This is a genomic window from Flavobacterium sp. LC2016-23 (genome assembly GCF_009674775.1).
In the GTDB taxonomy this organism is placed as follows: domain Bacteria; phylum Bacteroidota; class Bacteroidia; order Flavobacteriales; family Flavobacteriaceae; genus Flavobacterium.
In genome coordinates this window covers 115,344-166,853 of the sequence record NZ_WKKE01000016.1, presented here as the reverse complement: position 1 = coordinate 166,853, position 51,510 = coordinate 115,344, and the positions used below count along the sequence as shown (strand labels likewise).

General features: G+C 35.7%; 63 protein-coding genes and 1 tRNA gene (1 of these 64 cut by a window edge). 52 read left to right on the top strand and 12 right to left on the bottom strand.

Annotation, left to right across the window (positions count from 1 at the left end; all coding sequences use genetic code 11):
• On the top strand, nucleotides 1-201 hold a 201-nt coding region (locus GJU43_RS15080; RefSeq protein WP_195760040.1), incomplete at its 5' end, for a transposase.
• A 357-nt stretch (nucleotides 202-558) separates the two neighbouring features.
• Here the strand turns inward: GJU43_RS15080 and GJU43_RS22830 are convergent.
• Complete coding sequence (locus GJU43_RS22830; RefSeq protein WP_195760056.1) at nucleotides 559-1,026, bottom strand: hypothetical protein; 468 nt, start codon at nucleotides 1,024-1,026, stop codon at nucleotides 559-561.
• Between the two features lie 130 nt (nucleotides 1,027-1,156).
• On the opposite strand from GJU43_RS22830, the gene GJU43_RS15070 reads away from it, so the two are divergent.
• The 16 genes from GJU43_RS15070 (at nucleotide 1,157) to GJU43_RS14995 (ending at nucleotide 11,858) form a co-directional block, all read left to right on the top strand.
• Entirely contained in the window at nucleotides 1,157-1,447 is a 291-nt protein-coding gene (locus GJU43_RS15070; protein ID WP_154341582.1) for a hypothetical protein, read from the top strand.
• A gap of 28 nt (nucleotides 1,448-1,475) precedes the next feature.
• Complete coding sequence (locus tag GJU43_RS15065) at nucleotides 1,476-2,060, top strand: response regulator transcription factor (RefSeq protein ID WP_154341581.1); 585 nt, start codon at nucleotides 1,476-1,478, stop codon at nucleotides 2,058-2,060.
• Between the two features lies 1 nt (nucleotide 2,061).
• On the top strand, nucleotides 2,062-2,523 hold the full coding sequence (locus GJU43_RS15060) for a hypothetical protein (protein ID WP_154341580.1): 462 nt from the start codon (nucleotides 2,062-2,064) through the stop codon (nucleotides 2,521-2,523).
• Nucleotides 2,524-2,575: 52 nt separating this feature from the next.
• On the top strand, nucleotides 2,576-5,842 hold the full coding sequence (dnaG, locus tag GJU43_RS15055) for a DNA primase (RefSeq protein WP_154341579.1): 3,267 nt from the start codon (nucleotides 2,576-2,578) through the stop codon (nucleotides 5,840-5,842).
• Nucleotides 5,843-5,851: 9 nt separating this feature from the next.
• Nucleotides 5,852-6,187 (top strand): hypothetical protein, encoded by a 336-nt coding sequence (locus GJU43_RS15050; RefSeq protein ID WP_154341578.1) that lies wholly within the window; start codon nucleotides 5,852-5,854, stop codon nucleotides 6,185-6,187.
• A complete protein-coding gene (locus tag GJU43_RS15045) occupies nucleotides 6,135-6,554 on the top strand; it encodes a hypothetical protein (protein ID WP_195760055.1) in 420 nt (139 codons plus the stop codon). The genes GJU43_RS15050 and GJU43_RS15045 overlap by 53 nt, the downstream gene beginning before the upstream one ends.
• 30 nt (nucleotides 6,555-6,584) lie before the next feature.
• Complete coding sequence (locus GJU43_RS15040; RefSeq protein WP_154341576.1) at nucleotides 6,585-6,863, top strand: hypothetical protein; 279 nt, start codon at nucleotides 6,585-6,587, stop codon at nucleotides 6,861-6,863.
• A 4-nt stretch (nucleotides 6,864-6,867) separates the two neighbouring features.
• On the top strand, nucleotides 6,868-7,242 hold the full coding sequence (locus GJU43_RS15035; protein ID WP_154341575.1) for a hypothetical protein: 375 nt from the start codon (nucleotides 6,868-6,870) through the stop codon (nucleotides 7,240-7,242).
• 155 nt (nucleotides 7,243-7,397) lie between these two features.
• Complete coding sequence (locus GJU43_RS15030; protein ID WP_154341574.1) at nucleotides 7,398-8,051, top strand: hypothetical protein; 654 nt, start codon at nucleotides 7,398-7,400, stop codon at nucleotides 8,049-8,051.
• Nucleotides 8,048-8,503, top strand: coding sequence for a hypothetical protein (locus tag GJU43_RS15025; protein ID WP_195760054.1), 456 nt, complete (start codon nucleotides 8,048-8,050; stop codon nucleotides 8,501-8,503). The genes GJU43_RS15030 and GJU43_RS15025 overlap by 4 nt, the downstream gene beginning before the upstream one ends.
• 10 nt (nucleotides 8,504-8,513) lie before the next feature.
• Nucleotides 8,514-9,383, top strand: a complete 870-nt coding sequence (locus tag GJU43_RS15020) for a DNA adenine methylase (RefSeq protein ID WP_154341573.1) — start codon at nucleotides 8,514-8,516, stop codon at nucleotides 9,381-9,383.
• 3 nt (nucleotides 9,384-9,386) lie between these two features.
• Complete coding sequence (locus tag GJU43_RS15015; RefSeq protein ID WP_154341572.1) at nucleotides 9,387-10,220, top strand: HNH endonuclease; 834 nt, start codon at nucleotides 9,387-9,389, stop codon at nucleotides 10,218-10,220.
• Nucleotides 10,189-10,611 carry a hypothetical protein gene (locus GJU43_RS15010; RefSeq protein WP_154341571.1) on the top strand — a complete coding sequence of 141 codons (423 nt, stop codon included), beginning with the start codon at nucleotides 10,189-10,191 and terminating at the stop codon, nucleotides 10,609-10,611. The genes GJU43_RS15015 and GJU43_RS15010 overlap by 32 nt, the downstream gene beginning before the upstream one ends.
• A gap of 165 nt (nucleotides 10,612-10,776) precedes the next feature.
• Nucleotides 10,777-11,064, top strand: coding sequence for a hypothetical protein (locus tag GJU43_RS15005; RefSeq protein ID WP_154341570.1), 288 nt, complete (start codon nucleotides 10,777-10,779; stop codon nucleotides 11,062-11,064).
• Nucleotides 11,057-11,533 (top strand): hypothetical protein, encoded by a 477-nt coding sequence (locus GJU43_RS15000; protein WP_154341569.1) that lies wholly within the window; start codon nucleotides 11,057-11,059, stop codon nucleotides 11,531-11,533. Before GJU43_RS15005 ends, GJU43_RS15000 begins: the two co-directional genes overlap by 8 nt.
• 46 nt (nucleotides 11,534-11,579) lie before the next feature.
• Entirely contained in the window at nucleotides 11,580-11,858 is a 279-nt protein-coding gene (locus GJU43_RS14995; RefSeq protein WP_154341568.1) for a hypothetical protein, read from the top strand.
• Between the two features lie 76 nt (nucleotides 11,859-11,934).
• On the opposite strand, the gene GJU43_RS14990 is transcribed toward GJU43_RS14995, so the two are convergent.
• Nucleotides 11,935-12,252, bottom strand: coding sequence for a hypothetical protein (locus tag GJU43_RS14990; RefSeq protein WP_154341567.1), 318 nt, complete (start codon nucleotides 12,250-12,252; stop codon nucleotides 11,935-11,937).
• Between the two features lie 604 nt (nucleotides 12,253-12,856).
• Here GJU43_RS14990 and GJU43_RS14985 point away from each other — a divergent pair.
• The 29 genes from GJU43_RS14985 (at nucleotide 12,857) to GJU43_RS14845 (ending at nucleotide 37,972) form a co-directional block, all read left to right on the top strand.
• Nucleotides 12,857-13,318, top strand: coding sequence for a hypothetical protein (locus GJU43_RS14985; RefSeq protein ID WP_154341566.1), 462 nt, complete (start codon nucleotides 12,857-12,859; stop codon nucleotides 13,316-13,318).
• 79 nt (nucleotides 13,319-13,397) lie between these two features.
• Nucleotides 13,398-13,862, top strand: coding sequence for a hypothetical protein (locus tag GJU43_RS14980; RefSeq protein WP_154341565.1), 465 nt, complete (start codon nucleotides 13,398-13,400; stop codon nucleotides 13,860-13,862).
• 66 nt (nucleotides 13,863-13,928) lie between these two features.
• Nucleotides 13,929-15,248 (top strand): S49 family peptidase, encoded by a 1,320-nt coding sequence (locus GJU43_RS14975; protein ID WP_154341564.1) that lies wholly within the window; start codon nucleotides 13,929-13,931, stop codon nucleotides 15,246-15,248.
• Between the two features lie 17 nt (nucleotides 15,249-15,265).
• Complete coding sequence (locus GJU43_RS14970; RefSeq protein WP_154341563.1) at nucleotides 15,266-16,225, top strand: hypothetical protein; 960 nt, start codon at nucleotides 15,266-15,268, stop codon at nucleotides 16,223-16,225.
• A gap of 10 nt (nucleotides 16,226-16,235) precedes the next feature.
• Nucleotides 16,236-16,937 (top strand): hypothetical protein, encoded by a 702-nt coding sequence (locus GJU43_RS22825; RefSeq protein ID WP_195760053.1) that lies wholly within the window; start codon nucleotides 16,236-16,238, stop codon nucleotides 16,935-16,937.
• Between the two features lies 1 nt (nucleotide 16,938).
• Nucleotides 16,939-17,499 (top strand): hypothetical protein, encoded by a 561-nt coding sequence (locus GJU43_RS14960; protein ID WP_154341562.1) that lies wholly within the window; start codon nucleotides 16,939-16,941, stop codon nucleotides 17,497-17,499.
• Between the two features lie 76 nt (nucleotides 17,500-17,575).
• A complete protein-coding gene (locus GJU43_RS14955) occupies nucleotides 17,576-17,902 on the top strand; it encodes a hypothetical protein (RefSeq protein ID WP_154341561.1) in 327 nt (108 codons plus the stop codon).
• Nucleotides 17,903-18,176: 274 nt separating this feature from the next.
• Nucleotides 18,177-18,908, top strand: a complete 732-nt coding sequence (locus GJU43_RS14950; RefSeq protein WP_154341560.1) for a hypothetical protein — start codon at nucleotides 18,177-18,179, stop codon at nucleotides 18,906-18,908.
• Entirely contained in the window at nucleotides 18,898-19,482 is a 585-nt protein-coding gene (locus tag GJU43_RS14945) for a hypothetical protein (protein WP_154341559.1), read from the top strand. The genes GJU43_RS14950 and GJU43_RS14945 overlap by 11 nt, the downstream gene beginning before the upstream one ends.
• Nucleotides 19,475-20,971, top strand: coding sequence for a hypothetical protein (locus tag GJU43_RS14940; protein ID WP_154341558.1), 1,497 nt, complete (start codon nucleotides 19,475-19,477; stop codon nucleotides 20,969-20,971). The genes GJU43_RS14945 and GJU43_RS14940 overlap by 8 nt, the downstream gene beginning before the upstream one ends.
• Nucleotides 20,972-21,211: 240 nt before the next feature.
• Nucleotides 21,212-21,550: a hypothetical protein gene (locus GJU43_RS14935; protein WP_154341557.1), complete on the top strand. Its 339-nt coding sequence runs from the start codon at nucleotides 21,212-21,214 to the stop codon at nucleotides 21,548-21,550.
• Entirely contained in the window at nucleotides 21,550-22,917 is a 1,368-nt protein-coding gene (locus tag GJU43_RS14930; RefSeq protein WP_154341556.1) for a hypothetical protein, read from the top strand. The genes GJU43_RS14935 and GJU43_RS14930 overlap by 1 nt, the downstream gene beginning before the upstream one ends.
• On the top strand, nucleotides 22,914-23,879 hold the full coding sequence (locus GJU43_RS14925) for a DUF6712 family protein (RefSeq protein WP_154341555.1): 966 nt from the start codon (nucleotides 22,914-22,916) through the stop codon (nucleotides 23,877-23,879). Before GJU43_RS14930 ends, GJU43_RS14925 begins: the two co-directional genes overlap by 4 nt.
• 43 nt (nucleotides 23,880-23,922) lie before the next feature.
• Nucleotides 23,923-25,434 (top strand): hypothetical protein, encoded by a 1,512-nt coding sequence (locus tag GJU43_RS14920; protein WP_154341554.1) that lies wholly within the window; start codon nucleotides 23,923-23,925, stop codon nucleotides 25,432-25,434.
• 2 nt (nucleotides 25,435-25,436) lie between these two features.
• A complete protein-coding gene (locus GJU43_RS14915) occupies nucleotides 25,437-26,471 on the top strand; it encodes a hypothetical protein (protein ID WP_154341553.1) in 1,035 nt (344 codons plus the stop codon).
• Nucleotides 26,472-26,493: 22 nt separating this feature from the next.
• On the top strand, nucleotides 26,494-26,874 hold the full coding sequence (locus GJU43_RS14910) for a hypothetical protein (protein WP_154341552.1): 381 nt from the start codon (nucleotides 26,494-26,496) through the stop codon (nucleotides 26,872-26,874).
• On the top strand, nucleotides 26,862-27,266 hold the full coding sequence (locus GJU43_RS14905; RefSeq protein ID WP_154341551.1) for a hypothetical protein: 405 nt from the start codon (nucleotides 26,862-26,864) through the stop codon (nucleotides 27,264-27,266). Before GJU43_RS14910 ends, GJU43_RS14905 begins: the two co-directional genes overlap by 13 nt.
• 4 nt (nucleotides 27,267-27,270) lie before the next feature.
• The gene (locus GJU43_RS14900) at nucleotides 27,271-27,867 is read left to right on the top strand and encodes a hypothetical protein (RefSeq protein ID WP_154341550.1); all 597 of its coding nucleotides are present in this window, start codon (nucleotides 27,271-27,273) and stop codon (nucleotides 27,865-27,867) included.
• A gap of 2 nt (nucleotides 27,868-27,869) precedes the next feature.
• On the top strand, nucleotides 27,870-28,310 hold the full coding sequence (locus GJU43_RS14895) for a CHAP domain-containing protein (RefSeq protein ID WP_154341549.1): 441 nt from the start codon (nucleotides 27,870-27,872) through the stop codon (nucleotides 28,308-28,310).
• Between the two features lie 86 nt (nucleotides 28,311-28,396).
• Nucleotides 28,397-28,897 (top strand): hypothetical protein, encoded by a 501-nt coding sequence (locus GJU43_RS14890; RefSeq protein WP_154341548.1) that lies wholly within the window; start codon nucleotides 28,397-28,399, stop codon nucleotides 28,895-28,897.
• Nucleotides 28,894-29,070, top strand: coding sequence for a hypothetical protein (locus GJU43_RS14885; RefSeq protein WP_154341547.1), 177 nt, complete (start codon nucleotides 28,894-28,896; stop codon nucleotides 29,068-29,070). Before GJU43_RS14890 ends, GJU43_RS14885 begins: the two co-directional genes overlap by 4 nt.
• Nucleotides 29,067-29,804, top strand: coding sequence for a hypothetical protein (locus GJU43_RS14880; RefSeq protein ID WP_154341546.1), 738 nt, complete (start codon nucleotides 29,067-29,069; stop codon nucleotides 29,802-29,804). The genes GJU43_RS14885 and GJU43_RS14880 overlap by 4 nt, the downstream gene beginning before the upstream one ends.
• Nucleotides 29,801-30,298 (top strand): hypothetical protein, encoded by a 498-nt coding sequence (locus GJU43_RS14875; RefSeq protein ID WP_154341545.1) that lies wholly within the window; start codon nucleotides 29,801-29,803, stop codon nucleotides 30,296-30,298. The genes GJU43_RS14880 and GJU43_RS14875 overlap by 4 nt, the downstream gene beginning before the upstream one ends.
• Before the next feature lie 75 nt (nucleotides 30,299-30,373).
• Nucleotides 30,374-30,751: a hypothetical protein gene (locus GJU43_RS14870; RefSeq protein WP_154341544.1), complete on the top strand. Its 378-nt coding sequence runs from the start codon at nucleotides 30,374-30,376 to the stop codon at nucleotides 30,749-30,751.
• 344 nt (nucleotides 30,752-31,095) lie between these two features.
• Nucleotides 31,096-33,810 carry a phage tail tape measure protein gene (locus GJU43_RS14865; protein WP_154341543.1) on the top strand — a complete coding sequence of 905 codons (2,715 nt, stop codon included), beginning with the start codon at nucleotides 31,096-31,098 and terminating at the stop codon, nucleotides 33,808-33,810.
• Nucleotides 33,811-33,851: 41 nt separating this feature from the next.
• Entirely contained in the window at nucleotides 33,852-34,406 is a 555-nt protein-coding gene (locus GJU43_RS14860) for a DUF4468 domain-containing protein (protein WP_154341542.1), read from the top strand.
• Nucleotides 34,407-34,502: 96 nt separating this feature from the next.
• Entirely contained in the window at nucleotides 34,503-35,621 is a 1,119-nt protein-coding gene (locus GJU43_RS14855; RefSeq protein WP_154341541.1) for a hypothetical protein, read from the top strand.
• Nucleotides 35,622-35,633: 12 nt separating this feature from the next.
• Nucleotides 35,634-36,125, top strand: a complete 492-nt coding sequence (locus GJU43_RS14850) for a hypothetical protein (RefSeq protein ID WP_154341540.1) — start codon at nucleotides 35,634-35,636, stop codon at nucleotides 36,123-36,125.
• Nucleotides 36,122-37,972, top strand: a complete 1,851-nt coding sequence (locus GJU43_RS14845; protein WP_154341539.1) for a hypothetical protein — start codon at nucleotides 36,122-36,124, stop codon at nucleotides 37,970-37,972. Before GJU43_RS14850 ends, GJU43_RS14845 begins: the two co-directional genes overlap by 4 nt.
• A 12-nt stretch (nucleotides 37,973-37,984) precedes the next feature.
• Here GJU43_RS14845 and GJU43_RS14840 read toward each other — a convergent pair whose 3' ends face one another.
• Together GJU43_RS14840 and GJU43_RS14835 are read right to left on the bottom strand one after the other, a co-directional pair.
• Nucleotides 37,985-39,172 (bottom strand): site-specific integrase, encoded by a 1,188-nt coding sequence (locus GJU43_RS14840; protein ID WP_154341538.1) that lies wholly within the window; start codon nucleotides 39,170-39,172, stop codon nucleotides 37,985-37,987.
• Nucleotides 39,173-39,295: 123 nt separating this feature from the next.
• A tRNA-Ala gene (locus tag GJU43_RS14835) sits at nucleotides 39,296-39,369 on the bottom strand.
• Nucleotides 39,370-39,476: 107 nt separating this feature from the next.
• Here GJU43_RS14835 and GJU43_RS14830 point away from each other — a divergent pair.
• The 4 genes from GJU43_RS14830 to GJU43_RS14820 all read left to right on the top strand — a co-directional run bounded on the left by GJU43_RS14830 (nucleotide 39,477) and on the right by GJU43_RS14820 (nucleotide 41,848).
• Nucleotides 39,477-40,241 carry an enoyl-CoA hydratase/isomerase family protein gene (locus tag GJU43_RS14830; protein ID WP_154341537.1) on the top strand — a complete coding sequence of 255 codons (765 nt, stop codon included), beginning with the start codon at nucleotides 39,477-39,479 and terminating at the stop codon, nucleotides 40,239-40,241.
• Nucleotides 40,242-40,359: 118 nt separating this feature from the next.
• A complete protein-coding gene (locus GJU43_RS22820) occupies nucleotides 40,360-40,536 on the top strand; it encodes a hypothetical protein (protein WP_195760052.1) in 177 nt (58 codons plus the stop codon).
• A 31-nt stretch (nucleotides 40,537-40,567) separates the two neighbouring features.
• Complete coding sequence (locus tag GJU43_RS14825) at nucleotides 40,568-41,020, top strand: 6-carboxytetrahydropterin synthase (protein WP_127340523.1); 453 nt, start codon at nucleotides 40,568-40,570, stop codon at nucleotides 41,018-41,020.
• A gap of 84 nt (nucleotides 41,021-41,104) precedes the next feature.
• Nucleotides 41,105-41,848: a UDP-2,3-diacylglucosamine diphosphatase gene (locus GJU43_RS14820; RefSeq protein WP_154341536.1), complete on the top strand. Its 744-nt coding sequence runs from the start codon at nucleotides 41,105-41,107 to the stop codon at nucleotides 41,846-41,848.
• Here GJU43_RS14820 and GJU43_RS14815 read toward each other — a convergent pair whose 3' ends face one another.
• The 7 genes from GJU43_RS14815 to GJU43_RS14785 all read right to left on the bottom strand — a co-directional run bounded on the left by GJU43_RS14815 (nucleotide 41,849) and on the right by GJU43_RS14785 (nucleotide 49,061).
• Nucleotides 41,849-43,060: a cytochrome c3 family protein gene (locus GJU43_RS14815; RefSeq protein ID WP_154341535.1), complete on the bottom strand. Its 1,212-nt coding sequence runs from the start codon at nucleotides 43,058-43,060 to the stop codon at nucleotides 41,849-41,851.
• Between the two features lie 83 nt (nucleotides 43,061-43,143).
• Nucleotides 43,144-43,500 carry a hypothetical protein gene (locus GJU43_RS14810; protein WP_154341534.1) on the bottom strand — a complete coding sequence of 119 codons (357 nt, stop codon included), beginning with the start codon at nucleotides 43,498-43,500 and terminating at the stop codon, nucleotides 43,144-43,146.
• A gap of 169 nt (nucleotides 43,501-43,669) precedes the next feature.
• Nucleotides 43,670-44,950, bottom strand: a complete 1,281-nt coding sequence (locus GJU43_RS14805) for an MFS transporter (RefSeq protein WP_154341533.1) — start codon at nucleotides 44,948-44,950, stop codon at nucleotides 43,670-43,672.
• Complete coding sequence (recJ, locus tag GJU43_RS14800) at nucleotides 44,940-46,643, bottom strand: single-stranded-DNA-specific exonuclease RecJ (RefSeq protein WP_154341532.1); 1,704 nt, start codon at nucleotides 46,641-46,643, stop codon at nucleotides 44,940-44,942. The genes GJU43_RS14805 and recJ overlap by 11 nt, the downstream gene beginning before the upstream one ends.
• 84 nt (nucleotides 46,644-46,727) lie before the next feature.
• Nucleotides 46,728-47,072 (bottom strand): HopJ type III effector protein, encoded by a 345-nt coding sequence (locus tag GJU43_RS14795; RefSeq protein WP_154341531.1) that lies wholly within the window; start codon nucleotides 47,070-47,072, stop codon nucleotides 46,728-46,730.
• A 123-nt stretch (nucleotides 47,073-47,195) separates the two neighbouring features.
• Nucleotides 47,196-47,921 carry a 16S rRNA (cytidine(1402)-2'-O)-methyltransferase gene (rsmI, locus tag GJU43_RS14790; RefSeq protein WP_154341530.1) on the bottom strand — a complete coding sequence of 242 codons (726 nt, stop codon included), beginning with the start codon at nucleotides 47,919-47,921 and terminating at the stop codon, nucleotides 47,196-47,198.
• Between the two features lie 138 nt (nucleotides 47,922-48,059).
• A complete protein-coding gene (locus tag GJU43_RS14785; RefSeq protein ID WP_154341529.1) occupies nucleotides 48,060-49,061 on the bottom strand; it encodes a hypothetical protein in 1,002 nt (333 codons plus the stop codon).
• Between the two features lie 243 nt (nucleotides 49,062-49,304).
• On the opposite strand from GJU43_RS14785, the gene GJU43_RS14780 reads away from it, so the two are divergent.
• Both GJU43_RS14780 and GJU43_RS14775 read left to right on the top strand, forming a co-directional pair.
• Nucleotides 49,305-49,895, top strand: a complete 591-nt coding sequence (locus GJU43_RS14780; RefSeq protein WP_042565610.1) for a thymidine kinase — start codon at nucleotides 49,305-49,307, stop codon at nucleotides 49,893-49,895.
• Between the two features lie 44 nt (nucleotides 49,896-49,939).
• Nucleotides 49,940-50,377 (top strand): hypothetical protein, encoded by a 438-nt coding sequence (locus GJU43_RS14775; RefSeq protein WP_154341528.1) that lies wholly within the window; start codon nucleotides 49,940-49,942, stop codon nucleotides 50,375-50,377.
• 327 nt (nucleotides 50,378-50,704) lie between these two features.
• On the opposite strand, the gene rpoN is transcribed toward GJU43_RS14775, so the two are convergent.
• Nucleotides 50,705-51,510, bottom strand: the 3' portion of a protein-coding gene (rpoN, locus tag GJU43_RS14770) for an RNA polymerase factor sigma-54 (protein ID WP_154341527.1). The gene runs 655 nt beyond the window's last position; the window shows 806 of its 1,461 coding nt (coding positions 656-1,461); its start codon lies beyond the right edge, outside the window; it ends in the stop codon at nucleotides 50,705-50,707.

The window sequence follows — 51,510 nt, the reverse complement described above, 5'->3', positions numbered from 1 at the left end:
CAATCCGGGTTTAAGTCTTTCGGCACAATCTCTCGTACAATTATGAATCATTATCAAACCATATTAAACTATTTTGACAATAGAAGCACTAATGCCTCTGCAGAATCATTCAATGCTAAAATAAAAGCATTCAGATCAAAATTCAGAGGTGTTAGGAATATAGAATACTTCCTTTTTAGACTAACTAATATTTATGCTTAATTTTTACTGCTCCTCAGATTTACGTCTTGATCCGATGATACGGCAAATGAAAGATAGTTTGGAACTTCTGAAAGCGAAAAAAATAAACCCTTGTAAAAATTTTTTACAAGGGTTTTTAAATGGTGTGGAGAATACCGGATTATCTTTTCAAATATTTTCGTTTACAATAACACATTAAGTCCCGATTATCAACATTATTTTAAAGATGATTATTTCATTAATAGTCGTTTTTGACACAAATTTGACACAGGTCAGGACGCCTCTGTCGCAATGAAATCTACACTTTTTTCTAAAATCTCTTTTAGCCGTTCAATTAATTTGCTGTCTTCGTCACCTACAGTAACGTTCAATTCCGTTTCATCCGGTTCCTTTTTTAACATCATCATTTTTTTGATTTTTTATTAGTTCAGATTTTGATTCAGCCACATCCTTAAAAATAGTGGGTTCATTTCCGATAGTCTGAAAATCTGCTTTTCTTTTATCTAATTCTGAAAGTGATCTTTTTAATAACTCATTTATGGTTTGCAAATCCTGATTTTTATCTTTTAATCTTTCGATCTCGCGATCCTTTTCATCATCTCTTACTTTGTTTTCATTTTTCGATTGATCGCCTTTGATCATATTTCCCTTTCCGGTAATTAACCATTCGAGATCAATATCTAAACAATTGTCTAATATTTTGATGATAACTCCTTCCCCTAAATCGGCTTTTCTTTTAAGTTGCGTGCCAATATAGCCATTAGACATACCAATTTCTTTCTCAAACAGACTATTGTTAAGGCCTTTAAAATCAATGTATTGCTTTAATCTTTCGATTGCTTTCATAAAATAAATAGAAAATAGTTTAATTTTTGCATTGTAGTTAAACTATTGTTTATATATTTGTAATAGTAATAACGTAGTCAACTCGTAGTAAAATTACAATAAAATATATCAATACAAATAGCACTTATCTATGATTAAAACAGCCGAAAGAAAGAAAATGAAAAAGGTCTTTAAAAAAGGCTATTCAAAAGAAGTTCAGGAAAAACTAAACGAGAAGGGTGTAACAACTCAAAAGGGCAATCCTTACGGAATCTCCTATATCACTCACGTTTTTAACGGGCGAAATGAAAATCCGGAAATCGAGGAAACGATTATTGAATTGTATGCAGAAAAAGTAGAACAATCAAAAGAATCGATCAAAAAGAAGAAGGAAATTTTTAGCACAAAAAAACCCGAAGCGGATACTTCGGGTCTTAAATGAGTAATTAACCGATAAAGATTAAGAACTAATGGAAAGCAAATCTACAATTAAAAATGAAATTCACCAAATACCCGCCGGGTTACTTCTTGGTGATAACAGAACTGAAATTTTTGGAGATCGTGAAACTAAGAAATCATTCTTCGTTTCAAACGGCCAGACTTTCACCTTTAAGGAATTAGAACCTTTGAAGAAAGCGCAAATATTTAAACAGCTTTTAAATGATGATGTTGCACTTGAAGACTTAAAGGACTTGAACCACGAAGAAGCCACTGAACAATTTGCCTTTTGCATTTATGGCGCGGCAGATCACATTGCCGACTTTAATGAATTAGGCCAGCTAAATAAAGCCGACAACTTTATTTGCTCGAACAATTGCAACTGTCTGAAGTGGAAATCAAAATCCATTAATATAGATGGTAATGCCTTGACAGTCCGGGAAATTGAAATTGTCAATTTAATGGCCTCAGACCTTCCTGATAAACGGATCGCCGACGAACTTAAAATCGCAAAAAGTACACTAAACACGCACAAACAAAATCTTTTTGAAAAGGCAGGTGTAAAATCAAAATCAGGACTTATTACGAAAGCAATTAACCAAAAAATTATCCAATAATATGGGCTTATCAACTTTTACTTATACAGGACCAGAAGCTTTAGAAATGATTAAAAATACATTTCCGAAGACGTGGGAAAAAGAAATTGAAGAAGGCGATACATTCATTAAAGCTTTAATGAATATGTATCATTTGTCTGCAGAAATGGCATTTGAAAAATATTTAAGGTTGAACGGATCTCCTGCAAAAGGTATAGCAACTTTAGCCGCTTTGCACCTTCTTTTAGAGACCAGCAAAACATCTGGCGAAATAAAAAAAATACAAAAAGACCAATTAGAATATGGCAATCAACTCGCAGCCCTCGAAAACGCAACGCATATCTCCTATGATGATAAAAAAACTTTACGCTCCTTTTATCTTACCAAGCAGGATGAATTACAAAAACGTATTAACGTGCTTATCCTCAAACTACCCGTTAGAGGTACAGAGACAATTACAGTGCAAACAGGCCTTTTCGATTGAAGTCGAAAATATGACAGTTTCACAATATTATAATCTCTTTATCAAATAATTCATGTATACCGAAAAATCAATAGACGAAGTTAGAAATGCTGATATAGTGACAATCATTGGACATTACTGCGAACTAAAGCGTGCTGGTTCAAAATGGACATGCGAATCACCTTTTAATTTTAGTAAAGATTCTTTTTTTGTCACTCCATCTCTCAATATGTTTAAATGCTTTTCCTCGGGAAAAGGTGGTGACGGGATTAAGTTTGTTCAGACATTTAAAAATGTAAAATTTGGCGAAGCTGTTAAAATTATCGCCGATATCTGCGGGATTGTATTAGAGGAAGAACAATTGTCTGAAGAAGCGGAACGCAAAAGAAGTTACACGCAAGAATTATTTGATGTTAATGCAATCGCATGCTTAAAGTATGAAATGCAGCTGCAAAACCTTCCAATTGAGCATTGGTCAAAGAAAATGCTTATTGAGCGTGATATTAAACCGCTGACAGTAGAAAAATTTAGAATTGGATATGCTCCCAAAGAATTCAAATTTATAACCAATCCACTTATTGAAAGTGCAAAGTTAGAACAGGCAATAAATGTCGGCTTATCGATTTCGAAAGAAGGGAATAATTATGATTTTTTCAGGGATAAATTGCTGTTTCCAATTCGCGACGTTCGCGGTAATGTTTTGGGATTTGGAGGGCGTAGAGATAACGATGCTGACGGACCTAAATATATCAATACAAAGGAAACCGAAATATACAATAAAAGCAGGGTACTTTACGGTTTATTCGAGAACAAAGAATTTATCTCTAAAACGAAGACGGCTTTTCTAGTTGAAGGTTACACGGATGTTACCGGGCTCTCGCAAAATGGTTGTGAACTGGCCGTTGCCACCGGTGGCACAGCTTTAACTGCCGAACAGGCAAAATTATTACATCGTTTTGCAGATCATGTTATTATACTTCGCGATAATGATGGACTAGATGAAAAAGGAAACGAGCAAAAAGGAACGCTGGCGGCGTTGAAGGATATAAATATACTTCTTGCCGAAGGTTTCAAAGTTTCGATTGTTATTCTTCCGGAAAAAGAAGATCCTGACAGTTATGCCAGGAAGACAAAACATGTTGAAAAAATGCTTTTTGGCAATGCGGAAGACGCCGTAAACTGGAAAGCTATAAAAATAAAAAACAAGGCTGCAAATGATCCGGATGAGTTATCACACGCAGTTGGCGAAGTTGCCTTAATGCTTTCAGTAATTAAGGACGATATCAAACGTGCGGTCTATCAAAAAAATTGCGCTAAAATTTTAAAACAGCCTGAAAAAGTAATAAAAGAAAGAATTGACAACTTTTTTAAAGCAGCTGAAGCAAAGGCCGCCCAGAGCGAAAAGGTGCAGGTTGAATCTTCCGAATATTTGGGGTTACCTAAAGGAGCAGATTACAAGCAATTTTTAGTCAAAGGATATGTCACGCATGAAAATAACGTGTACTTCCGTGGTAAAACCAATTTTTACAAAGGTTCAAATTACCGAATTACACCGCTTTTCCACGTTTATGGAAAGCAGGATAATAAAAGATTATGCGAAGTGATATCTGATACAGGCATAAAAAGGCTAATTGATTTTGATACGGCCGATTTTGTACAAATGGCAAAATTCGAATCTAAATTGTTAGATGAAGGAAATTTTACGTTCACATCGGAAGTAACGCCAAATCAGTTCAAATTACTGAGAAATGATATTCTGAGCAGTTTTATAATGGCGTTTGAATTACGAACGTTAGGCTGGCAACACGAAGGTTTTTTCGCCTACTCAAATTTAGTTTCCCACAATGGAATTACCAAAACGCCTAATGATTATGGGATTATTCAACTTGAAGCGGAGGTACAGATTCAAAGCGACTATATAGAAGACGTAAAGCACTTTTATTCACCATCCGCTTCAGTGATGTACAAAAATTCGCGTGAGGGTGATGATCCTTATGAAAATGACAGGTATTTAGTTTTTAAGCCGGCACCGATTGCATTTCATACCTGGATGAACCAACTGAAAAAAGTTTACGGAAAAAAGGCAAACACTGGTATCGCCTGTATATTCTTTTCATTGTTTAGAGATCTTTTTGTAAAAACGTATCAGATATCACCAATTCTATTTTTAACCGGTGAAAAAGGATCTGGAAAGTCAAAATTTGCCGAAAGTATCGGAGCAGTTTTCGCTTACAAACAACCTGCTTTTGATTTGAATGCCGGTACTATTTCAGGATTTTCCCGAAGAATAAGTAGAACAACTAATACCATGACTATTCTGGAAGAATTCAATGATTTAATTGATTTAAAAATGAAACAATCAATCAAAGGATCCTACGATAATAGAGGCCGTGAGATTGGACAAAACACCGGTGACAACAAAACGAAAATGACGAAGGTGAATTGCTTTTTGGTGATCCTTTCACAGTATTTGTCAAGTTGGGACGATAATTCAATTACATCACGAAGCGTAATTGAGAATGTAATCAAACCACAGGAAAATTTTACCAATGAAGAAGTTGCCGATTTTAATTTAATCCAGTCGTGGGAAGAAGAAGGTTTGACAAGTTTTATTTTGGAAATCATAAAATATCGTCCGGAAATAGAGGATAACTACAGGCGGGTGTATGGTGAAATAATTAAGGATCTTAAAAGGCAATTGAAGGATAATGATTATCAGGAGCGTATGCTTCAGAATTATACGGTACTGCTTACTCCAATAAAAATATTAATTGACAAGTTTCAATTTCCATTTACTTACAAAGAAATACAGGATCAGTTTAAAGAAGCAATTATTGACAGTTCTGATCTAATAGTAGAAAGTGAAGGATTAGCGGAATTCTGGAGGACAATGGAGTATTTAAGAGACAGATCACCGTTTCCTTTGATTAAGGAAAGAACACATTTTATTATAGATACCCCTATGACTTTGAAGCTTCAGACAAAAAAGGGGGAACCGGACTACGAGTGGAAAAATGAAAAGAGAAACCAGGTTTTATTGTTACGATTAAATGCCGTTCACCAATTATATCATAAGGAAGTTTCTACGCGTGAAGGTGCTGATGTAATCGGCGAAAACACTTTGCGGAATTATTTTAAATCAAAAAAATACTTTATCGGATCTGTCGGAAGATACCATTTTGACGATACGTCTACCTCGGCTTATGTCTTCAATTACACTATGATGCACGAAGGCGGAATTTTAAATTTATTAAGAACCGCACCCAAAAAGACTAATGGTGACGTGTTGGTAAATAATGGAAGTTCAGACGATGATCCTGACTGGTTACAAGCTAAATAAATTGAAGTAATGAAAACAAAAGCTGTCATTTTAAACTTAAGAGTTGCCCGGCGGGAAGATTTTGCCGATGAACTTGGACAAAAGAAATTCGGCTGCATGTATTTTGAACAGTCATTTGATGGATCTTTTTGCAATCAGCCCTTTTTTTTTCATGAAAATACCAATATGGAATCATTTCGGGAACTATATGCCACAAAACAAATTTGGGTGTTAGCAGGAATATTTGATGAAGTAGAATTTGTCGAAAAACGAAAACCCATAATAAAAGTTAAGAAATATGGAACCAAAAAAAATGATATCAGAAGTACATTGGCCCGACCGTGTCTCTGTAAGCGAAAACGCTGAAAGATATAAGCAATTACAATTAAAAATGTCTCAAAAAGACTATCAGAACGAAATATTAAATAATCCTAAAATAGAAATTAAAATGAAAAATCACATTGAAAAACCTGAATCAGTAAAAAGCCCAAGGTTCACAATTATCGAAAACGGAACTGAAGTTTTGAACACTTCTAAAGAACTGGAATCTTCCGGCAAAATAATTCAGCTGCAGAATGAATTAAAACCAATTATTGTTTTGCTCGACCATAAGAAAAGATCTTCCATTCACTTTAAAAAAGAGAGGCATCAAAAAAACTACAGGATACAGCCTGGAGACTACGAAAAAGATAGTTTAACGAAAACCAAAATAGCTGATTCGGAATCTGAATAATAATTTTTTAACCTATAAAATTTTGAACTAATGGAAAATCAAAACGAAATCATTGAAATTACAATTAAAGCTATCTTTTTAGGTGAATTCCACGACTGGAATTCATGGCTTAAAAACACCGAAAAGGCTCATAGTACATACGGTGTAACACACCAAATATTTCATCAAGATTGTAACGGGTATAAAACGTCTGGCTATGATTTGAGAAATACACATCGTGAAAATATTTATCCGGTAAAAACTTTTTTACTGGTGAGTGATCCAGGACTCACAAATACATTTCCAGTTAAATCACCTTCAAATAACTAAAATCATGGCCATAAAAAAATATACAGTAGAAGTTACTCGCGTAGATGAATATCAAATTGAAATCGACGATGCAATTTACACGGATGATGTAATTGAACAATGGTCTGAAAGCTTTTATGAAACTGAGGAAGATACCAGGCAAGAAGATTTCGTAAAGCACTTAGCCAAAGCCATGACTAGCGGCGGTATCAAGGAAGGTTTAGAAGGCTTTGGTTACGTTAAGCAAAAGCATGATAATATGGAAGCCGGTAACTTATTAACTCAGTACACTTCGCAATCAAAAAAAGTTACTGAAGAAGAATATTCTCCTGGGCTATTTGTAAATATAATTAACCATGACAATGATTATGACACTGAAATTTTTACAAATGAGAAATAGACACTGCACAGTTTGCGGGCTTCCAAAAGAAGCCTGCTTACATCAGACGGAACTAAATGATTACAGAAGTGATTTAGCTGTCTCTCGCATCTTTTGGTTTATAATCGGCTTTTTAAGCTGCGGCCTTTTAATATTAACCTTAATCATTGTTTTTTATGGAAAATGTTTATAAACCAATTTTATTTTCTACGCCAATGGTTCTGGCTAATATTGATGGTAGAAAAACGCAAACAAGAAGAACTAATGGACTTGAAAAAATAAATGTGTCTCCTGAATCTTGGCAGTACTGTGGATTTTCAATAAAAGGGGATATTAAAAAAGGAATTGATCCAAATATTTATTACGTCTTTAGAAATATCACGACTAATTCACGTCTTGAAATTCGCGGAAAATATAAAACTGGCAATATTTTGTGGGTTCGTGAAAGATTCACAGAATGGCCAGAAGGTGAATTCCAATATTTTGCATCTACTGCTATGGGTGACGAATTAGGAATATGGAAACCGTCGATACATATGCCTAAAAAGGCATCTCGGCTTTTCTTGAAAGTGAAATCTGTAAAAGTTGAACAACTGCGGGATATTTTCCATTCAGATGCAAGGGCTGAAGGAGTTGATTTTATTGTTAGACCAAACCCGACCAGAACTGTCTTTTACAATTATTTGACGAAGGTTTATGACTCCAATGAGCTCTATTCTTTTATGACTTTATGGCAATCAATAAACGGTGAAGATTCATGGGCTTTTAATCCGTGGGTCTGGGTAATTGAATATGAGCGAATTGAAAAACCTTTAGACTTTATAGTATGAAAACAAGTTATACAGTTTTAATTACAGATCAAGAACATGAATTTTACAATCAAAGATTACAGGGCTTTTGTGCCTATTACGACATACATCGCACTGGTAGTGGTCCTGATTTATACATAGCTGAAACACCTGAAGGAGTTGAATTCAATTTATTATCTGATCAGATTGATCTTGATGATTATGATTCTCAAAAATTAGCAAAACAGGTAATAAGACTGGGAGCAAATGTAAATGATGTAGTTATGATTACACGTCTTGGCAGTGGATCCTACGGACCAAATTTCGATTTAGATCAACCACATGTTATAACCAAAATTTTTCCTTCAGGGCAAGTAATTTTTGACAATGGAAAAGCAGACACATTTCAGCCAGATGTAACACTATATACTGGAGAAAAGCCTGTTCAAAATGATTTTACAAAAAAGGCGATTAATAACGGACTACCATTTTAATTCAAATTATATGTCCGGAAACAAAAACAAATTGATCGCTTTTAATTATTTCGGTGGGAAGTTCACCTGGTTAGATTATTTGTATGCCTATTTTCCTAACGATTTTGTGCATTTAGCGGAGTTATTTGGCGGCTCGATGGCCGTTTCCCTTAATTACCAAGGAAAATGCATTAAAACGGTTAATGAGATCAATGGAGATGTTACTAATTTCTTTGAGGTTCTGAGAGATGACACCGAAAATTTAATAATGAAATTGGAACTATCTCCATGTTCCGAAGAAAATTACAATCAGAGCTGGCCGATATCTGGAGATAAAACTGAACGTGCAAGGAAATTTTATGTGCGGGCTCGACAGTCCTTTTATGGGCTTGGAGCCCAAAGGGAAAATAAGTCCTGGCACATGGCAAAAACAAAATTAAATGCTCAAGTAGGCGAAACGGTTTCAAAATGGAATAATGCTTTACCAAAACTTTTAGAGGTGGCCAGAGTAATCCGGGTAAATTTTCAAATTATAAAAACCGATGCACTGATTGCTATTTTAAAGTTGGATTCCGCTAAAACATTTTTCTATTTGGATCCTCCTTATTTATTAGAAACCCGTGGTTCGTCCAATGATTACATGTTTGAATTTTCGGAGGAAAAATACCGTGAAATGGCAGCCATACTTTATAAGATAAAAGGTTACGCAATGATATCCGGATACGACCATCCACTAATGAAAGAACTCTTCGAAGACAAAGGATGGATAAAAATTAAATTTCCAACTAAACGGAACAACATTCGATCAAAGCAGGTTACCGAGTGCATTTGGATAAACTATCCTTTGTCTAAAACAAATTCAAATAACGGAAAGCAAAGTGAACTTTTACTAAAAAATTGAATTATGAATACAAAAGTGACACCCGAAGTAGCGAAATTCATTTTAGAAAATTATCTACAAATGAGCCAAGGATCAATTGCAAAGCATTTTGGTTTTAGCAAAGAAGTTTGTAAAACATTTTACCGAAAAAATAACTTGATAGTTCCCAAAGCTGTTATCGAAGGTTTTAGAACCAAAGGATTGACAGATAGAACAACTTTTACTGAAGAAGAAGATCAATTTATAAAAGATAATTATTTAACAATGCCGATTAAGACAATTGGGCATCATATTAAAAGATCTTACTGCGGAGTATCTGGGAGATTGAAAAGTTTAAATCTAATTATACCGGAAGAAATAATTCAGCAGCGTAAAAATGATTCCGTGTTTAAGCCTGGGCAAATACCATTTAATAAAGGGAAGAAGATATCAGAGTTCATGTCACCGGAAGCAATTGAAAATTCAAAAATTCATCGATTTAAAAAAGGAAATATTCCGGGTAATGCTTTGCCGGATGGCACCGAAGTCGTACGCGTAGATAAACGATCCGGACGATCGTACACTTTGATAAAAGTACCAGGAATAAATAAGCTTGTGCACAAAAATATATACGTCTGGGAGACTTATTACAAAACTAAGTTACCACCTAAACATAACATTGTTTTTATAGATGGTAATACACAGAATTTTGAAATTAACAACCTTGAATGTATAAGTCATGAGGAACTTTTAAAGAGAAACACAATCCATCGTTTACCTGAAGACTTAAAAGAAATTATCTATATCAAAGGATCAATAAGAAGACAAATTAATAAAAACATTAAAAATGGAACCAAAACTAATATCAAGACTCGATAATATAGTTGGAAAAAAATTCAATTATAAAGGAAAAAACGTCACAATTGATAAATACAAAGTTGTCAATTCAACAAATGTTGTTGTGTTTTTTCCACAACCAAAAAACATGTTAATATCGGAAGTCGAAGATTTTCTTGATTCACTTTTTCAACCGTTAGAAAAGGAAAAGACCGAAACTCAGGTAATGATTCCTCAACAGCAACTTGTAGCATTTGAACCAACAAAAGACAATGAGAAGATCAAAACAACACTTTTGGAAACTTTGGAAAAAGTAAAGGCAGACCCCGGATACTTACCTCAGGCATCCACAATTTGCGATGTAGTTGGTCAGTTTGTCGCAATTCAAAAAAATGAAATACAAATGTTGAGTTTAATAAAAAAATTCAAGTGATAATATAACGCCATTAATCGAAAGAAAATCTTTGCTTGTCGGCAAGGTAGCTATTTGTAATGTGTCACAATCGGGTGATTAATGGTATGTTTTTTCATGACTCGATTAAATTGCAATAAGACTGACTGAGGGAAAGACCTCTTTTTTAACTTAAAGGACAAAATTATGAAGACAACTATTCAAGCTTTGATTGACGATTTGCAAATAAAATTCGATGAATATCACGAAAGACAGTTACAAATTAATAATGACCAGGATCCTGACTATTTTTTATATATGGGTAACGCCTATGCAATTGGGGAAGCCATTGATTCTGCCAAACTTTTTTTAGAAGAAGAAAAATGGAATATTGTAAAAGCTTTTCATGCCGGTCGAAAAGATGTTATAGAAGGTACAGAACTCGAACGAGGTGGCAACGAATATTTTGAAAAAACTTTTGAATCTCATGAATAAAGCAACGAAAATACAAATGGAATGGATCGAAGTAGGTTTCGAACCATCAAGTTGGGAAGACGGCGGCTGGATACCTTTTGAGTTTCTCCCGGATAACTTTGACATTGGATGCTTGGACGGAAAGCACTACAAGGAAAATGATGTCGTAAAAACTATGGTTCGGCCTAAAGCACTACAAGGGCTAGAATATTTATATACCTGGATTGAAAAAGAAAAGTGGCAGGTTGTCGATACGTGGGATGATGATCGTAAAATTATTGTTTGGGATGGGGACGAACAGGCCTTCGAAGCTGTTTGTGAATTTGGTCCAATAGGTGAAATGAATTACGCAGACACTTTGGCAAGAGCTAAACTAATTGCATTTGCACCAAAAATGTATCGAGAATTAGTCAATATTTTTGAGAAATACGATAAAGGAACTGACACCTACAAGCGATTAGAAAAAATAATTAAACAAATTACATTGTAATTAAAAGATAAATCTTTTATAAATTTGAAACTTAAAACTTAGAAATATGGTTACTACAGACAAATATAATATTCAAACTTGCTATCCTCCGTACGTTGAAAATTTAAAAAAAATATTAGAACCTTATACTCAAAGTGAAGAAGTTATTGATGATTTAATCCGACAAATTAAATCGACCTTTAATGCACCAATTATTTTTGAAAGTTTTCAATATTTCCCAGAAGATTCAGAATATGGTTATGATAAACAGGGAATGATTCAAAAAGACAAGCGGTGGCCAAAAAACAAAATCACTTTTATCAATTCAAAAATATTTACATTTTAGTATGTGAAGTTTTATTTATAATTAAAATTGGAAAGTCACTTTAAACAAGTGGCTTTTTTATTTATCTGATATAAAGTTAATCTTTTTTTATTTTAAGCCGTTCAAAGCAGCTTACTTCCTGCTCGAACTTTCGTTCCATTACTTTTTCAAAATAGTTCGCCCGGGCACCACTTTTAAGCTTTATAATAGTCTGGTCCTTATTCATATCGCACGGTAATCCTACTTTATTTAAAATCTCCGCAAGCTGTATTGTAGATTCTTTACCAAGCCAAATTGACGATAATTCATCAACGCGTAAAAGATGCTCCAATGCCTGATACCAATTTGTAGTTTTTCTAAGTCCACAAGCATTAAGCAAATGGCGATTAACATCCGATTCTTCTGATTTAGTCATGATTTTCGATTTTAGGGATACAAAGTTAGCAGAGAAGTAAATACGCCTGTCTGAAATGCCCGTTCTAAATTGTAACAAGTTTTGTCTAATCCGCGTTAGCGGATTAATAATAAATAGCGAAGCGTTCCTTTTTATATATCCTGGATCAATAAAAAACAACCAAAGTTTTGAATTTTGCACCCCCCCCAGACCCCCCATTTAAAAAAATTTTTCAAATTTTTGTTTTCTAAAAATAAGAGAGTAAAAAAGTTCCACAGTTCCACAAAAAAAAGATTAAGTATTTCAATAGATATTATCTATTTGATATTCAATATATTATATTTTAATTATTCTTAATTTACTATGTGGAACCTTGTGGAATTTTTGCGGAACTTGTGGAACTTAAAAATAAAGTTCCACAAAATATATAAGAGTTCCACAAGTTCCTACTATAAAAAATTATATAAGTACCTGATAATCTGGAATGTGGAATTGTGGAACTTAGTTTATCGAAAAATCATAGTTTGAAATAAATTATCATGTTTTTTTTCGCGCTTTTATTTTGCGGTGTCCTAATCCCTTTTTTGGTAATTGTCGTAAATTCGTAAAACCAAAAACATTCAAAATGATACAAATTTCTATTCCTGTAAAAAAGCATGTTAAAAAATATCTGATCAAAAAATATGGTGAAATTCATACTATCTCAAAAAAAACTTTTTTGGGATTGTTGTTATTAGAATTAATCAGCGATGAAGCTGACACTTCGGATATTGATTTTAACGGTTTTGATAAATACAAAATTGATATTCCGGAACTTTACTTTAATACGAAAGGATTTTCCATCAACAGGAACAAACTTAAATTTTTAGGCGTATGCTTGGAAAGGCTGTTTTTTGAAGATTTTTATTCTTTTGTCGATGTTGAACTGGCGAAAGGAAAATCTAATGCATGGCAAAGTGTTAAATTGTTTCTTTATTTGAATGGAATAAATGAAAATGAAATGAAGCTTGAAAGTATGTATCGCAACTATCAAAGGCACTCAGACGAAAAAATAAAAGAAAAAAAATTAAACCTCGTAGTACATTAGTAGTACAAAAACCGCCTGAAACCGCACCTGATATGGTGGCAAAATGCGACAGTTTTATAATAATAAATATGCTAAAATTATGAATTTTACGAATGATGAAAAATTAGCTGGATTTGCCGAATTTGAATTGTTTCTTTTGGAGGAAACATCGAACTGGCCGCTTGTGATAACAGACGGAAATTCAAAGAATATTGTTTTTTCACCATTTGCAAATGATGTTGAAGCGATAATAGATCCAGATACCATAAATGTAGATGTAAACCCGAAACAATCTTCAGACGGTGAGATACAGCAAATTGCAATTTCGTTCAGGTTAATCACACGAAGTGAAGCACTGGAACAATTACTCGAACAATATGCTAATAAGCCATGCGTGGGAAAAGGAAAACTTAATAATGACTTTCAGAAATTATATGGTACCAATCTGGAACCACTTTATATGAATTACATCGTAAACGATGGTACAAAGGTAGACGGTGATTCGTTTACTGAAGTAAGAATTAAAGGCGAAACCCGCAAACGCCCAGTATATTACACTCCATAAAATCACTGTCCTATTTTAAGATTTTGAATAGATGAAAATTTGTAAAGTGCAAAAAGCATTTTACAAATGAGTATAAACAATTTACATTCTTTACTTAATGGCCGTTGGTTCATACATGAATCATACGGACATTCTCTTTTGCCTTCTCTAAATTCAATTTTAAAAGGGAACTCACTTAAAATTGAAAAAGATGATAAAAAGCCAGAAGCTTTTGTTATTCAATTTGGTAAACAACCGGTAGCGGCTTCGTCTTTTGGGAATACCGATAACAATAATGATTATGTCTTAGTAATGGATTTAAAAAATCCAATTTACAAGTATTCTCAGGAATGTGGTCCACAAGGCACAAAATCTAAAATGAATATTCTTAGTCGTTATCAAAACGATCCTTTTTGTAAAGGTGTTGTTTTGGATATCGACAGTGGTGGTGGTCAAGTTTCCGGAACTCCTGAATTTTACGACTTTATTCGCGAATATAGTAAACCAGTTGTTGCTTATACGGATGGCTTAATGTGTTCTGCCGCTTACTACATTGGTTCTGCCGCCGACCACGTTATAGCAAATAAACGAGCGGATCATATTGGCAGTATTGGAACAATGATTTATTTCATTGACTTCACCGGGTGGTATGAAAAAGAAGGTGCTAAAGTTATTACTCAATATGCCACAAAATCAACCGATAAAAACAAGGATTACGAGGAACTTATAAAAGGTAATCCGGAACCATATATTAAAAATCAGTTAGATCCTATAACTGAAGATTTCATAAATGACATCAAGAAAGTTCGTTCCACAATAAATGAAGAAGTTTTTACAGGTAAAACTTATTCAGCAACTGATTCTGTCACTATGGGATTAGTTGATGAAATTGGAACACTACAAACGGCAATAGATAAAGTTTTCGAATTAGCCAAACAATCAAGTAATCAAAATTTAAATACAGATATGTCTAAACAACTTGTAAAAGTACAGGCTGTTTTGGGTTTAGATGCTCCATTAGCTTCAACGGCTGAAAATGGAAGCTATTTAAACGCTCAACAGTTAGATGCTTTAGAAAATAGTTTTGTTGAATTGGAAGCATCCAATACAGCACTACAAACGGAATTAGATGCAGCTACGGCAAACACCGATCTAAATGATCAATTAATAGCTTCACAAGAAACTGTTGCAACTGTGGAAGCATCAATTGATACTATGTTAACATCTGCGGGTTTAGATGTGACTGGAACTTTATCCGAAAAAACTACAGCACTAAGTGCTAAAGTTGCGGAGATGGGATTGAAAGACGGTTCTAAACCAACTGCTGTTAAAGTTGATGTAAAAAATTCTTCTGCTGCTTCTAATGTGGTCGATGGTTTTGACATCTCTGGTGCGATGAATAATTAACTAACAAATTTTAATATATGTCAATAATTGCTACAGATATAGTAACGGCCTTTGGTAATCGCTATATCAATGAGGGACAGAATATGGAAAGCCTGAAGGAGCAAATCCGCCAGCCTTCAGTTACGCCATCTTATGCGGTACCGATCATAACTGAAAATGATGTGTATCGTTCATCTAATACAGCATTAGGTGAAATCGTTCAAGGTTTTCAAAAAGCTTTTACAGCCAAAGGAGATTTGACTTTTACACCGAATGAAATTGTTTTGCGTAATGCAAAAATTGATATTTCATTGTATCCGGATGATGTAAAAGGTAAATGGCTTGGTTTTCTTGCGTCAATTGATAAAGCTGCAAGGGCAGAATGGCCAATCGTACGCTATCTTTTAGAAAAACATGTTGTGCCTCAAATACCGCACGATATGGAAACAAAAGCGTATTGGGGCGGTTCGTATGTTGCTCCTACTCCTGGTACCGCGGGAACAACTGCCGGAACATTGGACGGTTTGAAAAAACTGATTGATGCCGGACTAACCGGTGCTACCATGAATGCTATTGCATTGACTGCATTGCCTACACCTACCACGATGTTTGATTCAGTAGAAGAATTTACGGATGATATTTTTGCACATAATCCGGTTTTGGAAAGTGTAAAAATGAGAGTGTACATGGAACCTAAATTTTTGAAAAACTATTTCAGAGATAAACGTAACACTCATGGTAATGATGTGAATTACGTACCGGGTCAAAATACCGTAGATTTCTCACCAAACATTGAATTGGTAGCATTACCATCGATGGCCGGATCTGGTTATATCTGGGCTACTCCAGTTGAAAATTTTGTTCATTTACGTAAAGAAAATGGAATGAAAGATCCTAAAGTAGAAGAAGCAAAACGTGAAGTTGCTTTGATGCTTGACTGGTACGAAGGTATCGGATTTGATTATAATCAATTGGTTTACGCTTATAAACCAGCTTAATTTTTAGGATATGGCAAATAAAAATAAAAACACACCTGTAGTCGATACTGCTGCAGGTGGTAATAAAGGAGTAGCCGATAAATCGACTGCTGACAAAGCATCTGCAGATAAAGCTGAAGCGGACAAAGCAGCCGCTGAAAAAGCAGCCGCTGAAAAAGCAGAAGCTGACAAAGCAGCTGCAGATAAAGCAGCCGCCGACAAAGCAGCTGCAGATAAAGCAGCTGCAGATAAAGCTGAAGCTGAAAAAGCAGCCGCTGAAAAAGAAAAAGCTGATAAAGCATCTGCAGATAAAGCAGCCGCCGACAAAGCAGCTGCAGATAAAGCAGCTGCAGATAAAGCAGCTGCAGATAAAGCTGAAGCTGAAAAAGCAGCCGCTGAAAAAGAAAAAGCTGATAAAGCATCTGCAGATAAAGCAGCCGCCGACAAAGCAGCTGCAGATAAAGCAGCTGCAGATAAAGCAGCTGCAGATAAAGCAGCTGCAGATAAAGCTGAAGCTGAAAAAGCAGCCGCTGAAAAAGAAAAAGCTGATAAAGCATCTGCAATTGTTTCTGTAGATAGATTTATTGCTGATAATGGTGCTGAATTTGAATTCGCTGTGAGTTCATTTACATTCCAGGGGAAAACGTACACTAAAGAAGAAGCTTTGAGTTCTCATGCTGACGTTTTAGAGCATCTGGTTTCTATTAAGTCATTCATTCTAAAAAAAGTATAAGATGTTAGCATTAGAAGATATCGGAGGCGTAAGCTGTGAACCTGTTTCAGGATTGGCGGGAACTGTTTATTATGCACTGCAAAGCGATTTTGAGACGATCAACGAACCTAAAAAACTTTGTGATCCAACGCCAGCAAATGTTGCGGCAACTTTTTCGGAATTAGCTACAATTGCCACTGCACATGTATTTAAAACGGGAAAATGTTTCCATAAAATTGATATTGTTACCGAGACTGGTACGATTAAATCGACACCGATTGGAGAGACCGGCCGAAAACTGTATCAAAATGAACTTGGAATTACAGTGGCCGGTTCGGCCGCTGATTTATTAGGTTATTGTCGATGGATTAAGAATCAGAAAATGATTATTCTTTTCGAAGAATTCGGAACTGGAAACGTTAGACAATTGGGACAGTCCAGGCTTCCTGCTTTGGCAAGTGCAGAACATAATATTGAAGGTGCTGCTGAAGGTAATAATTCTGCAGTAATCACTTTTACAGATAAAAACTTTGGTCCTGCACCAATTTATTTAGGGGCTATTCAATTGGTTCCTGAAGCTTAATGTTGCTTTTGTTTTTTGGTAGTTTTAAAAGCGTTCTATTTAGAACGCTTTTTTTAATTGATTATAAATTGAATTTATGTTAGACTATATTGAAACGGTGACAGATTTTTTGATTGAAAATTTTCACCCAAGTAATCCGGAAAGTGCAAATATTAAATTAAACACTGATCAGATTCTTAATTTTCTTTTTCGCACTTTCCCTGCAGGCTGCATTTCTGATTATGACTTGAATGAAATATTGATTTCATTAAATTATAAACGCTACACCTACGTAGTTGAAAGCTACTGCGAAATTGAAAAAGGGGAAAGTACAATTTATGAAATAAGGAAAAACTTAGAAGTTGGGTGGTGTTTGAAAACAGATCTAAATTTAAAGTCTCAGGAAGTTGAAAAACTTGAATAACCACTCTTTGAGTGGTTTTTTTATGTCCTATTGTAACGAATTCACACTTTCCATCTTTGTAATATAAAATTTAAAGTCATGAAAGATAAATTGAAATTATTCGCACTGTTCATAATTACTTCATTGTGGTTTTTTGGATCTATAAAAATATATTGTTGGTTTTTCTGTATTGAATTTGGAATTAAAGGATTTTGGGATTCAATTAATTTATTCCTGTTTTTTACAATATCGTGTGCAATGCTGTTTTTAATATTCGCTTTTATCCTTGGGATTTATGACTGTTATAGAAAAATGGTTTGACCAGGGTTGCGATTATGCAAAGGGAATTATTATTTATAGTCAACTACCGAAGCATAACCCAACATTATTAAAAAACTTTCAAAGAAAGAATAATTCATTTAATAGTGAGAAACTAAAATATGAATTAAAAAAGTTTATTGAAAAATATAAGCAAATTGAGATCGTTGCCGATATAAAACAATCAATCGATGAAATTGTAAATCCGGTACCACAAAGAACTGAAGATCCCGACAAAAAAAACTCGGTTCTTTTCCATCAGCTACCGGAAGCTTTACGGCCTGTTCTGCTCGAAGCAAACAATCTCTTTAAAGAAAATTGTATGTTAAAAGTTTCATTAAATGAATTACCGCAACATGCAGAAAGGCAAGCTATTGACATTCAAATTAAGATTTACAGAAACATCCAGAAAAACGCTTTATGTTGGTCCAGAATCGATTATTTTATTGCGAATAGAATTATTCCGGAATCGACAAAATCAGATTTTGAAAAGTTAACACCTGCAGGGCTGTTGAGACAACAGCAACTATTATATGCTTCGATTTCGAAGCTAAATACCAGGTTAAATGCTAACCTTGAAATAGTTAAAAAGGCTTCTTCAGTACCCGAAAAATCGAAAATTGAAAGGCTGATTTCTAAACAGCAAGAAAACCTTTTAAATAAAAACGAACAATTAATTGAAATTACCAATTTGATAGATGGGAAGTAAAAGACGTGATATGCTTATCAAACGCGGTGATACCACTTTTGATAAAATTTTGGCTCATTACATCAATCCGGAGCATTTTCCATTGAGTGAAACTAATTCGGCTATTTTACTGCGATTGAATGAGGTTTTTGCACTTCGTTTGAATCATTTTTCTACACAGCAGATTCTGAACAAATTTGTAAAAGAAAAGGGATTGTCTCAGGCTCAGGTATATGCAGATATAAGAAATTCAGAAAAGCTTTTTGGCAATGTTTTAAAAGCGGATGCAGAGGGTTCGCGCGCGATTTGGTTAGAATATACCCGGGATTATTTAAAGAGATGTAAGCAAAAAGGGGATTTGAACAATGAAGCAAAAGCCTTGAAAATGCTTGCCGATTACGGCGGATTAGCAAACGAAGATAATCCGAATTTCAATCCGGAGAAATTCGAAAACATGGAAATTCATGTTAATGTTGATAAACAAGTCCAGGCTAAACTTTTGGAAATGCTTTCGGGTGGTTCTGTGGATTTGAATAATCTAAATGTCACTGATATCGACTTTGAAGAATTAAAAACCGACGAAGACGATGATTAGTAAAAAAAAGTTTGTTAACCTTACAATTCCGCAGTTAACCTGTGTCATCGCTCCTCAAAAAAACAAATATATAAAAATGGGTCGTGGTGGTGGTAAAACGACTATTTTAGGGTACCACATGCGAGAATTAGTAAGGCAAATGCCAAAAGCATCTTTCGCAATGCCATGTTCGACATTCTCGCAGGCATTAAGTCGTACTTTACCGTCTGCTATTGAAGGTTTGGCAATGTTTAATTTATACCAGGATGTTGATTTTGTTGTCGGAAAATCCGGAAAAAAGTTAGGTTACGAAATGCCCTATCAGTCGCCAAATCAGTGGGATAATATAATTCACTTTCCTAATGGCAGTATTTTTCAATTAGTTTCTCAGGATAATGAAAGAACCGGACGTGGTTTAAACTCATACGCAGAGGCCGGTGATGAAGCCGCATTGTTTGATCCTGAAAGATTATTTGTAACTGTAAAAACTACTAATAGAGCCCAAAAGGAAATATTCAAAAAGTGTAGTCTTTTAGGATCTGAATTTTATATTTCCTCCGCACCTATAAATAAAAGGGGAAAGTGGTTCAATGATATGGAGAAAGTGGCGAAAGCTAATCCAAAAGAATACGCTTTTATCAAAGCATCTGCACTCTCTAATCCATACCTTAATCCTGCATGGTTTAAAAAGATGAAAGATGCAGCAATATCGGAGGTATTATATAATGCGGAAATCTTAAATATTGATCCCCCGGAAATTGTAGACGGATTCTATGGTAATTTGAACCCCGTTAAGCATTACTATACGGATTATAATAATAGTTATCTGGAAACTATTGGTGTATTGGCTCGATCTGAGCATTTCAATTGTAGCCAGGATAATGATCTGCATATTAATGAGCCTCTGATAATGTCAGTTGACTTTGGCGTCTTTAATGGATGTGTAGTGTCTCAGTTACAAGATGATGAATATAAAGTTCTAAAGTCTTTCTATGTCAAATCTCCTAAACTTCTCGATGATCTGTTTATTGAACAGGTCATACCTTATTACCGCCCACATCAGGATAAGTTTGTTTATTTATATGGTGGACATGATGGTAACAATAGATTGCCTAATAGTCCATATAGCTATTTCGAACAGATAATCAATGTCCTTACTGCACATGGATGGACAGTTTACCTAATGACCAAAGGTGCTGCGCCTACTCACACAGATAAGTATCTGCTCGTCAACGCTATGCTTAAGGAACATCAAACGCGCCTTCCCAAGATCCGAATCAATGAGCCTAACAATCCCGATTTGATTATAGCACTCGAACGAACTGAAGCACGGGAGTCGCTGAAAGGTGGGATCGAGAAGGTTAAGAAGGACGAACGTAATGTGCTATTCCCTCAACAGCACGCTCCCCATCTAACAGATGCATTCGATGTACCCATCATGACCATGTTCAACGAGGTGTTCAAAGGCTACAGTGCTCTATTGTCTGAAAGCCGTATTTCCACTACCTAAAACCCCCGCTCTCATATATCCTGAAATTTTGGGGATGGAAAGTGTAGAATCTTATAGGGACAGGCGTGCTTTTCTGTCTAAAAATATAAAAAGAATATTTATTTTTTAGCTTAAAAAAATGATATTCAGGAGATTAATTATTTAAATACTGGAAAAAGCATAAGGAATTGATATAAAATTAGAAACAAAAATGCTGTCCTATTTTAAAAACCGTCGAAGAATGAATTTTGAACTATGCAAATGGAAAAAATCTCATTAAAAGAAGGCTTAGTAATTCTGAATCAAAAAGACGAAAAGGGAACGCTTATCCCTTTTGATTTGACTTATAGAACTTTTAATGCTACATCGAAAAAAGGAGGGAAGCTAAAATTTTATTTAGGCTCCAGACTTCTTTTAGAAAAAAATCCAAATGCAATTCATCGTGATACAATTGAAAACATCTTAGTTCCAATCAAAAAAACTAAGAATGCAAATCATTTTGAAAACAGGACCAGAAACATTCAGTTACCAGATTACAGCGTGGTAACTATTCACATCGATTTTATAATCAGTATTAACAATAAAGAAATCATTTACTAATGTCAAATACCGAATTCTTAGGTAATCATATTGCAATTACAGAACACAAAGGATCACCGGCAATGGTGTCGTTCAAAAACTCCATTGACAAAATGGATGGTACCGTGACAGCCGTAAAAGTAGATGTAAAAGATAAACAGGGTGAAATCGCATCATGGGGTAAAAACAATGACTATCCACAACAGGTAATTAAAGAAGTTAAGAAAAATGGTGCAGCTGCTTCATCCTTAAGATTCCTTAGAAAAGCGCATTACGGTAACGGACTTGTACTTTTAAAAAACGAAGTTTCTGCTGAAGGAAAGAAAGATCCTAAAGTCGTTTCTCTTGCTGATGTTCCTTTGATAAATGATTTTTTCCGTAAATCTCAAATGAATCGCTTTTGGCAGGAAACAATTACTGATCTGGAATGGTTTGGAATCGGCTTTCCAGAGTATATTTTGTCTGAAAATTTTGTGACGATCAATCGCGTAAAAAGACAAAAAACGGCTTGGTGCAGATTTGAAATGATGAATGAAGAAAGCGGACTGGTCGAACATGTTTACATATCTGAAAAATTTGGGAAAGGTGGTTCTGTAGATGTTAACGGCGAATTCGTGGAAAAAATCCCTTTAATTGATAGTTACTGGTCGGCTGATGAAGTACGGGAATATTGCAAAGTGAATAAAATTACAAAGTTCATTAGACCTGTATTCTATCCTTTACTTGACGAAGCCTATTATCCTGAAAGTGAATGGCAAGCAATTTTAAAATCGGGATGGTTAGATGTTGCAAATTCAGTTCCCGCTCTTAAAAAAGCTTTGTTCGCTAATCAAATGACAATTAAATTTTTGATTGAAATAGACGAACAGTATTATACAAACATTTATGCCGAAGAATGGGCAAAAATGAAAGTCGAAGAACGTAAAAAGATACGAACTGATTTAGTCGATTCGATTAATTCCGGACTGGTTGGGAACGATAAAGCCGGAAAGTCCATCCAGTCGATGAAATACACAAATGCCAAAGGTGAACAGGTTTCTGCAGTAACTATTACCGCAATTGATGATAAATTAAAAGATGGTGTGTATTTGCCAGAAGCTTCAGCAGCAAACTCTGAAATACTGGTAGCGTTTGGTGTAGATGCTACTTTAATCGGTGGTGCCGGTATTCCGGGCGGTGCTTTGGGTGCCGGTTCTGGTTCAGATAAACGGGAAGCCTTTTTAATTCTGCAGTCTCTTTATAAAACCAATAGGGAAACTACCTTAGAAATTTTCAATTTTATTCAGGATTACAACAAATGGGATACAACAATTGTTGCAGGATTCGAAAACACCGTGTTAACCACATTAGATAAAAATCCGACTGGAATAAAAATCACAACAGCATGATACTAGAAACTACCGCCGACCTAAAGAAATATGTTTCAGTAGCTCAGTCTTTTGAGTTTTCTGATTTTCAGCCATATATCACAAAAGCTATTAATGGCTTTACAAAAAAATACCTGGGTAATCTTCATGTTTTTTTGGCTGAAGAATCAGGATCGCCAGATATTTCTTTTGAAGTAAAAAACGAAGCGCGAGAACATTTGCGAAATGCAATCGCAAATTTCGGAATGTTCATTTACTTTCCTTTTATGTCGGTAATGCTTGACAGTTCAGGTGCCACTGAAGTAAAGAACGATCAACGCCAAAGAGTGAACTGGGGAACTGAAAAAGACATACGCAGGGAACTTTTGCGCTCCGGACACGAAGCGATGGATTACTTACTGGAGTTATTAGAGAAAAACCCGTCAGTATTTACAGATTGGACTGCTGATTTTGGTACCATAAATAAAAAATTACTGGTCCACAACACAGCCAGTTTCAACGAATACTATCATATTTTCAATTCCAGACAAACATTTCTGGCTTTACAGCCATCAATTCGTCAGGTTGAAGATCAATATTTGCGAACGATGCTTTGTCCCGAACTAATTGAGCACTTAAAAACAGACGTTTCCGGCATTTCATTAGAGGTAAAAACAGAATTACAAAAAGCTATTGTTGCTTTTACAATTGCCAAAGTGGCAAACGTCGGCTTATTTCTTTTAGATGAAAATGGTTTAAAAGTAAACTTTGATTTACAGATAGATATCAAAAAAGAAAGTGTAAGTAACGGAAAAACTGCTGAACAGGTTTCTAAATTAGTAGAGGAACAGTCAAATAATGGTTCTCAATATTTAGCGCTGGCCAGACAACTAATTGAAGAAAACATTTCGTCTTTCGACCAATGCGAATTCCCATTAAAAAAAACAAATTCAACAGGATCTGGTTCTGGTCCCTACGACACAACCGGAGTTTTAGCATTATAAGAATGTCCTATTTAAAAAGCACTAAATTATTGAATTTCGCCTTATGAGTATTATAGCATCAAATAACCCATTTCCGCACGATCCAGATGATAACTGGGGAACAAAATTAGATAAAGGAGGTTACTCAGGCACGGCGCAGGATTTATTCAATTTAATTGATGAAATCAGTTCTCCAGATGATATTTTAGTTAAAGGCAAGGTTACAAAAACTTTAAATGTCCTGTCGATAGAAGCCGGTTCTTTTACCTGCAGAATAGATCAGGTTGTAATCACAAATGCTGGTTCTTACAGCACAATTATTGATGAAGCTGCAGACGGCTATTATCGTATAGATATTTTGGTCTTTACCAAGTTTGGAACAATTCTAAAAATTAAGGGTCCAGAAGATATCGGATCCGCTCAGGAGCCTGAAACACCGGAAGGCACTTTAAAAATTTCGTTTATTTCTGTTTTTGGAAATGTAATTGGAAATCCTGAACTACCTATAGAATCGGGATTTATTACAAAGGCTTCAAAAAGTGTAATCAAAATGGCATCTGCAGGAATTGTAGATATTTATCCGGTTGATGATCGATCCTTTTTATCTTTTGATGAAGGCATGTTATCCTTAAAGTCTTTGAATATTTCCGATTCAAACAATTTATATCTTGGAAAATCCTATATCATCAGAAACGGAACGACTGGGAGCGTAACGCTTTTCCATAATCAGGGAAGTGGGAATTTCAAGTTTAATTTTCCCAACAGTTTAGATTTTGTATTGAAGCCAGGCGAGTGCATAAGTATGGTTTTAAGGATTACAAATTATGGTACTTATACAGGTTTTTTAGATTATATCGGTACTATCGTTGATTTGACTGGTAAAGCGGACTTAGTTTCAGGTAAAGTGCCATGGTACCAACTGCCGAGTTACGTTGATGATATTTTAGAGGGCTATTTAATGTCTAATGTATTTTACGCCGAAAGTAGCTATACAAATATTATTCCTGGTGAAGCCGGAAAAGTGTATGTCGATGTGACTACCGGGCAAAAAAACAAACAATACCGTTACTCAGGTTCCTTATATGTTCAAATTACCAATGGCTTAATTGCATCAACAGATGATGTCCCTGAAGGATCCGCAAATAAATATTCAACAGCTGGACTGGTAATGTCTTACATATTATCTGGATTATCTTTTGCATCCGGTTCAGCAATTACAGCAGGTGATACGATTTTATCTGCTTTGGGTAAACTACAGAAGCAAATAACCGACCTGATTTCCACAGTTGCGGGGAAACAAGTTTTAGATAATCAAATTGAGATAAATTCTAACGGAAACGTACAGAACGCGTGGCACGGTCAAACAGTTTTATTTACGGCAAGTTGTACCATTACTGTTCCGGCAAGCCTTAATAATTCTTTGATGTTTCCGTTCAGGACATTAGCAGGGGTAACGGTAACATGGGCAATTACTTCACCTTTTGTTTGGGAAACAACGCCTTCATTAATTTACGAAAAAACAACAGGACACTTCATGCGCCGCGGCTCTACGAACACTATAATTTTAGATTCTTAATTATGGGAAGTTTAAAAAAATATCATTTTTCAAAAGTAAAGAATGTTAGGGTTTTTGGCTCGTTCGCTGGTGTCAGTAAATGGTATGGTGGCGTTTTGGCTCCGAATGGAAACGTCTACGGAATACCACTAAATAGTAATACTGTTTTAGAAATCAACCCTATCACGAATCAAACAACGACGTTTTCAGCAGTTACGTTTGAATCTAATAGTTATTTAGGTGGGGTGTTAGCCCCAAACGGTAAGATTTATGGTATTCCTTACGGATCAACTCAAATTTTAGAAATTGATCCCGCGACAAAAACGACTTCATTTTTTGGTTCCATTTCCGGATCAGCAAAATATGCCGGGGGAGTACTCGCTACTAATGGTAAAATTTACTGTACTCCTTTAAACGCAACACAGGTTTTAGAAATCGACCCTGTAACAAAAACGACTACTTTGTTCGGGTCGCTTTCCGGTACTTCAAAATGGGGAGGTGGGGCCCTGGCTTCAAATGGAAAAATTTATTGTCCGCCTGTTGAATCATCTCAGGTTTTAGAAATCGATCCGGTTACAAAAACCACCTCATTATTTGGATCCTTATCTGGCACAAATAAGTATACGAGTTGTGTATCTTCTCTAAATGGTAAAATATACGCTATTCCCGCAAATGCTTCTCAGGTTTTAGAGATAGATCCTTCGACAAAAACCACTTCTTTATTTGGTTCATTGTCAGGCACTGATAAATGGGCAGGTGGTGTCTTAGGGTATAATGGCAAAATATACGGTATTCCAAGAACTTCAACACAGGTCTTGGAGATTGACCCGGTAGCAAAAACAACAGCATTACTTGGTAGCTTGGCAAGTGGTGGAGCGAAATGGGGTTGTGGATCCATAGCACAAAACGGAATGATTTACGGGATTCCCACAACGAGCACCTCAATTTTACAAATACTTAAAACAAATCAGCCTAATGTTGTTGGATCTGCGGGTGTTGTTCCGCCTCTTGTGAACTTGGCAACTAGTGATTTTAACAGACTATACAATAATTTCTAATTCATAATTTCAAATACCACAAATGATAAAATCAATAGTACCCGCCTTTTGTGATCTCAGAGGATCCCGAAAAGCAATCATCCAGATTGAAATCGATTCCTTTGAAAGCACTCCTGCAGGAACGAATTACGTTGTAAAGGACTATGCAATAAGTTACGATGAGGAAGGAAATTTAACCAAGCAATTGATTAATACTAAATCTGTTTTTTACAGTGCAGAAAAAATTAATCAACTAAACGTATTTCTGGAATCGATTTACGAATATACCGGAATGTCAAAAATTGATCGGGACTGGACCAAAGTTAAACAAGGGCTGTTAATTGACACGCAAACTAATTTGTATGAAGACGGTTTAACTATTTACAGATTAACGCCTAATAACTGGGAATTATGCGAAGTTTAGGTCTTTTATTAATTGAGGTGTTACTGCTGATTATCGGCGGAAGTATTTTTCTTTTGCTTTTCGTAGTCGGTTGTTTATATACTTTTTGTAAGCATGTAGTAAAGTTTGATTATTCATCTAAAAGGCAGTTGCAGCCAATTATAAGAAGTGTAACATTGTCGTTGGACGGCCTTGCCTGTGCAGGTGGGGGAGAGTTGTTAAATGACGCTTTACGAATAAATGGTAAAATTAAGTACGGGAAATGGAATAAAAGTATTTCTGGAATTTCTGGCCTTGTAAAAATTTATGAAAAAGATACCTGGCTACGTAGATTTTTAGATAGGTGCTTGGGTAAAAACCATTGTGACGAATCGATATCTGATGAGGATAGATTTTATTATAAAAACAATTAGAATTATGGATATTTCAAATTATATAAACTATTTAGTAAAGCCCTTATTGGCAGCTAAGAAGATTACAACGACCTCAAAGGGAATTGCGCTCTCAGTTCCTACGATCGCTTTATTGGCAACATTTCACATTGAAAAACAGGTATTACTGTTTTTAGGCGTGCTACTCTTATTTGACTTTGTTACAGGAATCTTAGTTTCATTTAAAGAAGCAAAGGATAATGCTAAAAAGGATGGTCGCTTTGCAACAAAAGAAACTACAAAACATCGATGGTTTACAAGACTGATGTTTAGGATTAAATTTTACTACAATGTAATTGAAAGTGAAAAATTACGCCTCTCATTACTGAAAATGACAATGTATATGTTTGCTATAATCGGTGCGAAAACAATTCAAAGTATGTTTAAGATAAAACCGTTTGCTTTTTCATTCTCTGAGGCCGAATGGACCATTACCATTGTGGTAATTAGTATCTGCTGCATATTTGAAGTTCATTCCATTGTGATGGAGAATGTAAAGAAATTGGGATATGATTTAATAGATAAATTATTTTCAGTTTTTAGATCGTATAAGGAAATTAAAAAGGAATTTAAAGAAGAATAGATATGAGTGAGATTTTAAGAATAGCAGAAAAAGAAATTGGACAAACTGAAAAACCAGCAAATTCCAATAAAACTAAGTACGGGAAATGGTTTGGCCTTGACGGGGTTGCGTGGTGCGGTGTTTTTGTCTCCTGGTGTTATGCACAAGCGGGTTTTCAATTGCCAAAAATTGGATTTTTAAAAGGTTATGCCGGTTGTCAAACTGCAGTCGCCTATTTTAAAAAAATGAATCAAATCACAGTAAATCCCGTAGAAGGTGATATTGTCTTTTTCGACTGGAATGGCGATGGGAGGTATGACCATACAGGCCTTTTTGTAAAATGGCTAAATAAAACGGAATTTGAAACTATCGAAGGCAATACTGCTATTGGAAATGACAGCAACGGCGGTAATGTTATGAAACGAATTCGAAAAAATAACAATGTAATTTTTGTTCACCCATGAGAAAATCAATAACATTTTGGATACTTTGCTTTACTATAATTGCTATTACAAACTCCTGCGGTGCTCGAAAAACCGAATCAGATAAATTGGAAAAAACGGAAAAACAGGATTTTTCAGGATTTTTTAGTAATTCTGGTGATTCCCAAAAATTATTAAAACAAGATTTAAATTTGAAGAAATGGTCTTTTTCAAATGCTACTGATTTAAGTGAGTTGGAAAGTGAAGAAATGACCGTAGAGCCAAGTGACCCGACAAAACCTGCAGTTTATACTGACCCGGGCGGAAAGAAATATATTTTAATTAATGCAAAAATCACTAAGAAAAAGGAAAATCGGAAAAACAAAATAAATTCCGGGAATTCCGGGAATTCAGAATTAAAACTAAAAATTGATAATAAAAAAAGAGAAGCACAAGAAACCAAAGTTTTAACTTCTGTAAAAACATCTGCGAAAATAGCTTCTGCGAAAAAAAATACTGACAGGAAGCAATTTAGCACATGGAATTTATTATGGCTTTTGCTTTTGTTGATTCCAGTTTTAGCTTGGAGAGTGTATAAAAAAATTAGAAAAGTAAACCCGATATCATGAGTACAAAAGAGGAAATATTAGTGCTTAAAGAAAAAAAAGCGAGACAGTTCTTAGAAATTGAAATGTTAGCTGCAGTTAATGATGCTGTATATACAAGATTTGGTAAAACAGTTGCAGAAATAATGAAAAAGGAAAAGCAACTTTTAAGGGAATCTGAAAATGATTTATCATGAAGAAAATAAAATTATATATTCCGACTACATGGGACGAAATGACAGAAAGGCAATTCGAAAAAATTGCCTTTCTTTTCAATACATCAGAAACCAGCATAAAGTTTTATATAAAGCTGTTTTTTTTATTAAATAACGTAAAGTGGTGGCAGTTCGCAAAAAAAGCGAAAGTTAGAATTGTACTGCGTAATATTCCATTGTCGGATTTGCACAAAGCATACGAATACATTTTTAAAGAAAACAATCGAACCGTTTTTCCGAAGGCACTTAAAGCAGGTAAGACTATATATTTTCCGCCACAAAATAAAATTGCAAACTTGACTGCAGATGAATTCGCGGTCATTGATGATTTGCATATAAAGTGGAGGGAGACTAAAGATTTGGAGTTTCTGCGATATATGTTAGCGGTTCTTTATACTCCGGATAAAGCGAGATCTGTTTTCGATAAGAACGACCTTCACGAAAAAGCGATTCCGTTTAAGAAGGTTTCATTGCAAAAGTTGTTTGCTGTAGAGCAGGCATATTTCGGATGTAAGAACGCACTTGTAAAGAGATTTCCGAAAGCATTTCCAAAACCAAAGCCTGGAGCCGCTAAACCAAAAAAGAAGTATGGGTTTTCGAAAGTAATTTTAACCATGGCTAAAGGGGATCTGTCAAAACTGGATCTGATTAAAAAAGTTAATGTCTACACTTTTTTAGAACAATTTGAAGAAGATTTAACACCTGCGAACAAATGAGAGAAATAACACATGCAAAAATTGTTCAATTCCACAGGGAAATGGTAACCTTTAATAAGGAATTAAAAGGTTTTTACAGATTTAACTGGAATGAAATTTCCGGAAATTTTAGAAATGGTGTGGCTACTCCTACGCTATTATTGGAAAGTCATTCAGCGGAACTAAATACAAATTCGAACAAGTCAACAACTTTCAATGGACGAAGTATTTCGTTTTTATTATTGGATTTTGCAGGTAAAGCTGACGATTACAATAAACAGGAAGAAGTGCTGGACAGATTGGAAAACGTTGCAATTGATATTGCGTCCTATCTCAAATTACTAAACGAAGATCGAAATTCATGGCTTTTCGGCAAGTTTGATCCGAACACATTTGCCTATGAAAAAGTAGGCCCTATTTTTGACAATATGTACGGTTGGAATGTGCTTTATGTTTTAAAGAATCATGAAGATTTAAAAATAGATCCCGATAAATGGGAATTCCCAGTCCCTTAAGCCTCTCATTGAGAGGTTTTTTTTATGTCCTATTTTAAGGTATTTGCTACCGATAATTTAGCTTAAAAATAGGCTATGACAGGTACAATTGATATTTTAAAAAGAGAAAAGGAAATTACTGCTAATGCTGTAAAAAAACTACGACCGGCGGTTCGAGAGGAGGTCGGGAAAAGTTCGAACTCACGTAGTGGAAATGCTTTAAGACTTTCCGGCGCAGGAAGTCGATTTAAAAACGGGAGATTACAGCGAATTACTATGTCGGCTCCATACTATATTTTCATGCAGCATTATGGTTTTGAAGGCAAAAAGTCAAACGGTGTTAATCAAAGGCTAAAAGCTACGGATGTCTTTACAAAAGCAATTGAATCTTCAAACATAATCGAAAGCTTGGCGAATGAAATTTCTGAATTGCGTATTGATCAGGTTACGGCCCTAATAAAATTTAGTAAGTAATGGCAAGTAGAAAAGAAATACCTAGAGAATTATCGATTTACATTAATGATAAAGCGGTAGTAAATTCACTTGCAGGAATTAGCCGTGCGATAAGCCAAACGAAAAATGAAATTGCAAACTTAAATCGAAATTCTGATACCTATAATGAGGATTTAGAACGTTTAGGAAAGCATCTTGACGAATTAACAGACAAGCAAAAAGAATTTAAGGATGAAATAAAATCTATTTCTCAGGCTATGGATGATTCTGTAGGCAGCTTTAAGAAATTTAGGGATGGTTTACTTTCGGGAGATTTAGAAAGTGCAAAAGAAGGATTTCTGGGATTAAGAACTGAATTAACTAATTTGGTTAAAACTACATGGGCTTTTATTTCTACTCCACTTGGTGCGACGATTGCTGCGCTTTCCGCTATCGCGGTGAGTACAAAGTATGTTATAGAGTTTAACCAGGAATTAGAAAAGTCGAATGATATATTGCGCGGTTTTGGCGTGAGTTCTGCTACTGAATTAACAAACGTAAGATCAGAGATTTTGGCAACGGCTAAAACTTTCGACAAAGAATTTGAAGATCTTGCAGGCAAAGCAAATTCTTTAAGTAAAACTTATGGTATTTCAATGTCTGAGGCAAATAGAATTATAGCAGAAGGCTTAGCCAATGGCGGTCAGTATAATGAGGAATTTTTGGACAGCATTGGTGAATACGATGAGTTCTTTAAAAAAGCCGGTTATTCAGCATCAGAATTTGTAGCAGTAATCAATAAAGGATTTGATCTTGGAATTTATTCAGATAAATTACCAGATGCACTAAAAGAAGCTGATTTGGCGTTAAAGGAGCAAACAAAAGCGAGCCGTGATGCGCTTGAAAACGCTTTTGGTATTGCATTTTCAGATGATCTTTTAGCTCGTGTTGCCGCTGGAACTACATCAACAAAGCAGGCATTAGAAGAAATTGCCGTGCAGGCTCAAAAAACGCAATTATCGCAGCAACAACAGGCGCAACTTACGGCCGACATCTTTAAAGGTGCCGGAGAAGACGCTGGAGGGGCTTTAAAGATTTTAGAAGCGGTATCGAAAACCACACAGACAGAAATCTCAGCTTCAACAAAAGCGCAACTTGAACTTTTAGCGGCAAACGAAAAATTGAATAAAGCACAATCTGAACTGTTTGAGATCGTAGGTTTTGGAAGTATTTGGGACACGATTAAGGCAAAAGCTATTGATGCACTTGCAGAAATTATTTACTACATAGTAGATTTAAAGAATGATATTCAGCCTTTAATAGATCTTATCGGTATTAGTCTTTCAAATTCTCTGGTAATTCTGAAACTTGTATTTGTTAGCGTTTTTAAAAATATAAGTTTTGTGATAAAAGTCTTTTTTGACTATATAAAGTTTGTTTTTGACTTTATCAAAGCGGTTATTTCGGGTGATTTAAGGGGGGCTTTTAAATTATTTGGTGATTATTTTATCAACCTAGGTAAAACAATTGCGAATTTTTTTAATAGCATGAAGAATACAATTATCGATACCCTATTAAGTATTGTTTCAAACGTTTCTCCCATTCTGGAAGCAATGGGTATTGATGTAGATAAACTGAAGAAAAGGCTTGAATCACTAAAATCCAAAGAAGTAGTTTTGAAATCAACTACTGAAACTGGTGCTCCTAAAAAAACTGCTGAAGAACTTGCCGAAGAAGAACGATTATTAAAAGAAGCGATTGCAAAACAAAAAGCAATTCGAGATGAAGCACGCAGAAAAGAAGAAGAAGCGAGACAAAGAGCATTAGCAAAAAAACGCGCTGAAGAAGAAAAAGCTGCAAAAGAAGAATTGGATCGAATTTTGGCACTGGCCAAAGCAAAAACTGATCTTGCTAAAGCGGAACTTAATTACTTTATTGCAACAAACCGAAGCAAAATTGATTCTTCTAAAAAACTTTCTATTGATATTATAAACGACGAAACTGAGCGTCTGTTAATTATTAAAGATCGTCAACTTGACGCTATGGCGGAGAAAAGGTTAAATGATCTTGAAAAAGCTAAATCCGATGCGAAATCAGCAGATGAACTTAAGTTAATTAAACTTGCAATTGATTTAGATTATGAAACTCAGCGTCAAAATTTAGAGTTTTCATTTTTAGAAACTACAACTAACCTAAAAAAGCAGTACGAAGAAGAACAAAAGGTACTAAAGGCAGAACAACTGCAGGCCGAAAATGAATTAGCACTAGAAGAAGCGAATAGTATCTACGAACAAAACAAAATAAAACAGCAGCAGGAGTATCAGAAGGAACTGGCCGATTATAAAAAGCTATTCAATGACAAAATAATCACTGAAGACGAATACAATCGTTATAAAAATGCAGCTGCCGACAGACAAAAGGAACTCGATTACCAAAGGCAGATTGAAACAACGCAAACTGCTCTGGGAGGTTTAAACACTTTAGCCGGTGCCCTTGGTGAAATGTTTGGTCAAAGTAAACAGTTAGCAATTGTTCAGGCAAATATTTCGGGAGCGCAGGCAATACTATCTATTTGGCAGGCACCTGCAGCATTACCACAACCCTATGATGCAATTTTGAAAGGTGTACTAACCGCAGCGTCCGTTTTGCAGACAGCTTCTCAAATAAAAACTATTCAGAAGCAAAAAGCGCCTAAAACTCCGAAGTTCTTTTATGGAGGTTTTACAGGCAGCAGCGCACATTTAGGATTTGACGAATTTGGACCGATGACCGGGGTAGTTCATGACCAGGAATATGTAATTCCTAAAGCCATGACACAAAGCCCCAGATACGCTAATACTATTGCATGGCTTGAAAATGAAAGAACCGGAAAAAGTGCCAGAAAATTTGCTGATGGTGGTCCGACTTCTTCAAATGTTGTTCCTGATGGAGTAATGATTGAAAATGATAAGGAAATGAAGGATTTATTGCGCGCAGTTTTGTTCCGCTTAGAAAATCCCGTAGTTCCTAATTTAAGAATCGGCTACGACGATGCAAAAGCTATCAATGATTTAAATAATGAACGTTCTGCTTCTGATCAAAACGGTATCCTTAGTGAATAATTTTTTGTAGGTTTGTTCTTTAACATTTAAAATCTAAAATAATGAAGAAATTACTTTATATGTTATTCTTAATTAGTTCTGTGAGTTATGCACAAACATTGTCGGTTACACCAGACGGATTGAGAAACCCGAATGATCCAGAAAAGACATTTGTCGTTTTAAATCTGGAGGGAAAAACGGCTAAGCAGTTATTTGATGGATCAGTAAAATATATTACTAAAAATTATCAGAATCCGGATAAAGTAATTAAAGGTAAAATTGAAAATGAGTACATTAAGTTCACTACGCATATTGCCGACTTTATAATTATAAAAAATTCCTTTGCAAAAGTTCCCATTACTGCAGATTACACCGTAGAACTTAATTTTAAAGATGGTAAAGTGCGGTATGAAGTCATTTCGTTAGATATGTATGATAAATCAGGACGTTACAAACTGCATTTCAAGGGAGAGGGGGCATTTTCCGGATATTATATTTATAACAATAAAGAGGAGTTAAAAAAGCCGGAAGCAAAAACAGCGTTGGAAAATTACTTTAATATAAAAATCGAAAACCTCCTAAAAACTCTCCAGAATCCGACAGAGGATAATTGGTAAATGATTATAAATTTTGAACCTCTCATTTGAGAGGTTTTTTTATGTCCTATTATTCACGATCCGAGCCTTCTAATTTCGTAGAATAATAAACCAAAAATGATATCAATTATAAAATCGCCGGCATTGAATAGGGTTTTGCTTGATGCAAATAATACAGAGATCCAAATTGAATCTACGAACGGAGATGGTTTTTATTTTCGCGCACTGATTTACGTGGATGATGTTCTTTTTGATGAACAGGGATGGTCGAGAAAGGACAGTTACACCGCAAGTAAAGATCTTGTTAAACTCTATAACGCGTATTTCGAAACCATTTTGACGGTGTTTCAGGAAAATGGATTAGTAGAACAGGTGCATCTTAAAAAGAAGATCAATATTACTATTCAGGAATTATCACTTGAAACCGATGAGATAAGCGATAGCATTAGTTTACCTCAATTTTTCTTTTTATTTAATGTAAAGCCGGTTTATTTCGATGATAGTACTAAAATTCAAATTCTCGGAGTAACTCCGCCGGTTATTTTAGTGCCTGAAAACGGTAAAATAATCGTTCCGTTTTATGTGAAAGCACTGGGTGAAAGTGTCGATGTGAAATTGTATGATAATTTTGGAAATTTGATAAATGCTGTCACATCTGATACTTTTACCGATAAAAAAATATTTCTATACTTTTTTGACTTATCACCAATAATTTTAGTTAAAGACACATTATACTTTGAACTTAAAATCATGTGTGGTCTAACTGAAATTACCAGGATCTACAAATTGATAAGGTTTCCTGATTTTACCGTTAAAGAAATTTATTTTAAAAATAACTTTGGGTATTATATACCTGCTTATTTCGATGGTGAACTAGAAATTCAAGACTCTTTCTCTGTCGAGAAATATACACAGTCAGATGGTACAAGCGAGATTTTCGAAATTAACGAGGAAGCTACATATACGTTAAATACAGCCTCACTCTTACAAAATGAGCGCGCAATAGTCAATCAAATTGCCAGTTCTCACGAAGTCCTTATTCGTATCAATAATCAATGGCGAAAAATCCAGCCAGACATCAAAAAGCTTTTAGAATATCGTGACAAAAAGCATTTATATGCGCAGGAATTGGTATTTACTTTTACTAAAAATGGTAAGGTAAGTAACGTTTTTGATACTGAAGCCGGAGCCGATTGGGATTATCCGGATTTTTCGCCACAGGATTGGTTAACTTAATAATAGAAAAACATGGATCATGCAGGATTTGAAAATTTAATAGCAGCTTTAGGTGACGGAGATAAGAACACCGCTGGAGAAGTAAGATCGCTCTTGCGTCACATGCTTCAATCCATTTTTTTACCAGGAGATGTGAAAATTGTTATTTGTTCGGAAGAAGAAATTTCGGCAGATTATACTGCGACAGGACTTGGCAGAGGAAAAAGGGCCGGTTGGGCAATTTGCAACGGATTAAACGGAACTGAACCCTTCGGGGGAAGGGTCCCATTAGGATATAGTGACGATTATCCTGTGATAGGTGATACAGGTGGCTCAAAAGATGCCGTTCTGGTTGAACATTCACATAATACTTGGGGTTTTGGTGCTCCCAATACGGGAAGTAATGGTTTAGACAGTGGTAATTACCTCTGGGGGCAAATTGCGAGCACTACAACAGTTGGTGTATCTGGCGTAAATAAGAACCTTCAGCCTTATCTTGTAGTACTTTATATTCAAAAATTATGAGTATAATTAAAATTATAGCAAACGGCATTGAGATTGATATTGTAAAGGATACATTAACCATAAAATCTGAAAACAATGCTTTATCTCGGGACTTTAAAGTTTCTGCATCAAGCTTTCCCTTTTTGGTTATTGAAAACAAAAAGACTAAACTGGCACTTGGAACTAGAGATTTAGCCTCAGTTAAAAAGGTAAAGATTGTAGATGTTATTGTATTTGAAGGCAGTGAAAAATACTATGGGGAATTGCAAATTTTATCGTATTTGGACGGTTTTAGAAAATGTAACCTAAGATATTCCTCCAAAATATTTACATTGATGAATAAAAAGATCTCAGAATTCATGCCGACAGTATCAGTTATTCCGGGTGAAGAAAATCCAATTCCATACTCTGTAGAAAGTGAAGATGTAATCGAAGGTTCTGAGCACTGGCAAACCTATCCATTACCATTTTTGGATAAAAACTTTCCAGAAGTTAAATGGCAGTTTCCTACTATGAGTTGGATAAATAAGTTTGGTGTGAACTTGGAACCGGATGATGAATGGTACTTATACAAAAACCGGATTAATGATTACGACAACGATGGGTTAATTCTAAATTCCGTTCAGATCGCCGAAAATGAACTTGTAGTCAAAAACAAAAATGTTGTAAGTCCACAGGTTTTCTTACTTTCTCCTTTATATTATGCTTTAAAAAGCATTGATTTTAAGGCCGTGGGATCAGCAATGGAAAATGAGTTTTTAAAGCGTATTTTACTTTTATCCACTAAAGATAATTTGACAAAGGCAAATTATATTAAACAGCAATTTCCTCCTCTGCATTATGTAGAGGGTGGTAATTTTTGGAATACGAATTTTTACTATAATATTACGACACCTGGTACCTATTACGTTAAGTATCGATTTGAAGAAACAACTTTTACAGGCGATGAATATGGTCGGGTTTTTAGTATTAGCTACGCAGGTGGTCTTAAATTCGCTTACTCTTACGGTGCTAACAGGCCGTCGGAAGTTTTTGAGGGAATCTGTGAATTTGAAGTTACCGGAAATGAAGTTTCACATCAGCTTTCCTTTCAATATTCAACTCAGGAAAATCTTATGCCTGTCTATTTTCTATCGGCTTTGAACAACGACAATAAAGGTAATCAGATGCATCCCACGATTGAATTAGGCAGATATTTGCCAGATTGGACATTTGCAACCTATTTAAACGAAATTCAGAATTTATTTAATTTGGAAATCACTCCGGATGATTTCGCAAAAACTTTGAAATTCGAGTTTAATGAAGTGACGATAAATAATTCTTCGACATTTATTGTAAAGAAATCATTGCAGTTTAAATCGTATGATCCTGCACCGTATACAGCGTATCTTTTGAAATATGATAATGATGTAGATTCCGCATTATGGATAACGGCAACCGGAACGGAAGAATATACTTCGCAAAAATCTGATTTTTGCGAAAACTTATTTTCTAAATTCAAATTTATACCAGGTACTTTTACTGCAAATTTGTCGGAAGAAGTTGCTTCGAGATCTGGCATTGGTTTAATGATTTATGATCCTTCAGAAAAACCTTTTGTCTCATATAATTATTTAGATCAAACGCTGAAAATAGATGGTGAAAAGGGTATTTACGCTGTTTTTTGGAAGAAATTTATAAAGTTCCTTCTACAGAGTTCATTAGTAGAAGTTGTGGGGCCTTTTACCGAAATTGAGAAAAACAAAATAGCAAAATTAAAACGGATTTTCATCGATCACCAGGAGTATATGATCTCAGTTACAGAAAGTACAGAAACTACTCAGGATAATTTTATGCTTAAATTTAAACTTCAAAGTATTACTTTTTAAGGAAAAGGCCACTTAATTAAGTGGCCTTTTCAATACACCAAAAGAAATATCGGCTTGTTGAATAATGGAATCACAGGTGTTTTTTCTGATAGCATACATCTCTGTAATTTTAATTTCAGAATGTCGCGCCTGATCTCTGACTTTTATGGCAGGAACGCCGCTGTTTAGTAAATCCGTAATTCCGGTATCCTTTAAACTATAAAACTGGTACTTACTTTCTAAGTTTAATTTAACTCTTAAAACCTCCCAAGCGTTTCCAATTTTATTTGCAGTCATTTTTTTTAATCCTGGCTTAAATTGGTTGTTTGAAAAAACATAATAATCCTTCGGTGAATCTCCGACATGATTTTTTATAGCATTTAAGAATTGCGCTGGTATCGTAACGCTTTCATCCTTTTTATTTTTTGATATCTCCTTTGGTAAAAAAATGGAATTATCTTCAAAATTCAGCATCCAGATTTTAAGTTTTCCAAGTTCACTATTACGTATAAAGCAAAAGTACGTCGACATACAAAGTGCGGGATATCCATCTTTATATTTTTGAAATTCTTCGTATATTCTTTGTTTTATCGCCTCTGGAATTATCTGCCGTTCTTTTGCCGGTGGTTTTAAACCTTGAATTCCCATTGTGGGGTTTTCATTTAAAATTCCCCTCCCGATCAGGAATGCCGAAAATAGTCGTAAAAATGCAAGGTGATTGTTTCTGGTCCGGGGCGAAGAATTTCGTTCGATGTAAATCCAATCCAAATAATTTACGCAAAGGTGCTTCTTTAGTTCTAATGCGAAAACAATTTTTATTTTCTTTTCCTGAAAATACAGTTTCAGTAAGTTGATATTTGAATTATAGGTTCTAAGAGTATCCGGGCGGAGTACATTGTCTTTTATCTGTTTTTTTATGCTGGCTAAAAAATCATCGATAGCATCTTCAAAAGTCTTGTAATTGCTACCTACCTGTTCAAGGAACGGCGACCAACCTGCAGCCAGTTTTAAATTAATAGCTGCCACAATGGATTTTGCGAGTTTAAGCCTTTGAGGTCTGGATTCCATTGTAGGAACGCGATGCCTAAATCTTTCTAATTTATTTGTGATGGGATTTTTGGAGTAAAAGACAATAATCCACTCCTTATTCATTTTTAATTCTGCAGGTTTAAAATCTACAAAGATTAAACTTGATACTCTACGTACTTGAGAATTTTGCATTTTTTTTTATTCTTTTAAAAAATTTAAAATTTTCTAAAAAAATAATGTTGACACAATTTTGACACAGATTTTTTGTAAAAATCTTTCTAACCCTAAGATTTATATGGGTTAGAAAGATTGTAGTGGAGAATACCGGATTCGAACCGGTCACCTCTTGCCTGCCAGGCAAGCACTCTAGCCAAATGAGCTAATCCCCCAATTCGATAGCAAATAAAGTCAATTATTTTTCAAAAACCAAATTTCAAAACAGGTTCAGACAAAAATAGTTGCCAAAACCGTAACTTTACGGTCAAAAACTATTTCTATGAGTTCAGAATATCAAAGCGGATCTTTGCAGACTACTATTCAAAATGCCGTTGCAACGGTACAGTTTGGTCATCCGGCCAGTAATTCTTTTCCAAGGGAACTGCTGGACAGGCTTACTTCCGAAATTAATGTATTAAGCAGTAATGAAACGGTCTCTTTAATTGTGCTGCAAAGCGAGGGAAGCAAGGTTTTTTGTTCAGGTGCTTCTTTTGATGAACTTCTTGCAGTGGAAAATGAGGAGCAGGGCAAAGCATTTTTCTCCGGTTTTGCCCATTTATTAAATGCCATGAGAAAGTGTTCCAAAATTATTATTGGCCGCGTTCAGGGAAAAGCGGTTGGCGGAGGCGTAGGCATTATAGCTGCCTGCGATTATGCTTTGGCAACCCCTGAAAGCGCCGTAAAACTTTCGGAACTTGCAATTGGTATCGGGCCTTTTGTAATTGAGCCGGCTGTTTCGCGTAAAATTGGTAAAACCGCTATGGCAGAAATGACACTGGCGGCCCACGAATGGAAACCGGCAGACTGGGCCTTACAAAACGGACTTTTCTCTGCTATTTATAATGCTAATGAACTTGATTCGGCTGTTGAGGATTTTGCGCAAAAATTAAGTTCCTATAATCCGCAGGCTTTATTCGAAATGAAAAAAATCATTTGGGAGGGAACTGAAAACTGGGAATCATTACTTTTGGAACGTGCCGCAATTACCGGAAAATTGGTTTTGTCTGATTTTACCCGTAATGCTTTGACGCAGTTTAAAAAGTAAGTTTATGATATTCGTCATGGATTTTAAAGAAATACAAGTATAGTTTTGAAATTTATTAAAATATTTTAAAAACTGTTTTTACGGTTTAAATTAATTATTTACGAAACAAAAATTAAACATGACTATTATTTCTTTATTCCAAAAAGTAGTTGTTGCAGACAAAATTAAAAATGCTCCCGATAGCAGTTATCAGATTGGAGTTGTGATCGGATCGTTTATTCCTTTCGTGATTTTAATTGGAATCGCGTACTTTATGTATATGAGGGCTAAAAAAAGAGATGAAAACGGTTATTAATTTGTAAATTTGCAACCTAAAATTCAAATCGATGAGTAATATCAGAATTACAAAACAATTTAGTTTCGAAACCGGCCACGCTTTATACGGTTACGACGGAAAATGTAAAAACGTTCATGGGCACAGTTATAAATTATCGGTAACAGTTATTGGTTCACCAATCACAGACCGGTCGAATGTGAAATACGGAATGGTTATCGATTTTTCGGATCTAAAGAAAATTGTAAAAGAAGAAATCGTCGATCAGTTTGATCATGCAACTGTTTTTAATGAAACAACACCACATATCGAACTGGCTAATGAATTGAAAAATCGTGGACATCACGTAATTTTAGTGGATTATCAGCCAACAAGCGAAAATATGGTAGTCGATTTCTCAGAAAGAATCATCGCACGTTTGCCTGCGGGAATTTCACTTTTTTCCCTTAAACTTCAGGAAACAGAATCTTCGTTTGCCGAATGGTTTGCGAGTGATAATGTTTAAGAGAAATTCCAAAGAATAAATTCCCAAATTCCAATTTTTTCTATTGCGAAAAACTCACAATTCACAACTCACAATTCATAATTCATGAAAAAAGTATATTTCGCTTCTGATCAGCATTTTGGAGCTCCGACTCCGGAGTTGAGTCTTCCCCGTGAACAAAAATTTGTAGCGTGGTTAGATGAAGTAAAACAGGATGCCGAAGTAATCTTCCTGCTTGGGGATTTGTTTGATTTTTGGTTTGAATATAAAACAGTGGTGCCAAAAGGTTTTGTACGTGTTTTGGGAAAACTGGCTGAAATTCGTGATAGCGGAATTCCAATTTATTTTTTTGTTGGGAATCACGATTTATGGATGCACGACTACTTTCAAACCGAATTGAATATTCCGGTTTATCATGATAACAAAGAATTTACTTTTAACGGAAAAACGTTTTTAATTGGTCACGGAGACGGGAAAGGTCCCGGAGATAAGGGTTATAAAAGAATGAAAAAGGTGTTTACAAATCCTTTTTCCAAATGGCTTTTCCGTTGGCTGCATCCTGATATTGGGGTTCGTTTGGCGCAGTATCTTTCGGTAAAAAACAAATTGATTTCGGGTGACGAAGATGTGAAATTTTTAGGCGAAGAAAATGAATGGCTGGTTTTGTATGCCAAACGAAAACTGGAAACGAAACATTATAATTACTTTATTTTCGGCCACCGTCATTTGCCAATGATTATTCCGGTTGGGGAAAACTCCAATTATGTAAATTTGGGCGACTGGATCGGATATTTTACCTACGGTGTTTTTGATGGCGAAATTTTTGAACTTCAGAAATTCGAAAAATAATTATTTTTTAGCTGCCGGATAAATTCCGATTTTGTGTGTTCTTAAAGAATAACTGGTAATCGGAGCCTTATTGGATTGCTGAAAAAAAATGGCTTTCGAATCCTGCTTCGGCATATGGCATTCTACACAATTATTCGCCAGCATTGTTTTCGAAAGTGTTTTTACAGTTGCTGCTTTATGTTGGGTTTGCTGATGACAGCTCATGCAAATTTTAGAATAAGAGGCAGGATTTTGCGAGGCATCCTGATGCGGATTGTGACAGGACATACAATCCATAGTCGGGCTTTTTTTGAAACATTTACTTTGCGACAGCAGACCCATTTGATTGCCATGAACATCATAATTTACGGTATCCGGTGTACCCGGTCTCTCCATGAAATAATCGGTAAGTTTCTCTCCTGGTCTGAACTTAAATCGTGATTTTAGTTTCATCTTAGCATTTCCCGAATGGCATAAAGCGCAAGCATCTATTTTTTGCTGCCTGTTCAGGTTTTTGAAGCCTGTAATGTTCTGGGCGATTTTTAAATCCGGAAACTTTAAATGCGTCTGAACGTGTTTTTTAGCAGGGCCGTGGCAGCGTTCGCAATCTATTCCGTACAATACTGTTTTTTTATTCATGAATTCTTCCACTTCCATTGTCATGAAGGTTATGCTGTCTGAGCTTGTAGTAATATAACGGCTTGCGATATTAGAACTATGGCAGGCAAAACATTCTTTGTCAATTTCTCTTTCAAAATTTGGAATTGTAGCAGAATACCCGGGACTTGTCGCCCAGCTGTTGATTGATTTGTAGTAAGAAACAGGTAGCTCGTAAGTAAAATGATTTTTCCAGTACGCACTCGTCTGGGCATGTTTGGTTCCGAAAAGAATTTCAAAAGGATAAGCCTTAACTTCTTTTCCATTTTTGTATACAACCTGATAAAGACTGTCGTTACGTTCTTCCATGACAAGCTTAGTGTCTTTGTCATAAACGAATGTATTTTTGCCATTGGTAAAATCGCCAAGGATATTTTCTTTGGTTGCGGGAGCGGAAGCTTTAAAATGGGAACTGTGAAACGCAGACTGATATTGTGTCTGATGACATTGAATGCAGCTTTCTGAACCGGCATAATCGGTTCCTCGCGGATCAATGTATTCGTCAGATTTGTTGGTGCAGTTGGTTAGTAAAACCGCTAAAACAACAGTGGAAAAAAGAAACCTTATTTTTTTCATTGTAGTAAATATACTTTTTTTAGTTTAAATCTAAAATATATTTTTATAATGAGAAATAAGTGTTAAATAATTTAGGATGCGTCTTAGTTTAGACCGGCGCCGTAAATATATTCTTCAAGTTCAATTTTAAATAAAGAACCTTCCACTAAATCTTTAATGGATTTTAATTCTTTCATGGAAACCGCTAAATCGATCTGGGCGCAAGGTGTTTTGAGCAAAAATTTATGGCAGGAATTTTTTAATTCACAGGAATCACAGCAGGCATTTTCAATCAGACTGTCCTCAATCAAATTACAAAATTGATTCAGTTCCGCCACTGTAAAATAGAAGCCAGTTTCTTTAAAAACTAACTGTACTTTTCCTGAAATAACTTCTTTACCATTTTTCCAGTAAAAAGCTATTCCAAAATTGTTGTGGTAAATTTGTTCAATTTCTCTCATCGTAAATCTTTTATTTCAACAAATATAAATATTATTTATATTAATTCTAAATAAAATAATCATAAAAGATTGAAACTTTTCAATTAAAGATATTGGAATTTGGACCCGAGCAATAGCGAATAGGCGAAGCAATTTAAAAGTTTGGAATTTCTATGGTATAAGAAACTTTTTACTCCATATTCTGATGGTCTTCCATATCTTTTCGAAGGTCTAAGTTTCTAAAAGTAGGAGATTTTATTCCGAATCCAAGAACCGTTAAAAGCGTCATGCTTCCTCCGAACACAACAGAAGTTACCGTTCCCATAAGTTTGGCTGTTAAACCGCTTTCAAAAGCCCCTAATTCGTTTGATGAACCAACGAACATGGAATTTACAGCCGCAACTCTTCCGCGCATATGATCGGGCGTTTTAAGTTGTAAAATGGTCTGGCGGATGACAACAGAAATTCCATCGGCCACTCCGCTCAGGAATAGAGCTACAACAGAGAGCCAGAAAATTGTCGAAACCCCAAATAAGATAATACACAGTCCAAAAACAAAAATGGCAACCAGAAGTTTCATTCCGGCTTTTTTGTATAAAGGAACATAAGCGGAAATTAGCATGGTAATAAAAGCACCAATGGCCGGAGCAGCTCTTAAAACCCCGAAACCTTCCGGTCCGACTTTTAAAATATCCTGCGCAAATACGGGTAATAAAGCCACCGCTCCTCCAAAAAGAACTGCCACCATATCAAGGGAAAGTACGCCTAAGATTGTTTTATTGTTGAATACAAATTTGATTCCTTCTTTTAAACTTTCCATAACCGGTTCTCCGATTTTTGGATTCAAAATTGGCTTTTTCTCTATTTGTGATAAAGCGATTAAGGAAAAGACAGAAAAGCCAACCACGAGACACATGGACCAGTGAACTCCCATCCAGTTAATTGAAAAACCCGCAACGGCAGGTCCTAAAACCGACCCAATCTGCCAGACCGAACTGCTCCAGGTAGCGGCATTGGGATAAACTTTCTTGGGAACAATTAAGGATAAAAGCGAGAAAATAGTTGGACCAAGAAATGCACGAACCAATCCGCCTAAAAAGACTAGAAAGTAAATAGAATATAAAATAACAGTTGGTGACCATTCGCCAACAATTTTTGGCCACGTCAATAAAAACAATCCAAAACTAATGACTGAAAAGCCTAAAATACATTTTACCAATAGTCCTTTTTTCTCTCTCTGATCGACAATATGTCCGGCAAACAAAGCCATTGAAACAGCAGGAATAACTTCCATTAAACCAATGATTCCTAAAGAAAGCGGGTTTTTGGTTAGACTGTACACTTCCCATTCAATTACAATAAACTGCATTGACCAGGCAAAAACCATCGCAAAACGCAATAACAAAAACACATTAAATTCTCTGTAACGAAGTGCCTGATAGGGATCGGCTTTTTTTACTTTATCTGTCATTTGTTCTGATATCTTTTAGTATAAGCTGAGTAGAAACGGTGTTGTTCCACTCGTTTTCAGCAATGCAGTACGCGAGCTGAAAAGGTTTTTGATTTTTTGTAAGATCTATCTTTTTTCCGAGTCCGAAACCAATGGCGGCAATTCCGTCAGTGCTTCCGGGCTGTTTAACGAAAAGCCTCAGATGTTCTTCGTCTGCGCCCAGGGTTTTGGCGTAGCCGGTGTCTGTTACCTCTGATGTCATAAAAACAGGCGTCATGTTTTGCGGGCCAAATGGTTCGAATTGCTTTAAAATACGGATGAGTTTTGGTGTTATATCCCTGAAGTTTATTTCGGCATCAATCTCGATTTCAGGGGTTCTCATTTCGGGCAGGATAGTTGCTGAAACCTGCTGTTCAAATGCTTCTTTAAAGGCACTATAGTTTTCGGCTTTTAAGGTCATTCCTGCGGCATACATATGACCTCCAAATTGCTCCAGATGATGGGCACAGGCATCAAGTGCATTGTACACATCAAAGCCTTTTACAGATCTTGCAGAAGCGGCATATTTGTCACCGCTTTTGGTGAAAACCAATGTCGGGCGATAATACGTTTCGATTAATCTTGAAGCTACGATTCCGATCACGCCTTTGTGCCAGTCTTCCTGAAAGACAACGGTAGAAAATCGTTCTTCTTCATTATTCGCTATAATCTGCTGAAAAGCTTCCTTGGTGATTTTTTTGTCAAGATCTTTACGGTCAGCATTGTATTGTTCAATTTCCGAGGCAAATTGCTGTGCCTGCTCAAAATCAAATTCGGTTAGTAATTCAACCGCGTGATTCCCGTGCTTGATTCTTCCGGCTGCATTTATTCGCGGCGAAATAATGAAAACAACGTCGCTGATATCTAAAACTTTCTTTTTTATCTGATGTACCAGAGCTTTAATTCCCGGTCTCGGGTCACTGTTGATTACCTGTAATCCAAAATAAGCTAAGACCCTGTTTTCGCCCGTAATCGGAACGATATCTGCTGCAATTGCCGTAGCGACTAAATCAAGATACGGAACTAAATCTGCGGTGCTTTCATTTCTGTTTTTTCCTAAAGCCTGAATCAGTTTAAAGCCAACGCCGCAACCGCATAACTCGTCATACGGATACGAACAGTCTTCTCTTTTCGGATCCAGAATTGCAACAGCATCAGGAAGAAATTCTCCCGGTCTGTGGTGATCGCAAATGATAAAGTCGATGTTTTTTTCTTTGGCGTAAGCAATATGGTCGATGGATTTTATACCGCAGTCAAGTGCGATAATCAACGAAAATCCGTTATCGTCCGCGAAGTCAATTCCTTTAAAAGAAATTCCGTAACCTTCGTCATAACGATCCGGAATATAAGTCGCAATATTCGGATAATGTGATTTTAAATAAGAAGAAACCAGCGAAACAGCTGTTGTTCCATCGACATCGTAATCACCGAAAACTAATATGTTTTCCTGATTTTCGATTGCCAATTCTATTCGGGCAACGGCTTTGTCCATGTCTTTCATCAGGAACGGATCATGCAGATGTTCTAATGACGGACGAAAGAAATTCCGGGCAGCTTCAAAAGTTTCGATACCCCGCTGAATCAAAAGTGTTGCTACAAAATCCTCTACATTCAGGGCCTCAGCCAAATGTTTAATTTTATCTTCAGAAGGTTTTGGTTTTAATGTCCAACGCATTTTTAATTGTAGATTTTAGATTTCAGATTTCAGAATGTCGATGTAGGGAATCTAAAATCTACATTCTAAAATCTAAAATAATTTTTATTTCAGTTCCAATGCATTTCCTTCAAACTGAATTCCGTCCCAGCCTAAGTTGATGAAGTTTCGAATGTTTTGATGATTCGTTCCGTCTGGATCTCCTAAAACTTCTTCAAAATAATAAGCTCCGAAACAGGCTAAGGTTTCGTCTTTCGTTAAGTTTTGCAATTTAGCGAAAGCAAATACTTTACACGAACCTGAGTTTTCTCCCGCAGCATTGTGTTGTGTTCCGTTTTGAAAAGCAGTTGGAGTGAAGTTGTAATTTTCTTCGACAGTTGCAATGGTTTCATTAAAAGCAATTGCAGCAGGCGTTTGTTTTAATTTTTCTAAAAAGGCTTGTAGGCTCATAATTGTTAGACTTTGTTTTTTTGCCACGAATTGCACCAATTATCCCGAATTTAATTAGTGGGAATTTGTGTAATTCGTGGCAAACTGTTTTTTATTAATTTGTAAAATCTATGGCATGAATATTTAATCTTCTTCTTTTTCATCCTTAGAAAACTTACTTTTCTTAGGTTCTTTTGTGATGGTTTTTCCAGCAACGACGACTACAATTTCGCCGCGTGGGGCTGTTTTTTCGAAGTGGGTTAAAACTTCTTTTGCGGTTCCGCGTACATTCTCTTCGTGTAATTTTGATAATTCCCTGCAAACACAAATCTGTCTGTCTTCACCGAAATACGTCACAAATTCGACTAAAGTTTTTAATAATTTATGGGGAGAAACATACAGAATCATCGTTCTGGTTTCTTCCGCAAGCGCTAAAAATCGGGTTTGGCGTCCTTTTTTTTCCGGAAGGAAACCTTCAAAAATAAAACGGTCATTGGGTAGTCCGCTGTTGACCAAAGCGGGAACAAATGCGGTTGCACCGGGTAAACATTCCACTTCAATTTTATTTTCAACGCAGGCACGCGTCAGCAAAAAGCCCGGATCTGAAATGGCAGGTGTTCCGGCATCAGAAATTAGTGCGATGGTTTCCCCGGCTTTTAAACGGGCAATTAAATTTTCGGTTGTTTTGTGCTCATTATGCATGTGATGGCTGTACATGTGTGTGCCAATTTCAAAATGCTTTAAAAGCTTGCCACTCGTTCGGGTATCTTCGGCTAAAATCAAATCGACTTCTTTCAGAATGCGAATGGCACGAAAAGTCATGTCTTCAAGATTGCCTATTGGTGTTGGAACGATATATAATTTCGACATAGTTTTTTATATTATAACACGAATTTCAAAAATTCGCACAGCTGCAGCTGTTTTAAAAAATTTCACAGAGAATAATCTCGTGTTAATTGGCGACTCGGGCGACAGCGAACAGACGAAGTAAATTTATGGTTTACTTTTTTAGGAGAATTTCTTTTCTACAATTTCCAGAAAACGTTGCGCGTAATCGTCTTTTCCTTCCCAATTGTTGTAATCCGGTTTTACCATATTGTCTATAAAATCAATAGCTTCATGGTAGGAATCAAAAGTCAGCAATTGATTTAAAACGCGACTGTAATCTTCGGTGCTGTTTGCAAAAAGGTTTTTGGTAAATGCGATTCGGTCATTCAAATCAATGTGAAAACCTTTTCCTAATTTTTCGTTTAACGGAACTGCTTTCGGTTTTGCCGCTTCCAGAATGGCAGTTTTTGCTTCGGCTTCCTTAAATTCGTTTGTTGCCGGAGGCGGAGTAGACACATTTTCAAAACTGTCCACTTTTACAAATTGGGCATCAGCATAATTAACGCCCAGTATATCTTCAAACGAAATAGAAACAGCTTCTGACCTGGCAGGAACTTCAATTTTCGGTTCTTCTTTTTCTATTTTTTCTTCGGTTTCCAATTCAAAAGCGGGTTTGAAATCTGGAATCGGTTTTAAATCGTTTACGGTTCTAAAAGATAACTCTTCGGTCTTTTCAGGTTCTTTTTCATTTTCAATTACCGTTTCTTCCACTTCTTCAATTGTTGCGACAGGTTCTTCAGTAGTTTCCGCGGCGGGCTCCGGAAGTATTTCTTCAGGGATTTCTGCAACAATTTCTTCTTTTATTTCTTCAGTAACTTGAGTTTCCGGTGTTATTTCAGTTCCCGTTTCTGCAACGGGAAGAGGTGCTTCTTCTTCAGTTGTAATTGCAGACGGAATACTTATTTCTTCTTTTTCGAAAACAGTTTCTATGGTAGATTCAATTTCACTGCGGCCAATGGTTGGTTTTAACGTATCAAAATTTTCATCCACAAATTTCAAAACAGCCAGTTTCTCATATAATTTCTGTGTTTCCAGATACAATTGATTGATATCGGACTTATTTTTTAGTTTTAAGATTCGATGTGCAATGCTGATTAAATCGGCTTCCAATTTTTTTTTCATAACTGTTGAAATTATAGTGAATACGGTACTTTAGGATATTTTGTAATTTTTTTGAGTGTCTTTAATTTCTGAGGGAAATTCGCCTGGTATTATTTTTATTTCTGTTAATAAGGGCTGGCGAATCTTCGATTTCGATAAAAATTTTCTACTTTTGAAAAAATGTAAAACATCAAATTTTTACGTCAATTTATTACCAGTACAAAGTAATAAAAACTATTCATTTTAAAAGTAGAAAAATACAAAATGTTTCTCGAAAATACAGTAAATCACAAAGAACAGTTTGGTTGGATTGAAGTTATTTGTGGATCAATGTTTTCGGGTAAAACCGAGGAGTTAATCCGCAGATTAAAACGTGCTCAATTTGCCAAACAAAAAGTCGAAATTTTTAAACCCGCTATTGACACCCGCTATCATGATGAAATGGTGGTGTCTCACGACGCCAACGAAATTCGTTCCACTCCGGTTCCTGCCGCGGCTAATATCGCTATTTTAGCACAAGGCTGTGATGTAATTGGTATTGATGAAGCACAGTTTTTTGATGATGAAATTGTTACCGTTTGTAACGATTTGGCCAATCAGGGAATTCGTGTCATTGTAGCCGGACTGGATATGGATTTTAAAGGAAATCCCTTTGGCCCGATGCCGGCACTTATGGCGACTGCCGAATATGTGACCAAAGTTCATGCGGTTTGCACCAGAACGGGAAACTTAGCCAATTACAGTTTCAGAAAAACCGATAATGATAAATTGGTTATGCTGGGAGAAACAGAAGAATATGAGCCACTTAGCCGTGCGGCGTATTATAACGCCATGAAAAAAAATCAGGAAAAATAAAGTGCTCTTCTGATTTTCTAAGAGTATTTAAGCTAAAATAAATTATGCAGGAAAAAGAAAATAAAAGAAAACAGAATATACGTTTATTAGTTGCAATCGGAATTGCCGTCATTTTGGTAGTTTTAGGTCAGTTTTATTTCTACAAAAGTACGAACGCCCTGAATAGTGAAATAACGGAACTGGTGACGAAGTACAATAAAAATTGCCCTTTACTAATTCAGGAAGGGATTCGTCTGGACAGTGTAAGTTTGCCGGAAAAGAAAGCGGCCCAGTATAATTTAACCTTGCTGCATGTAGAAAAGAAGACTGCTGATATAGGCGTTATACAAAAAGAAATTGAAAAAAGTCTGATAAGCACAGCCAAAACAAATCCGGGTCTTCAGGCTTTTAGGGACAATGATTTTGCGTTGTTTTACAGTTACAGTGATAAAAATAAAGTCTTTCTGTTTAAAATTACAATAGCACCGGACCAGTATAAGTAATTGAAAATCTTATCCGATTCATATAGTAAACCCGACAGGTTTTAAAACCTGTCGGGTTTGTTGTTTTTGAAAACTACTTTCACCCTCGAAGTTGAATTCCCGATTGCATAAAAGGCTTCGACTCCGCTCAGCCGGACAACTATGGTTATTTTTCGTTTTTGAAAACTACTGTCACCCTGAGCGAAGTCGAAGACTCGGTTACTAGAAAAAGGCTTCGACTCCGCTCAGCCTGGCAACCATGGTGATTTTTAGACTTTGAATAATAAAACAAAACCCGACAGGTTTTTAAAACCTGTCGGGTTTGTTGTAAAAGTTAAAATAAAAGATTTAAATCTTTTTTCTCATTCTTGCTACCGGAATATCAAGCTGCTCGCGGTATTTTGCGATTGTTCTTCGGGCAATCGGATAGCCTTTTTCTTTTAGGATATCAGCCAGCTGATCGTCCGGAAGCGGTTTCTTTTTATCTTCTTCTTCAATTGTATTCTGAAGTATTTTTTTGATCTCTAAAGTCGAAACATCTTCACCCTGATCATTTTTCATGGCTTCAGAGAAGAATTCCTTAATCAGTTTTGTTCCGTAAGGTGTTTCTACATATTTGCTGTTGGCTACACGGGAAATCGTCGAAATATCCAATCCAACCATATCTGCAATATCTTTTAAGATCATTGGTTTTAGCTTCGTTTCGTCGCCATCCAGGAAATACTCTTCCTGATAATGCATAATTGCATTCATGGTCACAAAAAGCGTTTCCTGACGCTGTCTTATCGCATCGATAAACCACTTGGCAGAATCCAGTTTTTGTTTGATAAACTGAACGGCATCTTTTTGTGCAGTCGATTTATCACGGGAATCTTTATACGTTTGCATCATTTCCTGATAATCCTTAGAAACGTGCAGGGAAGGGGCATTTCTTCCGTTTAAGGTCAGTTCCAGCTCGCCGTCTGTAATTCGGATCGCAAAATCCGGAACGACATTCTCTGTGACTTTATTATTTCCGGTGTAAGATCCTCCCGGTTTTGGGTTTAGTCTTTCGATTTCGTGAATGGCTTTTTTAAGCTGTTCGTTAGAAACACTGTATTTCTGTAATAGTTTGTCGTAGTGTTTTTTGGTGAAAGCATCAAACTGATTTTCGA

Excerpts from the sequence above, each read along its gene's own strand:
- GJU43_RS14915 (WP_154341553.1), top strand. The coding sequence starts at position 25,437 with ATGGGAAGTTTAAAAAAATATCATTTTTCAAAAGTAAAGAATGTTAGG.
- GJU43_RS15060 (WP_154341580.1), top strand. The coding sequence starts at position 2,062 with ATGGGCTTATCAACTTTTACTTATACAGGACCAGAAGCTTTAGAAATG.
- GJU43_RS14850 (WP_154341540.1), top strand. The coding sequence starts at position 35,634 with ATGGATCATGCAGGATTTGAAAATTTAATAGCAGCTTTAGGTGACGGA.
- GJU43_RS15000 (WP_154341569.1), top strand. The coding sequence starts at position 11,057 with ATGAATAAAGCAACGAAAATACAAATGGAATGGATCGAAGTAGGTTTC.
- GJU43_RS15045 (WP_195760055.1), top strand. The coding sequence starts at position 6,135 with ATGATATCAGAAGTACATTGGCCCGACCGTGTCTCTGTAAGCGAAAAC.
- GJU43_RS15005 (WP_154341570.1), top strand. The coding sequence starts at position 10,777 with ATGAAGACAACTATTCAAGCTTTGATTGACGATTTGCAAATAAAATTC.
- GJU43_RS22820 (WP_195760052.1), top strand. The coding sequence starts at position 40,360 with ATGACTATTATTTCTTTATTCCAAAAAGTAGTTGTTGCAGACAAAATT.
- GJU43_RS14930 (WP_154341556.1), top strand. The coding sequence starts at position 21,550 with ATGTCAAATACCGAATTCTTAGGTAATCATATTGCAATTACAGAACAC.
- GJU43_RS22830 (WP_195760056.1), bottom strand. The coding sequence starts at position 1,026 with ATGAAAGCAATCGAAAGATTAAAGCAATACATTGATTTTAAAGGCCTT.
- GJU43_RS14870 (WP_154341544.1), top strand. The coding sequence starts at position 30,374 with ATGACAGGTACAATTGATATTTTAAAAAGAGAAAAGGAAATTACTGCT.
- GJU43_RS14905 (WP_154341551.1), top strand. The coding sequence starts at position 26,862 with ATGCGAAGTTTAGGTCTTTTATTAATTGAGGTGTTACTGCTGATTATC.
- GJU43_RS14980 (WP_154341565.1), top strand. The coding sequence starts at position 13,398 with ATGAATTTTACGAATGATGAAAAATTAGCTGGATTTGCCGAATTTGAA.
- GJU43_RS14970 (WP_154341563.1), top strand. The coding sequence starts at position 15,266 with ATGTCAATAATTGCTACAGATATAGTAACGGCCTTTGGTAATCGCTAT.
- GJU43_RS14925 (WP_154341555.1), top strand. The coding sequence starts at position 22,914 with ATGATACTAGAAACTACCGCCGACCTAAAGAAATATGTTTCAGTAGCT.
- GJU43_RS14830 (WP_154341537.1), top strand. The coding sequence starts at position 39,477 with ATGAGTTCAGAATATCAAAGCGGATCTTTGCAGACTACTATTCAAAAT.
- GJU43_RS14885 (WP_154341547.1), top strand. The coding sequence starts at position 28,894 with ATGAGTACAAAAGAGGAAATATTAGTGCTTAAAGAAAAAAAAGCGAGA.
- GJU43_RS15015 (WP_154341572.1), top strand. The coding sequence starts at position 9,387 with ATGAATACAAAAGTGACACCCGAAGTAGCGAAATTCATTTTAGAAAAT.
- GJU43_RS15040 (WP_154341576.1), top strand. The coding sequence starts at position 6,585 with ATGGAAAATCAAAACGAAATCATTGAAATTACAATTAAAGCTATCTTT.
- GJU43_RS14820 (WP_154341536.1), top strand. The coding sequence starts at position 41,105 with ATGAAAAAAGTATATTTCGCTTCTGATCAGCATTTTGGAGCTCCGACT.
- GJU43_RS14795 (WP_154341531.1), bottom strand. The coding sequence starts at position 47,072 with ATGAGCCTACAAGCCTTTTTAGAAAAATTAAAACAAACGCCTGCTGCA.
- GJU43_RS14805 (WP_154341533.1), bottom strand. The coding sequence starts at position 44,950 with ATGACAGATAAAGTAAAAAAAGCCGATCCCTATCAGGCACTTCGTTAC.
- GJU43_RS14880 (WP_154341546.1), top strand. The coding sequence starts at position 29,067 with ATGAAGAAAATAAAATTATATATTCCGACTACATGGGACGAAATGACA.
- GJU43_RS14910 (WP_154341552.1), top strand. The coding sequence starts at position 26,494 with ATGATAAAATCAATAGTACCCGCCTTTTGTGATCTCAGAGGATCCCGA.
- GJU43_RS14775 (WP_154341528.1), top strand. The coding sequence starts at position 49,940 with ATGCAGGAAAAAGAAAATAAAAGAAAACAGAATATACGTTTATTAGTT.
- GJU43_RS14955 (WP_154341561.1), top strand. The coding sequence starts at position 17,576 with ATGTTAGACTATATTGAAACGGTGACAGATTTTTTGATTGAAAATTTT.
- recJ (WP_154341532.1), bottom strand. The coding sequence starts at position 46,643 with ATGCGTTGGACATTAAAACCAAAACCTTCTGAAGATAAAATTAAACAT.
- GJU43_RS14780 (WP_042565610.1), top strand. The coding sequence starts at position 49,305 with ATGTTTCTCGAAAATACAGTAAATCACAAAGAACAGTTTGGTTGGATT.
- GJU43_RS14935 (WP_154341557.1), top strand. The coding sequence starts at position 21,212 with ATGGAAAAAATCTCATTAAAAGAAGGCTTAGTAATTCTGAATCAAAAA.
- GJU43_RS14950 (WP_154341560.1), top strand. The coding sequence starts at position 18,177 with ATGACTGTTATAGAAAAATGGTTTGACCAGGGTTGCGATTATGCAAAG.
- GJU43_RS14985 (WP_154341566.1), top strand. The coding sequence starts at position 12,857 with ATGATACAAATTTCTATTCCTGTAAAAAAGCATGTTAAAAAATATCTG.
- GJU43_RS15065 (WP_154341581.1), top strand. The coding sequence starts at position 1,476 with ATGGAAAGCAAATCTACAATTAAAAATGAAATTCACCAAATACCCGCC.
- GJU43_RS15070 (WP_154341582.1), top strand. The coding sequence starts at position 1,157 with ATGATTAAAACAGCCGAAAGAAAGAAAATGAAAAAGGTCTTTAAAAAA.
- GJU43_RS14785 (WP_154341529.1), bottom strand. The coding sequence starts at position 49,061 with ATGAAAAAAAAATTGGAAGCCGATTTAATCAGCATTGCACATCGAATC.
- dnaG (WP_154341579.1), top strand. The coding sequence starts at position 2,576 with ATGTATACCGAAAAATCAATAGACGAAGTTAGAAATGCTGATATAGTG.
- GJU43_RS14825 (WP_127340523.1), top strand. The coding sequence starts at position 40,568 with ATGAGTAATATCAGAATTACAAAACAATTTAGTTTCGAAACCGGCCAC.
- GJU43_RS14855 (WP_154341541.1), top strand. The coding sequence starts at position 34,503 with ATGATATCAATTATAAAATCGCCGGCATTGAATAGGGTTTTGCTTGAT.
- GJU43_RS14990 (WP_154341567.1), bottom strand. The coding sequence starts at position 12,252 with ATGACTAAATCAGAAGAATCGGATGTTAATCGCCATTTGCTTAATGCT.
- rsmI (WP_154341530.1), bottom strand. The coding sequence starts at position 47,921 with ATGTCGAAATTATATATCGTTCCAACACCAATAGGCAATCTTGAAGAC.
- GJU43_RS14815 (WP_154341535.1), bottom strand. The coding sequence starts at position 43,060 with ATGAAAAAAATAAGGTTTCTTTTTTCCACTGTTGTTTTAGCGGTTTTA.
- GJU43_RS14845 (WP_154341539.1), top strand. The coding sequence starts at position 36,122 with ATGAGTATAATTAAAATTATAGCAAACGGCATTGAGATTGATATTGTA.
- GJU43_RS15035 (WP_154341575.1), top strand. The coding sequence starts at position 6,868 with ATGGCCATAAAAAAATATACAGTAGAAGTTACTCGCGTAGATGAATAT.
- GJU43_RS14895 (WP_154341549.1), top strand. The coding sequence starts at position 27,870 with ATGAGTGAGATTTTAAGAATAGCAGAAAAAGAAATTGGACAAACTGAA.
- GJU43_RS14940 (WP_154341558.1), top strand. The coding sequence starts at position 19,475 with ATGATTAGTAAAAAAAAGTTTGTTAACCTTACAATTCCGCAGTTAACC.
- GJU43_RS14960 (WP_154341562.1), top strand. The coding sequence starts at position 16,939 with ATGTTAGCATTAGAAGATATCGGAGGCGTAAGCTGTGAACCTGTTTCA.
- GJU43_RS14945 (WP_154341559.1), top strand. The coding sequence starts at position 18,898 with ATGGGAAGTAAAAGACGTGATATGCTTATCAAACGCGGTGATACCACT.
- GJU43_RS14900 (WP_154341550.1), top strand. The coding sequence starts at position 27,271 with ATGGATATTTCAAATTATATAAACTATTTAGTAAAGCCCTTATTGGCA.
- GJU43_RS14840 (WP_154341538.1), bottom strand. The coding sequence starts at position 39,172 with ATGCAAAATTCTCAAGTACGTAGAGTATCAAGTTTAATCTTTGTAGAT.
- GJU43_RS15020 (WP_154341573.1), top strand. The coding sequence starts at position 8,514 with ATGTCCGGAAACAAAAACAAATTGATCGCTTTTAATTATTTCGGTGGG.
- GJU43_RS15025 (WP_195760054.1), top strand. The coding sequence starts at position 8,048 with ATGAAAACAAGTTATACAGTTTTAATTACAGATCAAGAACATGAATTT.
- GJU43_RS14995 (WP_154341568.1), top strand. The coding sequence starts at position 11,580 with ATGGTTACTACAGACAAATATAATATTCAAACTTGCTATCCTCCGTAC.
- GJU43_RS14920 (WP_154341554.1), top strand. The coding sequence starts at position 23,923 with ATGAGTATTATAGCATCAAATAACCCATTTCCGCACGATCCAGATGAT.
- GJU43_RS15010 (WP_154341571.1), top strand. The coding sequence starts at position 10,189 with ATGGAACCAAAACTAATATCAAGACTCGATAATATAGTTGGAAAAAAA.
- GJU43_RS14975 (WP_154341564.1), top strand. The coding sequence starts at position 13,929 with ATGAGTATAAACAATTTACATTCTTTACTTAATGGCCGTTGGTTCATA.
- GJU43_RS22825 (WP_195760053.1), top strand. The coding sequence starts at position 16,236 with ATGGCAAATAAAAATAAAAACACACCTGTAGTCGATACTGCTGCAGGT.
- GJU43_RS14875 (WP_154341545.1), top strand. The coding sequence starts at position 29,801 with ATGAGAGAAATAACACATGCAAAAATTGTTCAATTCCACAGGGAAATG.
- GJU43_RS15030 (WP_154341574.1), top strand. The coding sequence starts at position 7,398 with ATGGAAAATGTTTATAAACCAATTTTATTTTCTACGCCAATGGTTCTG.
- GJU43_RS14860 (WP_154341542.1), top strand. The coding sequence starts at position 33,852 with ATGAAGAAATTACTTTATATGTTATTCTTAATTAGTTCTGTGAGTTAT.
- GJU43_RS14810 (WP_154341534.1), bottom strand. The coding sequence starts at position 43,500 with ATGAGAGAAATTGAACAAATTTACCACAACAATTTTGGAATAGCTTTT.
- GJU43_RS15050 (WP_154341578.1), top strand. The coding sequence starts at position 5,852 with ATGAAAACAAAAGCTGTCATTTTAAACTTAAGAGTTGCCCGGCGGGAA.